This is a genomic window from Nitrosomonas sp. Nm84, from assembly GCF_003201565.1.
In the GTDB taxonomy this organism is placed as follows: domain Bacteria; phylum Pseudomonadota; class Gammaproteobacteria; order Burkholderiales; family Nitrosomonadaceae; genus Nitrosomonas.
Genome location: NZ_QJJP01000006.1, coordinates 57,672 through 115,342, shown reverse-complemented (window position 1 = coordinate 115,342; position 57,671 = coordinate 57,672). Strand labels below are relative to the sequence as shown.

The window sequence follows — 57,671 nt, the reverse complement described above, 5'->3', positions numbered from 1 at the left end:
CCTTATAAGCCAATTGATTAGTCGTCAAGATCAACTTGAGAATATCTTCAATCGTATTGTTACGTACAAAAATAGAAATCTTGCTGTCCTGACGAATATCTTTATCAAACACGAAATTGATACCGGCGGTACGCGACATGATTTCGAATATCGATTTCAAATCAGCATCCTTAAACTCCATGGATACTGGTTTCTTGAAAGCGGACTCCAACACCAAATCGGTTACCTCAGGGCGAGATAGCTTTGAATTGATTTCTGAGATCAATTGCCGCGCATGTGATTGTTGCGGATTTTCCTGCAATACGGCGCGGACAATTGTTTCTGCTCCGTTAACATCGTTTTTTGCCAGTAACGCTTTTGCAGATTCAACAATGACAATATGGCGGCGCTCTAAATTAGCGGCTGCAATACCGTCTTTCGCTCGCTCATTGAATGGATAATTGTTCAGAATGTGTTGATAGCGCTGTTCGGCTTGGTCTAACTCACCAGCATAAAGTAGATTATCCGCTTCGAACAATTGCTTGCCTAATACGTCTTCTCGCAACCGTGCTAGCATTGTACGAATTTCTTTATTTTCTGGTTCTTCGCGTGCCGCTTGTTCGAGTTTCTGTAAACCGCTTTCTAGCTTACCTTCAGAGACCAGTTTTTGCGCATCCGAGAACGCAACGTTTCTAAGTAAGAATGATTTGTTGTCAATTGCACATCCTGTTGTAATTGTAAGCAGAATGCTAAAAACAATTATTCTCCAGCTTTTCATCGGAAACTTCCTGCTATTTTATTATTGATCGTGAGTGTCTGTTTGATATTGAGCGGCAAATAAGTCATGGTAACCATATCGTCGGTTATTGCGTCCAGGCGGTATTTGTCATTGATTTTCCCACCGATCTTGGCAATAAAATTCTCCCCGGACTGCGCAAGAAAAACCCATGTTTCATTGCCTGAGATCGCCTTGCCAGTATATTTGAACGATAATGGCGGTGCTGTAGGCGCTGACGGAGGAGATGACTTTGCTATTTGCGCCGCTTTAGCCGCTTGCTCTTCCAAACTGACCGGAGGCTGCTTGGGCGTCCATGTGGTCGATGCAAACAATTCCCCCGCTGACGGATTAAATTTTCTTTGCCCCAGTTTACTGATATCTAAATATTCTGAATTGTTTTCTTGTGCTTTTGTTTTATCGACGGATGACTTGGCGGATTGCACCGGCTCCACCGTATTGATGATGATTTCTTCGTCTTCCCCGCCAACCAGCACAACAGCAATCAGTGTTGCGATTAAGGCACTCCCCAATAATAATTTTCGTTTTTTCTCAGCCGAATCCATCAGGTTTATTTGTTCAGATAAAGATTAATTTCAAGGCGTACTTCGAGTTTCTCAGAGGTCACATTTTCACGTTTAATGGCAATCGCCGAAATTGCCATCGCCGGCACTGTTTCAAGCGCATCGGCCATAAAGGCACGTACCTGCGCATAGCTGCCTCTTACCGGCAGGATCATTTCATATCGTGCCAGGCGCGCATCACTTTCATTGACCAAGCGATACTCACTGCTGCTGAGCTCCACATTGCGTTTCTTGGCAATGCGCACTAATTCCCGGATCCAGAAGGGTGATGAGTCAATGCGCGGGAAAAAATCATAAAATGCTTGTAGCGCCTGATCGCCACTCATTTTTTTTCCGCTTTCCGTATTATCACCCGGTGCTTGTTTTGATAGTGCTTGTATTTGTAATATTTCTGCGCGTTCTTTCAGTTTCTGCAAAACGGATTCTTGTGGCAATACCGCCGAGAAGAAATAAATACTGGTAGCAACCAGCAAACCGATGCCGATTTTACCAATAACACCCAGGCGACCGATGTGCCAGCGCAGTTGCGGCACAAGTCGATTCAATTGTGTGTAAAGCGCTTCAGTTTTCAAACGGTTCCAATCCATGCAGCTGTCAGAAGAAAAACAATTGGTCGGTGCGGGTTATCTTGTTTTATTTTGTAGTTTAACAAGTGCACATTTTCAAATACTACTTCACGTTCCAGTGCTTCTACAAAATCAAGCAACTCCGACATGTTTTTGGCTTCGCCGCTGATTCGTAGGATTCGACTCGATACATTCGGTTGCAGTGACAATAATGCGATTTGTTCTGTCGCAGCAGATTCGATTGAATCAAATAACGTTTCCCAAGGCAAATTGATTTGATCCAATATGCCATTCGCTTGTGCAATTTCTTTGCGAATTTCCTGACTGAATTCTCTGATTCGTGCTGTTGATCGTGTGCGTGGTGCAGCTTTCTGTTGCTGCTGCTTCTCTAAACGCTCAACGCGATTGTTCCAGTAATTAACTTCTTCAGTGATATAGCGGAATTGTAACAGTACCCCAGCAAGAATCAGTAATCCAATGAGCAGGACTGCAAAATCAACCTGAGGGATTGATTGCTCGTGATAAGGAAACTTTAATTTTAAGCGGGACATTGATCCATCCCAGCATTATCAGGAACCACTGATGGGTAGTGCGGCAATACCGATATCCGGTCCGTTGGTATCGGTATAATGCTCCATCCGCAGTTGCTGGGTAACGTGAGTGCCGGGTGCTCGGGCGCAAACACGTATACTAATTCGATAGCTTCTTTATTGCCAAAAAAAATGGCTTCCTGATCCAGTGCAGCAAGAAGTTCATCGGCAGCGCTATGTAAAATCCGCTGATTGCGAATGCTGTGCCAGATTCCATTGGATAGTATGGCAATACAAATACGCCCAGTTTCTATCACAGCAAAAAATAGTGTGCTGCCACTTAGCAGCTTGCGCCAGTGATCATGAACAGATGCCAGATAAGGCTCGACCTCTTTGAGTTTACATTGATGTCGTGCCGACATCGCTTCCAATTGTTTCATCAAATCGCGGGGGACTGCCGCACAAATAGCACCGCTTACCGGATTCCATTCGCTGACACTCAGATCCCACGAGTCAATACGCTCGGCATATATTTCGCGCAGTCGAAAAGCGGCATAGGATTTCACTTCTTCCGGCGTTGCTATTTCTGCTTGAGGTGGCAGTGTCACATAGCGCACAAAGTGATTGGACAGTGTGATAGTCAGTTCTGTACCGGCTGCATCGGTCAGATTGTTTTCCAAGTTCTGTACTGCAGATTGCCACGCAGGTACGCCTTGAGCGCGCTGGCATAGTGCAGTCACCTTTGCCGTTTGCACAGACTTAAAGCCGCGCGAGAAACGAACCAAGTCCACTCGTTCGGGTGCCAGGAAAACCTGAATCTGATCACGCCACAATCGTGACACGATTGGCCTCCTCTAAACTGGTTAATCCTTGTTTGACCATATCTAAAGCGGCTTCGCGCAGAAAGCGCGTGCCATTATTCCGTGCCGCTTCTTTGATGCGGCGTATGGGCTCCTGCGCCACAATGAGTTCGCGGATTTCATCATTCAGGATCAGAATCTCAGCAATTGCATTTCTGCCTTTATACCCACTGCCGCGGCATTGGCCACAGCCTCTGCCACTACGAAACTTGTATTGATCCGCTTCATCCGCAGGAATCCCTGATTCTGCAATCACTGTATCATCCGGACGCTCGTCAACTGCGCAATGCGAACACAGCAAGCGCACCAGCCGTTGTGCCGCAATGCCATTCAGGGCGGACACAAAACTGTAGGGATCAACACCCATATGTGAGAATCGTCCAATCACGTCAAATACGTTATTGGCGTGCACGGTAGTAAAAACCAAGTGTCCCGTCAGCGCAGCCTGTATGGCAATTTGCGCGGTTTCAGAATCCCGAATCTCGCCCACCATAATTTTGTCAGGATCATGCCGCAGGATTGAGCGCAGCCCCCGCGCAAAGGTCAATCCTTTTTTTTCATTTACTGGAATTTGTAGAACACCGGGTAACTGATATTCAATCGGATCCTCAATGGTAATAATCTTGTCACTGCCTTTGTTCACTTCAGATATTGCGGCATACAACGAGGTTGTTTTACCACTCCCGGTGGGGCCGGTAACCAATAACATACCATAGGGTTCCGAGCTCAGGCGGCGGATACTTGCGATGGCCACCGGATTAAAGCCTAGTTGATTTAATGTCAATCCTTCGATCTGATCGGACAGCGCCTGCCGGTCGAGAATACGCAGCACAGCATCTTCGCCGAAAATACTCGGCATAATAGAAACACGAAAATCAATTTCCCGACCTTGGATGGAAACTTTAAACCGACCATCTTGTGGCACGCGACGCTCAGCAATATCCAATTCCGACATGACTTTGATACGGGATATGACTTGCTCGGCCAGATCCGCACCTTGCATGACGCCAATGGAGGATAACACGCCGTCGATACGGTATTTTATTGACAATGCGCCCGTAGTCATTTCCAAGTGAATGTCACTGGCCTGGGATTTATGTGCGTCATATAACGTGGAATGTACCAGCCGCACCACCTGGCTGGTGCCCTCGTTGATGCTCTTTAACGATAAATCTTCAATGCCGCTTTGTATCTTATCCATCTCGGCAGAAGGCAATACCTGATCCATCGCGCGCATGGTTTTTTCTTGCTGACTAAAGAAAGCAGTCAAATCAGCCGGATGCACCAGGTGCCATTCCACAGCCATATCAAAACGCTCTTCCGCCCACGCCCGCAATTTATTTGAGAATGGATTGCTGACGGCAAGTAAATAGGTTTGCTCGCGACGAAATAGCGCGCATTCGTGCATGATGGCTTCTGCAAAAGGCAGCCGATCAAATGCCGGATTGAGCGTATGGATTGCTTTCATCTCCAGTACCGGCATATGGAGCAACAGTCCTAGCTGTTGCGTCAACTCATCGGGAGCATAGCCGCTGGTATCTTCCAGCACTTGGATGACGGAAACACCCTGGCTGGCGGCTCTCCGCCGCGCATCGGCCAGATGATTGATGTCAATCGGTAATTTGTTTTCGGATGGTATGGCAGTTTCGATCAATTGATACTTCCGGCCAATTCAAATATTGGCATATACATAAGAATAATGATACCACCGATGACGATACCGATGACCGCCATCAGTAATGGTTCGATCAGCTTGGTTGTCCATTCGACCCAACGTGCAATTTCCTCATCATGAAAATTGCCGATTCGTTCCATCATATCGCCCATTAAACCTGTTCTTTCACCAACGCGCAGCATACGATTACCCACCGCCGTGGTTAACCCTTCCAATTCCATGGCGCTGGAAATGGTCCTGCCTTCACGGATATGCTTGGCAGCAGCTTCCACTTTTGGACGAAAATGGGCTTGGAGTAGTCCGCTCACCATTTCCAACGCTTGTGTAATAGGAATGCCACCGCGCAACAGCATGCCGAGGGTTTTATAGAACCGCGCTAACTGATAAACACGCATGTGCTCGCCAATCGCCGGAATGCGCCATAACAATTTCAGGATACTGGCCCGGAAGGCCGGCCGTGTCACAGCATAAACAGTTATCATAAGCATGACTCCCGCCGCCACGGCTAATTCCCAACCTCGTTCTTCAACAAAATGCCCCCATTTGATCAGCAATAATGACATCCACGGTAAATCGCTGCCCATATCGTCATAAATCGCGCTGAATTTGGGAACCACAAATACCATCAAGAAGATGGAAACCAGAAAGCCAACGACCAATAGCAACACGGGATAAATGGACGCACCGACCAGTTTCTTGCGGACAAAATCCATCTGTGTTTGATAACTGATAAATCGTGTCAAAGCTTCCGGGAGATCGCCAGTGCGTTCACTGGCGCGGATGGTTGCAATATATAAAGGTGGAAATGCCTGCGGGTACTCTTCGAGCGCTTGCGAGAAGGTGACGCCTTCATACAATCGCGCAAGAATATTTTGGATAATTTTACGATTACTGGCATCCTGCTCTTTTTCCAGCAGCGTTTCGATACTTTCTACCAGACTGAGTCCAGCGGTTTGTAAGGAAAGCAATTCCTGGCTGAAGTGAACTAATGGAAAGCGCGTGTTCGATTTCAGTGAAAAACCGGAAAAGCTGCGCCGCACACTGAGAACCATGCCGCCTTGTTCAGTGACCTGAAGGCGTGCTTCTGCTTCACTGTTCGCTTCCAGTTCAAGGTGCACGGTTCCTTGTCCAGACAAGACCGCTTTCACTTCATAACGCATTGCTCGCGCCTACCAGTTCGTAATATCGGCGGCTTCGCCCTCACCGCCCGGTTGCCCATCTTTGCCATATGAGAGCAAGTCAAATTCTGAACGCTCACCAGGATATTTATAGATGTAAGGACGACCCCACGGATCGGATGGCGGCATTTTTGCAAGATAAGGTCCCTGCCATCTTGCTTCATTATTGGGACGTGCTACCAGTGCGGCTAATCCCTGCTCGGTGGCTGGGTAACCTCCCACATCCAAGCGATATTGATGTAGTGCTTTTTCCAACGAATCGATTTGCGCTTGCGCCATTTTGATTTCTGATTTACCGACTTGCGAAAAGTATTTCGGCCCAACATAAGCAGCCAGTAAACCAATGATAACCATGACAACGAGCAATTCAAGTAGTGTAAATCCACGTACGGCTTTTGCCTTGTGTTGCCTAACTGAAATCATCATATTCGTCCTTTAGCTTAAAAAATTGCTGATCATGATCATTTTACTTGTGAGTAAATAGACTGTAACCATTAAATAGCACATGGTAAGTTGCTTATATTACAGGGTCAAGACCACACGTATCATAAATACCGGATTTTACCCATTCAAAATAGCTAACGCCGCAGAATTGCCCACCATCGGCCAATATTGAGTAATGTCATGAGTGAAGCGGAGACATAGGTCCAAGCTGCTGCGCGCAGAATTTTACGGGCGTGCGGTTCGTCTCCCTGAATCAGATACTTACCTTGCTCCAGCATGGGCAAAGCGCGCGCAAAACTCGCATGCAGTTCCATCGGCAGTGTAACCAAATGCACAACGGTTGCAGCCCCCAGTGTCAACAGACCGCCAAGCAAAAATAGTGCGCCCGCACTCGGCGCTTTGGTAATGATCGTAATGACGGGTGCGATCATTAAAATGGCCGCACCCAATTTCTCCGTCGGTGCAGCAATTGCTACCAGACGTGTGCGTAATTTTAATGGCAAATAACCATCCCGATCTTGTATGGCATGTCCTACCTCATGTGCCGCCACCGTGATTGCCGTCAGCGACTTACCGTTAAATTTGTCCGCTGTCAGGCGTACCGCTTTCTCGATTGGATCATAATGATCGCCGTGCTCCGTCACCTCCACCTTGACAGCTTGCAAGTTAGCCCAATCCAATAAAATACGCGCCAGCTCACCGCCGGTGCCCGGATAGCGATCTTCGGGATGACTGTATTTCGCAAGCGTATGCTTGACCCAGTAAGACGGCCCCACAATCAGTACCGTAATTGTAATCACGAGTATTAGATAAAACATAGTTCATCCAAGTCATTTTTAATGTGCAGCGGAAGTTCATAGAAAAATTGTTATCTTGCAACGATCGGGCTGCCCGTTTAACAGGCCGCTGAAAAACTATCTGCGTTGCCGCTACGGTGTTAAAAACAAGCTCAAAATGCTCATTTATTACGCATAAACTGCGCTTTCTCGCCTGTTTTTGCCTTGTATCGACTGCCTCGAAAACGTTTTTCAACGGCCTGTTAATCAGATAGCAAGCACGAATCGTTGGTTCCATAACATGCTATTTTCGCCTCGATGCAGCGGCGGCTATCAGGATTATTGATATTTTTGTGCCGATGCGGGAATTGATCCTCATCTTAACAGGTTGCTGGCCGACATTACCGCATAGTTGATCGAGAACTTGTTGTTTAGCAAAGTTAAGTGAGATATGCTAAATTTTTCTTAGCGGTACTGATAATTCGCATGGCGATTGTCACGCGATCGAAATCAAACTTACTGCAGCGGCCTTCTCAATCAAAAATATTTTTAGTTATCACATGATAAGTAACGATCGGCCAGACTCATATTGGCATTATTTATTTCAGCTGCTGATATTGGCTGCTTTGTACTTTACCTTCGGTTACATCAGCCTTCTCACCATATTCTCATACTCTATTATTACCCCGGTCTTTTTCATGGCTGAAGGTGTCGCGCTGGCCGCTATTATTTTGCTGGGATCGAGGGTTTGGCCGGGCATTTTCCTGGGGCAATTAGCGCTTGCTTTGAGCATAGGGCTTGAATTGTTGCCATCGCTGATCATCTCTGCCGTTAACAGCATTGAGGCACTGCTCGGGGTAGTCTTGTTTAGGCGCTGGAAACTGGATCCTGCTTTGGACAAGGTGCGCGATCTAGGTCGTCTGTTCGTGATGATTTTCTTAATTCTGCAGCCCTTCAGCGCTACTTTCGGGACTTTAGCGCTGGTATTTTTCAGCATTATCCAAGAATCGCCAAGTTACCTCCAGGCCTGGATCTATTGGTGGTTCGGCAACTGCATGGGACAAATTCTGGTCACACCGCTGTTGCTGGTACTATTTTCTTTACCTAATCGCAGCAGGCGTATGGTGCAGTCGATGCGCGATGCAATGGTGCCGATTGCGCTGATTATGCCAGCCACTTGGTCGATTTTCGGCAATTTTGGTTTTAGCAGCATTGCTCTGACGATGGTGATCTATGCGTTACTCTTGACATGGATTGCGATAAAAGGCGGACTTGCCATTGTGTCCCTGATTTGTAGCGGAATCACCTTTTTGTCTTTGTATGAGACATTGCACGGATGGGGGCCCTTTGTACTGAATGGCCATCCGAACATCATTGAGATGAATATTTTTATTCTGGGTATTACACTCACGGCACAGTTTGTCAGTGTGCTATTTGTTGAACGCAATCAGATCGAGACCGATCTGCGGAAAAATGAAGCGAAGTTTTATGCGATTATTAATTCATCCCCTGTCCCCACGGCCGTTCATGATGAACATCGAAACATCACGTATCTGAACAAAGCATTTACACAATTATTTGGCTATACGATTGCAGATATTCCAACATTGGCTGATTGGCGGTGTCAGGCCTATCCGGACAGCGAATATCGCCAATGGGTGGCAACAACATGGGACAGGAATCTGGAAAAAGCTGCCAGAGAAAAAACTGATTTCGAGCCGTTTGGTCTTATTATTCGGTGCAAGGACGGTTCTCAGCGCAGCGTCATTGCAACGACTGCTTCACTGGAATCCCCGGCATTTACTCAAAACCATCGGGTCACATTATTTGATGCCACTGTCCGTAAAAATCTGGAAACGCAGCTCATTGAGAATCATAAATTTCTCGAAGATTTATCAAATAATATTCCCGGCTTCATCTATCAGTTTCAGCTTTTTCCTGATGGACACAGCTGTGTTCCTTTTGCCAGTAAAGGCATGATCAAGATCCTTGGCATAGCGCCCGAGGCGGTAGCAACAGATGCTTCTCCAATATTGTCTATGATTCATCCCGAGGACTCTGAAATTTTGCGCTTGTCGATTCGGGAATCTGCAGATACATTAAATGACTGGTATTTTGAGTTCCGCATTGTTACTGAACAAAAAGAAACCCGGTGGATACATGCGCAATCCAAACCAGCCAAACAGCACGATGGAAGTATCATATGGAATGGTTATGCAACCGATATTTCGGAATTAAAGGATGTATCGCTGAAATTTGAAATCTTGCTGAATCTGGCCAGCGACGGCGTACATATTCTGGATGAAAGTGGGAATATCCTGCATTTTAGCCGCTCATTCGCACAAATGCTCGGCTATAGCAACGAAGAAACCACGCGATTAAATGTGCTGGACTGGGATGCGAAGATTCCAAAAGAAAAGATCGCGCGTATGTTGCGAGAATTTACAAAATCACCGTATATTTTCGAAACACGCCATCGACGCAAGGATGGCAGCATTCTTGATGTCGAAATTAACGCAAAAGGGATAGAAGTTTCTGGCAAGAAATTTATCTATGCGTCGTCACGCGATATTACCAATCGAAAACTGCGCGATCAGGAGATGGAATTTCAGCGTTTGCGCTTATCCAATATTATTGAAGGCACCCATACCGGTACCTGGGAATGGAATGTGCAAACCGGTGAAGTTACAATCAACGAACGCTGGGCGGAAATGATCGGCTATACACGTGCTGAGCTTTCTCCTACCACAGCGGAAACATGGCTCAGGTTTGCTCATCCGGAAGATTTGCCGCGATCCGAGGCGCTCATCAAAGATCACTTTGCCGGAAAAATTCCCTATTACGATTGCGAAGCTCGCCTGCGTCACAAAGCAGGGCATTGGGTTTGGGGGCTGGGTCGTGGCAAAGTATCGAGCTGGACCGAAGATGGCCGGCCTTTAATGATGTTTGGAACACATCAAGACATTACTGATCGCAAGGAACGTGAAGCAATGCTGATAGAAGCACGGCAACAGGCCGAGACTGCCAGCATCGCTAAAACCCGGTTTCTCGCCATGATGTCGCATGAAATCCGCACCCCCATGAATGCTATATTAGGCATGGCTTATTTATTGAGAGAAACTTCTCTCGATGCACGTCAAAGCATGTATCTAAGTAATATCGAAGGCGCTTCGAATATTTTATTGGGCGTTATCAATGACATTCTGGATTACTCTAAAATTGAAGCGAACAAACTTGAATTGGAAAGTATTCCTTTTGATTTGAACAGCATTTTAGAAAATCTGGCGGTACTTGCTTCGATCGCGGCAAAAGACAAAGCCATTGATGTGCTGCTTTACGTCGAACCCAACGTCCCTCGGCACTTTATGGGCGATCCAGTCAGATTGGGTCAGATATTTGTCAATCTGACCAACAATGCGATTAAATTCACGGATCATGGTGAAGTTATTATTCGTATAGCGGTTGAAAAAACCGATCAGACTGGAATCATCACACTTGTCTTCAGCGTGGCTGATAGTGGTATTGGCATGACCACTGAGCAAATGGGAAATCTTTTCAGAGCGTTCTCACAAGCGGATTCTTCCATTACACGACGTTTCGGCGGTACCGGTTTAGGTCTATCCATTTCCTACCGACTGGTCCAACAAATGCATGGCACTATTTTAGTGGAAAGCGAGTATGGTAAAGGCAGCAAGTTCCATGGTTCCGTTAAGCTGCACACGGCAGATCACGACGAGCAACCTTGGGTAATGATTCCTCATGATTTGCAGTCACTGAAGATCATGATCATTGACGATAATGCGATTACACGTCAGGTGCTCTTAGAGATTGTGCGGTCTCTGGGGTGGGATGCTGTTGCGATGGAAAGCAGCGCTCAAGCCATCCAAAAGCTCACGGACCCGGATCTCATGCCCTTTGACTTGCTGTTGCTGACTGCGCACACCCTCAATTCCGGCTCTCTCGAGGTTATGCATGGCATCGAAGTAACTCTGCCTGTTCATCGCCAACCCAAAACGATATGGATTACTAACCATATGGACTCCCTGTTTGCGAAAGACATCAAGGATACTAGAATGATCAGTATCTTAATCAGGCCTTTTACCGCACTAACCCTCGTTGATGCAGTCACTGCGTTTTTCAGAAAAAAAGCAGTGGATAATATCGATCAAGATCAGATTTTCAAAGATGCACAAAAGCAATTCGCCGGTGCGCATATTCTTGTTGCCGAAGATAACGAATTCAACCAAACGCTGATAGTTGAGTTGCTAAGCAATTGGAGCATTACAGTGAGTCTCGCGCAAAACGGCGTTGAATGTCTGGATCGACTCAAAGCACCCGAACGTGCATTCGATCTAATTTTTATGGACATACAAATGCCCGTCATGGATGGATTGGAGGCAGCCCAACAAATTCGCCACGATCTGCATCTGACCGATATTCCCATTATCGCTCTGACAGCCAATGTGATGGAACATGATCAGCAAAAATTTATCCAAGTGGGAATGGATGCTTTCTTGGCTAAACCTTTTGATCCCGAACAGCTATACCGAATTCTCCAGCGATTTATCACAAAGGATCGTCCCATGATCAAAACTCCTGCACAACCTCCCTCGTCAGCGCAATAACCAATTGAGTTGAAACTGGGTGTGTTTCCGATCATTGACCCGGAGCTGCTGATGCTCGATATTAACGGTGAGACGACGCATCTTTTACTTATCTTGCAAAGCAACGTGTCTCTCCGTTAGAAATTACTTCCAGCCGATGGAAATAAAAACTTCCTGAAGCACTAATTCCGGAAAGACTGTGTCGGAATATATTCAGCAAGGGATCGCTGCCAGGTGCCGTGAACAAGTCGCGCAAGAATTTCTCGGTCACCCGGCAGTGAATCGATGGGATAAGATTTAAGTGTGTATGATATTGCGCGACTTTATGGCTTGACTACATTTTAGCCAGAACTTCCGCAACGGTTTGTCCCATCAGCGATGGTGTCGGACAAATCGTAACACCGAGCTCTTTCAATAACGCCACTTTCTCTGCTGCACTTTCTCCGGCGGATGAAATGATCGCCCCCGCATGTCCCATGCGCCGTCCTTCCGGTGCGGTCAAACCGGCAATATAGGCAACCAGCGGTTTGGTCATGTGTTCTTTAGCGAATTTACCGGCTTCCACTTCCTGCGGGCCGCCAATCTCACCGATCATCAGCGCCACTTTAGTTTCAGGATCTTGTTCCAATCTTTCCAGAATGTCCCGATGTGAACTGCCGGGAATCGGGTCACCGCCGATACCGACAGAAGTCGAAATACCGATGCCCAATAACCGCATTTGATCAGCGGCTTCATAACCCAACGTGCCGGAGCGGCCGACTACACCGACATTGCCGCGGATATAGATATGTCCGGGCATGATCCCCAGCATGGCACGACCTGGGCTAATGGTGCCGGCGCAGTTGGGTCCGGTCAGCAGCATGCGTTCTTCCTTGTGGAAGCGGCGCAGGAAATTCTTCACCGTCATCATGTCTTGCGTCGGTATACCATCGGTGATGGATACGCAATATTTGATGCCTGCATCAGCAGCTTCCATGATCGAATCCGCAGCAAATGCCGGCGGTACAAAGACAATGCTGGCTTCCGCGCCAACTTGCTTAACCGCTTCTTTGACGGTATTGAATACCGGTAGTCCCAGATGTGTTTGCCCGCCCTTGCCTGGCGTTACGCCGCCCACTACATTGGAACCGTAATCGATCATTTCCTGTGCATGAAAGGTGCCAATTCTTCCGGTAAACCCTTGAACAATAATTCGTGTTTTTTCGTTGATTAATATCGCCACTTTATACTCCTAGGCTTTTTGTACGACGACTTCGTTACGCGCGCGAACCACTTTTTCCGCGGCATCCGCTAGCGTATCGGCTGTGATGATCGGTAGACCACTGTTCGCAATAATGCGGCGACCTTCTTCGACGTTGGTGCCCGACAAGCGCACCACCAATGGCAGCTTCATATCGATGTTCCTGACGGCCTGCACAACACCTTCCGCAATCCAGTCGCAGCGGTTAATACCGGCGAAGATATTAACCAGCATCGCTTTGACATTGGCATCGGCCAGCACCAGCCGGAAAGCCTTTTCGGTACGTTCGGCTGAAGCGCCGCCGCCGACATCGAGAAAGTTGGCGGGCTCACCACCGGCCAGTTTGATCATGTCCATCGTCGCCATTGCCAGACCGGCGCCATTAATCATGCAGCCGATATCGCCATCCAGTCCGACATAACTTAAACCTGCTTCTGCGGCTGCGACTTCACGGCTATCCACCTGTGTATTGTCGCGCAGTTCCGCAATTTTATGACGGCGGAACAGGGCATTCTCGTCAAATATCATCTTGGCGTCGAGCGCCATGATTTCGTTGTTGGCGGTTAGCACGAGCGGATTGATTTCCAGGATATTGGCATCCAGGTCGCGCAATGCACGATAACAACCCTTAATGGTTTTGACCGCGTGATTCAATTGTGCGGGGTCGATATTCAACGCAAACGCCATTTTTCTCGCCTGAAAATCCTGCAATCCCACTGCCGGTTCGATATAAATCTTGATAATGGCTTCCGGATTGGTCACAGCCAGCTTCTCGATTTCCATGCCGCCCTGCGCAGAACCGATCATGATGATCCGTTCGCTGCTGCGGTCGAGCATGAATGACAGATACATTTCCTTGGCGATATTGGTGCCGGCCTCAATGTATAACCTGGAACAGATTTTTCCGGCAGGGCCAGTTTGATGCGTTACCAGCTTTTTGCCGAGTAACTCTTCGGCGGCTTTCTCGACTTCAACGTGCGTTCTGCACACCTTGATGCCACCCGCTTTACCGCGCGCACCGGAATGGATCTGTGCTTTCACCACCCATACATCGCCATCAATCTCCCTGGCGCGTTGCACGGCTTCCACCACGCTGTAGGCCAAGCCGCCATCAGCAATTTTTACGCCGTATCCAGCCAGGATTTCTTTTGCTTGATATTCGTGAATATTCAATTCAATTTCCTCAACAATTGCATTAAATTCAATTCGATAGTTTTATAATTTCAACTTAAACAGCCATAAAGATAAAGGCCGCTTACCGCGGCCTTATCTGTTGACTAGTTTTTTGCTGCAATAGCTTCAGCTACTTTTACCACATTATTAGCCATTCTTTCAGAAGCTGCGTCGATTAAACGACCATCCAGCGCAGCGGCACCTTTACCTTGCGCAGCAGCCTCTTTAAGTGCCGCCAGAATACGTTTTGCTTTCTCAATTTCACGTGCGGGCGGTGTGAATACCTCATTGGCCAGTTCTATTTGCGTTGGATGAATCGCCCATTTTCCTTCACATCCCAACGCGGCGGCGCGTTTAGCCGCTAGCACGTAACCGTCGGGATCCTTGATGTCGCCAAAAGGACCGTCAATCGGACGCAAGCCGTACGCACGACAAGCCACGATCATGCGGCTGATGGCAAAATGCCATTGATCGCCAGGATAATCGGGATTCAAGCCACCGATATTGGTGGTTCTGGCGCGGTTACTGGCGGCATAATCGGCAACACCGAAATGCAAGGCTTCCAGCCGTCCTGATGCGCCGTTGCGCGCAATATCCTCGACATTGGCCATGCCCAGCGCGGTTTCGATCAGCGCTTCCAGACCGATGCGGTTTTTCAGGCCTTGCTGCATTTCGAGCTGGGTCACCATCGCTTGCACCATGTATATATCCGCATACACCCCGGCTTTCGGGATCAGCAGCGTATCGATCTTATGTCCGGCCTGTTCTACCAGATCAACCACATCGCGCACCATATATTGGGTATCGAGCCCGTTGATACGCACCGAAACCGTGATGCCGTGGCCTTTCCAATCCAGATCGTTGAGTGCTTGGATGACATTTTTACGTGCCTGGATTTTGTCATCAGGCGCAACTGCATCTTCCAAATCGAGAAAAACAAAATCTACGCCGCTATTCAATGCTTTCTCAAACATTCCCGGATTAGAACCTGGAACTGCCAATTCGCAACGTTGTACCCGCTGAATAGTGGTTTCATATAGCGTGTGACTCATGTTTCCTCCAGAATTAATAAATTTTTTAAGTAATCAATAGGGCTAATAGACGAACATGCCGGATGAGTGGTTTGTATTTTTAATGTCATTTCACCTGATCTGCACTCAGTAGCAGGCATGGAATTAAGGCATTCTGTGTATCGTGGACTAGCAACGCAGGTAATCTTGATGAGGTGAATGGTTAGAATGAATGGTTTTCTGCTGGTCTTTTTAAAGACTCATTATTCAGCGAATTATATCCATTCTGCGGGAATTTATCTACTGACGCGAAAGCCGCTCACAAGCATCTGCTGCGATTGACAGCTTGCGGTAACGAGCAACCCATTCAAGTGGAATGGAAGAAACGTGCTTAGCTTGTTGCGTCGCGTAAGCCGCCATAATGGCGCCGAGCATGATGCTGCGTCCGCAACTATCACCGCCGATGCGGATATTTTCTTCGATGGCAGTGCGATAATTGGGTGCGTGCTGCGCGATATGTACGATGATCGGCAGTCCCTCCAATACATGGCATGCAGTGCCGAAGCGCTTGGCGATCGCAGCGCTATCGAGTGTTTTCGTTTGCATGGCTTCTTCCACCAGCGGCTTCAGTTTCTCCCCGGCGTGCGGCAATGCAGCAGTGAGTGCCTGAATAATGGATTTTCCGTTCAACACTTCAAACAAAACGCAACCGGCATACTGCGCCGCTGCAACTGCGGTGTCATTATTGTTGGTGATGCGCACAATGCGTTCGATTTCAGTTTTCAGTGCGTCTTGCGACCCGGTATGCGCCGCTACCACAGCCGGCAATGTTGCCAGCGCGGCAAATTGGTCGTCATCAGCACCCGAGTTTTCCGGGAATTCTTCCGGTTTGAGCGGTAGCAGTGTTTGTAATGTTAAGCGGGTAGGGGAGTCGACATAACCGACGTACGATCCACCTGGGCCAAAATAACCTCGATATTCTGTCTGGTACGCAACACGATCAAATTGGGCGTGCTGGGCAAAATGCCGCAACATCAACAGGCATAACTCGCCATATCCGGATGAGTCGCCCGCTGTTTTGCCGCCATGCGCGAAATAGCCTTTGGTTTCTACATAATCATTGGCATCCGATGGCAGAAAAACCAGCCCTTTGGTTTTTTCGATCTGTGCAACGCGCGCGGGGTCATACAGCCAGTGCAGTCCCAATGCAGCGGAATCCGCGATCAGTGCGCCTAGAACAGTCGCCACTCGGGGTTCTAATTGAATACCTGTATTCATCGTGTTTTCGGTGTTATTTAATTTCAACGGCATCGGGTATTCTGCGCGCTTCTTCTGCAAGCATGACGGGAATTCCGTCTTTGATCGCAAATGCCAGTCGATCGGGTTTGCAAATCAATTCCTTGTTTTCTTTTTTGTAAATAAGAGGTCCTTTACACAAAGGGCACACCAGAATATCTAACAATCTTGCATCCATAATTTTCCTTATTCAATCCAATTGACGTCGATGGGATATTGATAGCCTATCTACAATTTACCAAGAATATCATCCAACTGATCCAGACTGGTATAGTGAATCACAATATTACCCTGGCCGTTTTTCTTTGGCTTGATGGCAACCTGCGCGCCAAGCCGCTCCGATACATCTTCCTGCAATCGCATTAAATCTCTGTCGGTTTTTCTCACCTTTTTAGGCACTGGGTGTTCGATCTGGTTGACGAGTTTTTCCGTCTCGCGTACCGAAAGCTGCCTTTGCACGATCACGTTGGCAATTTTAATTTGTTGCGCAGGTGCCAGTGTCAGCAGGGCACGTCCATGTCCCATATCAATTTTACCTTGCATCATCAAATCCTGCACCGGCGTAGACAAATTAAGCAGGCGCAGCAAATTGGAAATGGTGCTGCGTGAATTGCCCAGCGCTTCCCCTGCCGTTTGGTGCGTCATGCCAAACTCATTGATCAGACGCTGGATACCCATGGCTTCTTCCAGCGGATTCAAGTTTTCACGTTGGATATTTTCGATCAGCGACATGGCGAGCGCCGATTCATCAGCGACTTTGCGTATCAGCGCGGGTACTTCGGCGAGCCCGGCCAGTTGCGCTGCGCGCCATCTGCGTTCTCCGGCGATGATTTCATACTGATCCGCATTGATGGGACGCACCAGAATCGGCTGCATGACGCCTTGCGCCTTGATGGATTCCGCCAACTCTGCCAAAGCTACCTGATCCATATTGGTTCTGGGCTGGTATTTACCGGGCTGTAGTCTCGAGATTTCAAGGCTTTGCAATGATTCCTCCGCAATAGCAGCGCTGTCATCGCCAGACAATAACGCATCCAAGCCTCTTCCCAGTCCTTTTTGTTTTACCATCGTGTCGATTCCTTAATTTTACGTATCCAGGTCATTGATAACTCAGGCATTCAGTATTTCTCTGGCAAGCTCAAGATAGGCTTGCGCGCCTTTTGATTGCTCATCATGATACAGAACCGGCAGACCGAAGCCGGGCGCTTCCGCCAGGCGTACATTGCGTGGAATCACGGTGCGATAGACTTTATCGCCAAAGTGTTTCTGTAATTGCTCAGAAACCTGCTGCGCCAGGATACTGCGCGGATCGAACATGGTACGCAGCAGGCCCTCAATCCTCAGCACGGGATTAAAATTGGTGCGCACACGCTTAATGGTGTTGACCAGATCGCTCAGTCCCTCCAATGCATAATATTCGCATTGCATTGGGATCATTACTGCATGTGCAGCGCATAAGCCGTTGAGTGTCAATAGATTTAATGCAGGCGGGCAATCGATCAGAATATAATCATAGTCGTGTTCGATCGTTTCGAGCGCAGATTTAAGGCGCGTTTCCCGCTGCGAAAAATCGACCATTTCCACTTCGGCACCGGCCAAATCCCGGTTGGCGGGGATCAAATCATACTTGCCTTGTGTGCTGGTTACGCGCGCTGCCTGGATCGCAGCGTCGCCCAGCAGGACATGATACACCGTGGTTTTAACGGTTTGTTTGTTAGTGCCGCTGCCCATCGTGGCGTTGGCTTGCGGATCAAGATCGACCAATAACACGCGTTTTCCCGATACCGCCAAGCTTGCGGCCAGGTTGACGCTGGTGGTGGTTTTGCCAACCCCGCCTTTTTGATTGGTGATGGCTAGAATTTTGGTCATGGGCTTAGCTCCTGCATTTGGGCACCCTGTATGGCGTTCTTCGTAATGATCAATTGCCGATCTGCATCCAATCCGGGTACGGTTAGTGTCACGATCTTCTCAATAAAAAAGGGATTACGTACTTGCTTGCGCTCGTTGTCGGAGCAATTCGCTTTCATCGCAACCCAGCGGCAATCGGCATTTTCTTTCGTAGCCCACTGCCGGGTTAACGCCATGAATTCACCCAACTCGGAAAAGGCGCGCGTAATAACGGTATCCACTGTTTTATCCGCGCGGATATCCTCAATACGCTGCGCCATGACATCAACGTTGTGCAGCGCCAGTTCAATTTTGACCTGCTGTAAAAACGCCGCTTTTTTCTGATTGCTTTCAACCAGCGACACTTGCCAATCCGGCCTTGCCAGTGCAATCGGAATACCCGGCAACCCCGCGCCACTGCCAACATCGATGATTTGCGGACCACCAATATAAGGCAGCACGGCCAGACTGTCCATGATATGTTGATAGAGCATGTCGTGCGGGTTGCGGATTGCGGTCAGGTTATGTATTTTGTTCCACTTCTCAATGAGCAATACATAGCGCTCGATCAATCCGGGAAGCAGTTTTTCCTGCGCACCAAAATCATAATCCAGCGCTTCTAAGCCCTGCGTAATCTCTTGTAACAGGCTCATGCGCGCTGTTTATTGTCATTCACCCCAAACCCGCGCTTCAAATGCACCAGCAATAGTGAGATAGCAGCGGGCGTCACACCGGAAATCCTGGATGCCTGACCGATGGTTTCCGGTTTGTGCTGATTGAGCTTTTGCTGCACTTCGTTGGACAGCCCTTTCACCATGCAATAGTCGATATCTTTGGGCAACAAGGTATTTTCATATTGTGACTGGCGTGACACTTCCTCTTGCTGACGTTGAATGTAGCCGTGATACTTCGCCTGTATTTCAACCTGTTCAGCCACTTGTGCATGGGTTACCGGTATACCAGCGCCGGGTAATGTCATCAGTGTGGCATAAGTGACATCAGGGCGCCGCAGCAACTCGGTTAGCGTATATTCCCGCTCAATGCCTTTACCCAGCACGCGAACGGCTTCATGTTCCGGCAAAGTATTCGGAAACAGTCGCACTGAATCGAGTCGTTGCTGCTCTTCCTCGATGGCTTCCTGCTTAGCGGTGAAAACAGCCCAGCGTTGATCATCGATCAAACCAAGTTTTCTACCGATTGCAGTCAAGCGTAAATCGGCGTTGTCTTCACGCAATTGCAAGCGATATTCTGCGCGGCTGGTAAACATGCGATACGGTTCGGTCACGCCGGAGGTCACCAGATCATCGACGAGAACCCCTAAATAAGCCTCGTTCCTTTGCGGCAACCACTCATCTTTTTCCTGAATTTTCAGCGCGGCATTGATACCTGCCAATAAGCCTTGTGCGGCGGCTTCTTCGTAACCGGTGGTGCCGTTGATTTGTCCGGCAAAAAACAAATTTTCGACGGTCTTGGTTTCAAGCGAGCGTTTCAAATTACGCGGATCAAAATAATCATATTCGATCGCGTAGCCAGGCCGCGTGATATGAGCATTCTCAAGGCCTGCGATGGAATGGATCAACTTGACCTGTACTTCAAACGACAAGCTGGTCGATATGCCGTTAGGATAGATTTCATGCGTGCCGAGCCCCTCCGGCTCGAGAAAAATCTGGTGCGATTCCCGCGCGGAAAAACGCACCACTTTATCTTCGATCGAAGGACAATAACGAGGGCCAACGCCTTCAATTTTTCCGGTGTACAACGGTGAATCGACCAAACCACTGCGAATGATGTCATGCGTTAACTCGTTGGTGCTGGTGATCCAACAGGAGATTTGTGCAGGATGCTGAATGCCTTCACCCACGAACGAAAACACCGGGATCGGTTGATCGCCGGGCTGCTCCTGCAGTTTGGCGTAATTCATGCTGCGGCCATCGATGCGTGGCGGTGTGCCGGTTTTTAACCGCCCTGCCGGAAACTCCATGTCGCGCAATCGCTGCGCCAGTGTCAGCGATGGCGGATCGCCCGCCCGCCCGGCCTTGAAATTGGTTTTCCCGATATGCGCCAACCCCGCCAGGAATGTACCGACGGTCAATATCACTGCACGTGCATAGATTTTTATATTGAGTTGCGTGATGACGCCAATCACCCGATCTTGTTCGATAATCAAATCATCGACGCCCTGCTGCATCACCTGCAAATTTGGCTGGTTTTCGATGCGTTTACGGATGGCTTGCCGATACAGCACTCGATCCGCTTGCGCGCGCGTCGCTCTGACGGCAGGACCCTTGCTCGAATTGAGAACGCGAAACTGAATGCCGGCCTCATCGGTAGCCAATCCCATCGCACCGCCCAATGCATCGATTTCCTTGACCAGATGACTTTTCCCGATACCGCCGATCGACGGATTGCACGACATCTGTCCAATCGTTTCGATATTGTGCGTCAACAACAGCGTCTTATGCCCCATACGCGCCGCCGCCAGCGCCGCTTCAGTCCCGGCATGCCCGCCGCCCACGACGATGATTTCGAATTCTGTATGATTGCCCATAGCGTTTAAGCCTCAGATGTTACTGGAATAACTAAATTTCTTGATAGCAGAAAGGATTCTTACCAGAGATGTTTCACGTGAAACCTTTTTGCAGCGTTCGCTAAAAAAGATGTGATTTCAGGATGCGATTATAGAGGGTGCGGAATAATTAGTGCAAGTTTATACTCTGGATTGAGTCTAGTGGTTAGCTATGGATTCTCTTTGGACCATCGGTTATCCTCAGATAAATAAGTCCCCAATGAGTCATACACGTTCTCGACTCGTTTTGCATTTTGCTTATGGATGCCGTCGTTTGTGCTAAAAACACTATTTGATAGAGCTATCAACGAACTGGATGCTGCCAGAATTTTTACTTTGGTAGGCAGATGGAAGGCTTTCGCGGTTTTGTCATATCAGGAATAAGAAAAGATGCGCTTGTAGCGGCGATGATAGCTAGCGCAGGTGTTGTGACGCTTGGTGCATGACCTCTTTGCTAGAAATTCCCGGGTTGGCAATCACATTCGCATACTCGATTAGCGAGTGAGCTATCTGACCTATGGTTTTGTTCATTTCCTGAACCGGATCAATTAGCAACTTTACAATTAATTGACCGAGAACATAAGTAATCACACCAGAAAGAACTGTTAGAAAAGCGGTGCGCAACATAAGAATCCTAGGGATATCTAATTAAATTTAGACAGATGGTGCATTCGGGCAGGCATTATCCAATCGGTCACAAAAGAACTGATTTTAATTGAGTGCCTTAGCGTCTGCACATTTTGCAACGTATCTGAGATATTACATATAGTGACGTTCATTTCAACACAAATTCCGCTCGATTCCCATTCTTCTGCTCGTCTTCTTTGTTTTCGTGCGCACCTACTACAAAAACCCGTTCATCGGAAATTTTGCCGTTTTCGATCAGCCAATTGAGCGCGGTATTGGCGCGGCGCTCTGCCAGTATCGCCAGATCATCGTCGTTGACTTGCGTATTGGTGAGTATGAGTTGCTCCATTTCGGCACTCGGTAAGCTTTTAGCGAAACCTATCGCATTTTTGGGTTTTTCGAAGGTTTCTTTTTTGTAAGCGACTTCAAGATACTTGCTATATTCTTCCGGAGTGAGTGTCACGTCCGCTAGGTCGGTACTGGCGATGTCTGCTTTAGTTTGTTCGGCAAGCTTTTGCGCTTTGACTTTGTCCTGCAGCATAGCTACCTTGAGTCCTTCAAGATCCTGTGCGGGGTCAACATGGCCGGAAATTTCCAGGTTGAGAGACGGACGGTCATTTAATATTTTCGCTAGGGCTTCCAAACGCTTTGCTGCATCGGCATCGATATCCGCAAAACCCGGCGTAAAAGTAATCTCCGATAATTCCTCCCCACCCTCCAACACGGAACCCAGTAATGCAAATGGTGATGTGATTGCTTTAGTAATCAGGTTTGTCAGTGCGGTGAAAATGATATCAGAAAGACTGAATTGAGGATCATCGAGAGAGCCCTTGATCGGCAAGTGAATATCAATTTCTCCACGGCGATTCTTGAGAATCGAAATTGCCAGGCTGAGCGGTAGTGATACTGCATCTTCACTTTCGACTTTCTCGCCCAGCGTAAATTGATCCAAAAATATTTTATTGTTGCCGGATAAAACACCTTTGTCGATCTGATAGTTCACATCCGCGGATAATTTGCCTTTTTCTATTTCATAGCCGATATATTTCACTGAGTAAGGGCTAAATGGCGGCAGGTCAATATTTTTAACCTTGGCAACAAGATCAAGCGCCAGCTCGGAACTGAATGGATCGGTCGTACCACGAATTTCCAGAGGTGCTGTTTTAGCAACCATGCCACGGATATCAATTTTTCCCTGTTTGCCGGGATGAAGCGGGCCAATCTGTCCGGCAAGTCCTGTCAAATTGGCACGATAATTCGGTTTGATGAATTGGTCGCTGAAATTGATGTTGCCTTGCTGCAGGATGATTTTATCGATATGAACGGGCGTATCTTTTTTTGCCTGTACGGGTTGTTGGGTCGTTGCAGGTGCGACGCTGGCAGCAGTGGCCTGAGGTTCCAAGGGAACATCTTGCCGAACGATTTGCTTGAGATTGAAGTTGCCATCCGGCAGTATCATCACGCGTGCAAAGAAATCGCTCAGACCGATGGTTTTGATATCAACGCGCAGCGGTTCATTGACAAAGTTCAGGTTGCTAATATCCAGTTTTTTCCAGCGCAGCAGATCCTGTGCGCTTTGGGGATCGAATACATTGAAGTTTCCTAGCTTGCCATTGCCATTCACGGCAATTTTCAATGGTTCGCCATTCGCTTGGATCTTGCCGTCAAAGGAAATATCACCACTGGTCAGCATCGCAGCCAGCTTATCGCCAGCCCAGCCCTGTAACGACACTACATCGACCGAATCGAGATTCAGAGTTAAATCAGTGGCAAGGGGTGCCCATGCCAGCGAACCATCGACTTTGAGTTTGCCGCGCTGATTGACTTGTGCTTGTAGTGCCAGATTCAACGGTTTGACACCGCTGAGGTCAATATTATCGACGGCCAGATCCAACGGATCCACCACCATCGGCGCAGCTTTCGTCAGCGTCAGATCTTCATATTGCAGCTTAGCTGCTTTGAGTTTTATGCGCTTGATTTGCGTAGTCCAAGGTGCATCCGGGCTGGATGGCTTTTCCTTGTTCACGCGTTGGGGCTCGCGCGGTTTCGTTGGTTCCGTTTGTTTTTCAGCTATCTTGATTTCAGTGGCAGGGTAAGCAGGTTTTCTGGCTGGCAGCGGAATGCGTGCCTGGATTTTAGGCTGAGCTTTAGCTTTGGTCTGCACCTGGACTTGCGGTTTAGGTTCAGCTTGTTCGTCTGAGGAATTGAACAATCGGGTTAAATCGATTGTACCGCTGGTATCTCGACGCAAAGTGGTTTTCAGTCGATCCAGTGTAATTTCTCCCAATGCAATCTGCCGGGATGTTGTATTCACCGTGATTGCGTCGATGTCCAATTGGGCGAGTGACAATGCGGGTTCTTTTTCACCTTCGCGTGTTAGTGCAATTTGATCGATATGCAGTTTGACTTGTGATGGTTTTTTGCCGGTCAAATCAACTTGCGTCAGAGCAATCGCCAATTGCTTCAAACGAGCTTGGTAAGGTACCTCTACGGCACTGTTTTTTACTGCCAATTGCCGCAATGTGGTGGTGCCGGTCAGGGTAATATCGGGCGCTTTATCAGGTGCTTGGACAAAAGTGACCAGCAGTTCGCTGTCGTAAAGACCTGATAACAGCTTAATGCCTTTAGGTAAGGGCGCGTATCGATCGATCTCGGTTAAATCAAATTCACTTAGTTTTAATGTCAATGTCGCTTCCTGGCTCTCAGTAAAAGCGCGCAATTTACCATCCAGTGACAAGGGCGATCCGTTAATTTTTGCGCTAAAGTGCGGCTCTATCCAATTGGTGAGCGTGCTTTTGAAGTTGGCAACGACTGGAATGCCCAGATTGATTTCGGTGATTTTATGGTCGGTCTTCATGTGACGATCAACAAACTCAAAATGACCACCTTGGATCGTGATATTGCTGATGGAGAATTGCGCATCACCAGGATCTTCGTCCTTTTCATCTGCCGGTTGACTGAATTTTTCCAGCAGATCGGAAATATTAAATTGGTTTTCCGCTTCTCGTACCAAATGCAGCTTGGGCTCCACTAGCGAGACTGATGTGATTACCGGTGCGCGGTGCTTAAGCGATTCAATACTGAGATCGACATGCAGTTTGCCGAATGCAAAAAGCGTTGCAGATTCTTCACGGGCATCCGCTTTTTCATCGATCCGAAACCCTTGTATGATCAGCTCAAGCGTATGCAGCTTGATTTCAATGGATGCCACGCTGACAGGACGTTGCAACAGCTCTGACAAGCGCGTCTCAAGTTGAGATTTTGCATAACCGGGTAACCAGAAGTAACTCAGCGCCACCAACAGCGCAATCAGAGCGACTACTATGCCGAGACTGATACTTAGTCGTTTATATCGGGTAACACGTGGCTGTACGGTCGAAGTCATAGTAGCGCCCTTTTATTGTCTACATCAGGTTAATGGGATGCTAGAACATCATAATCATATGATACTGGGTAATTAGTCTTCCGATAGGCAGATTGCGTTATTCAAGAACTACAAAAAAGCAATCTATTTAACGGCACTGTTAATAGTGCGAGCCTGCTTTGAGGCTGACCAATTCAACATCAAAAATCAAAGTTGCATTCGGCGGAATAATATTGCCTGCGCCGCGTGCGCCATACGCCATGGATGGTGGGATGATCAGTGTGCGTTGCCCGCCTACTTTCATGCCAGTGACACCCTGATCCCAACCTTTGATTACGCGCCCTGCGCCCAGCATGAATGAGAAATGCTCTTTACGATCAAGAGAGCTGTCAAATTTCTTGCCTTTTTTATCCGGCGCGTTTTCGTCGTACAACCAGCCGGTGTAGTGAACATTCACGGTTTTTCCTACTTCGGCCTCTTCTCCGCTGCCTACCTTGGCATCAATTTTCTGAAACTGCGGACCATCAGTCGCTGCATGTTCTTTGTAGGCAAATGCTGCCTGGGGCAACATGATCAAGGCTAATAGAATGATACTTAAATGGAGTAGGTTTTTTATATTAGACATAGCATCCTCTAGAGAAAAAATTAAAATCGGTTCATTCTAACAGGCTGCTGAAAAACTATCTGCGTTGCCGCTATGGTGCTAAAGACAGACTCAAATGTTTTTTCAACGGCTTGCTAACAATCAACTCTCGGATATTATAACCGCTAAGCGCAGTTAGTCATCAGTACATATCGCTTCAATGTCTGCGCATGAGCGGATTGATCGAGAGCATTTAAGTATCTATACTAATCTGTAATTTATGACTATTTAATCTATTAAAATTACTTAATGCCATCATCTGAGCAATCTGAGACCCAGCAAGAAAAACAGCAAGCGCTGGATCGGCAGTCAGCCGATCTATTATGCTTGCACGATTCACCGATTGTGCGTGCTATGTATCTGGGCGCTGGTTTTCTGGCATTATTTCTGGGTGTGCTGGGCGCGGTTCTGCCGATATTACCAACAACGCCGTTTATACTCTTGGCGGCTGCTTGTTTTGCACGTGGCTCGGAGCATTTTCATCGTAAGTTATTGGAAAACCGGATAACTGGTCCGATTATTTTAGAATGGCGCATGTATCGCAGCATTCCCGGCAATGTCAAACGATGGGTTTATATGTTGATAGCATTGTCATTCAGTAGTTCAATTTTGATCGTGCCTGAGTTATGGCAAAAGATGATGCTGATTACGATTGGCAGTATCCTAGTCTTCTTCATCTGGCGTATTCCGGTGCGGGAAGTTTTGGATAAGTCATAATATGGATAAAGAGAGCAACATATCTGATTTTGACTTTGATGTATGGTCTCAGATGGCGCAGCAAGATCCGGAGAAATTTGAGGCCATGCGCCAACAGTTGATCAATGACTTGATAGCGCAAGCGCCATTGCACCTGAAACAGCGAATGACAGGCTTGCAATGGCAAGTAGATCAAGTCCGCAAACAAGCAAGTAACCCAATGGCCGCTTGTTTACAGATCTCTCAAAGAATGTGGGACAATGTCGTGGGCGAAAAAGGGTTGCTGAATGCCTTACAAGAACCTCAAGAAATATTGAATGCCATCAAAAATGAACCTACCGGCAAGATTCTCTCGTTTGACAGATACAAGCCTGGTAAATAAGTACAATTTTAAGATTTAACAGGCCGTTGAAAAACGTTTTCGAGGCAGCCGATACAAGGCAAAAACAGGCGATTAAGCGCAGTTTATGCGTAATAAATGAGCATTTTGAGCTTGTTTTTAACACCGTAGCGGCAACGCAGATAGTTTTTCAACGGCCTGTTAATCGTATTGCGTTTCAAATATCCTCCCTATTTTCACATTTGATTGGCGCATGACCCGATTTTTTAAAAAAGTCCCTCGCAGTAATGTAAGCGTTGCAATCAGCGAGCAAAAAGGTGTGCGTTTGCTGCATTTGGGTGGCGATTCGATACAAAGCGCCATGCGAATAGCTGCGCCCAATGCGCTGGAATTGCTCTATACCCAATGCATGATGGGGTTTTTATTGTTTCATCCAGCGCCTTCTCGCATCTTGATGATTGGCTTGGGTGGCGGTTCGTTGGCAAAATTTGTTTATCATCAGATGCCTCAGACTAAAACTACCGTCGTTGAAATTAATCAGCAAGTGATCAGCACGGCCTTTAATTATTTTGCATTGCCGGCGGAGGATGAGCGTTTTCAAGTTATCCATGCGGATGGCGCACAATACATCAACGATCACCCGCTCAGCACGGATATTTTAATGGTCGATGGTTTCGATGACGATTGCCAGATTGATACGCTGTGCAGTCAGGAATTTTATGACCATGTACGTGCGGCTTTGTGCAAAAACGGCATGTTGGTAGTGAATCTGCTGAGTCGGGATAAACACCTCGATACCTATATACAGCGAATCAGTGATAGTTTCCAGGGGCATATTGTTGCCATGATGGCCGATATACGAGGCAATTTAATTGTGTTTGCATTTAAACATAGCCCGGGAAAAGTAGCCTGGAAAACACTTAAAACCCGGGCCAAGAAGCTGGAAGCAATATATGGCTTGCCGTTTTCTGAAATGGTGATCAAATTACGAAAATATAATGACTGCTATCCAATTCACTTGGAAATTTAGATTTACTTCGGCGTTGTTAATTAACCCGGGGGCTATATAGTCAATGGTGTCTGTGCTAAAGTTTGCTTTTTACAGTACTCAAGAATAGGTTGAATGATGGATTATAGCTACGAATCTGAGCACACGAAGTTTATGCGTGAACTACTTGAAAAAAATCCGCAACTCGAATCCAAACGATTAGAGGCACGAAATATCTGGTGGGATAAAAAGCTCGATAAAGAAGAACAAAAGCGTTTTAATGAATCCGACGAACCCATGAAACCATATGTTTATTTTGGTGGATAGGTTTTAATGGGTTTCTCAAAATCGTTTACAGGTCATTAAAAAACGTTTTCGAGGCAGCCTATCCCAGGCAAAAACTGGTGACAAAGCGCGGTTTGTGCGTGATAAACGAGCATTTTGATCCTGTTTTTAACATCGCAGCAGCGGCACGCAGATGGTTTCTCAACAAACCTCTGTTAATGCATGAGAAAATAAGGATCACATAACCCATCCGGGCGATATTGATTTAAATTTGCGAGGAGCGTTATGTGATGAAAGTATTGCTTGTATTGTTCACAGTATCCTTCCTATCAGCTTGCGCACATCTCATCGACTCTAAAGAAAAACCGCAATGGTATGAAGAAACGCTCGCAGGAGAACATGCGGTACTGGCGGACTGTGTCATTAACAAACTACAATCGGATGGCAGGTCGTTCATGCGCACCTTGCAATTCAGAAATCGCAGGTATTCTGATATCGACGCTTCAGAAATTGATGCATTGGATACACGGTACCTGCGTAATATGGTTGCGACTTATGCTCCTAGCAATCCGGATGCTGTGCTTATTTATGCGACAGCGGCTACAGAAACCTTGCCCTATGCACACAGAAATACGGACAGTGAATCCGCATATGCATTTGCCTTAATGCTAAAGAAGATCGATGATACGACAGTGAATGCAACGCTGAAAGGCGATCGGTATTTTGCTGACATTGCCTGGAAAATTCTGCAAACATGCGCCACTTCCACAGCCTATCCCTAGTTTGATTATTCACTTTGCAAGGCTTGTTAACGATTAGTTGATAGGCTTGGTTAATTATTGTTTCCAGATTTGGCAAGTAACACATCCAGCATACGCGTGCTTAAAATTCGTTTGAGTACACCAAACAGATAAGTCGGGAATGTCACATAGTAACGGGGTTGAGGCTTGGCGGCTTCCAGCGCATGGATTACCCGTTCAAGCACCGCTTCGGGCGGTAAAGTAAAGGGAACGGCGGGTCCTGGCTTGTTTAAGCGCGTCAACACCCCTTGATATTTTTCACGGTGAAAGCTGCTGTCAACGTCGATATATTTTGCCAACGCCTTGACTGCATTCATGCGAAACTGGCTGGCAATCGGCCCCGGCTCAATCAGACTGACATAAATATTACTGCCGCGTAATTCCAGTCGCAGTGTATCGCTTAATCCTTCAATCGCATATTTTGACGCATTGTAAGCACCCCGGAAAGGCAGGGCAACGAAGCCCAGTACCGAGCTATTCTGGATAATTCGGCCGTAACCCTGCCGGCGCATCACCGGTATCGCCAGATTGGTCAATTCCTGCCAGCCAAACACGTTGGTTTCAAATTGCGCACGCAAAGCATCACGATTCAGATCTTCCACCGCGCCCGGTAACCCGTATGCGCCATTGTTAAACAATGCGTACAATTCACCATTGGTGCGGCGCATGGCTTCCTCAAATGCAAAATGAATCGAATTTGAATCGGTTAAATTCAGGTGGAAACTCTCTAAACCTTCGGCCAAGAGTTTTTCAACGCTTTCCCGCCGCCTGGCTGTAGCAAACACGCGATAGCCTCGCGCATGCAAGGCCTTGGCGACACAGTAGCCGATCCCGCTTGAGCATCCGGTGATTAATATGGTTTTTTTCATTGGCTCAAATTTACCTGTAACTAATTAATTTTGTGACTTTATCATTTCTCATAACTTGACAATGGATTGAATGCAAAGTTAGCATCTCTTGATGAAATTGATGATTCAACCTTTTTCCTAATAGAAAATAACATAACCAAAGATCATTCATGGCAAAAATTTTATTCCGACTCAATGGCGTTCCCGACGATGAAGCGAATGACGTACGCGAGTTATTAGCCAACAATGCGATTGATTTTTATGAAACATCAGCGGGCAACTGGGGCGTGTCGATGCCGGCCATTTGGCTTAACGATGAGAGTCAATTTCAGAAGGCACGTGCATTACTGGATGTCTATCAAAATGAGCGGACGATCAGGATGCAGGAAGAATATGCTCGCCTGAAACGGGAAGGTAAACATAAAACCCTGATCGATGCAGCGATGCAGAATCCCGTGCTGTTTACGATCCATTTAGCGCTTGCAATGCTGGTTATTTATTTGTCTGTCAGACTGGTTCTGGATCTTGCGCCCTAAAAGAACATTAACGCTTTGATCATTATGCCACGGTTAATACGGTATGATAGTAACCCAAGTCCTGTTTTATCCATAAACATTCTAACAAGGAGAGAAAACATGAAATATACGCTCAAAACCATTGCCGCAGTACTGATTGCCGCACCACTTACTGCCTACGCCGGTGGAGATCCTGAACACGTAAAATTTCCTGAAGGTTATGAAAAAACCTTTACAAAATATGCCACCATGAATCGCGCCAATCAAACCCAGGTTGCCAAGCTGTATGCCAATGAAGCTGCAATCTCCAGCTATACCCAAGGTCAGAAAAGTGCTTCGGGCGCTGTCGTTATCATGGAAATCTATACCCCTAAAAAAGATGCGGACGGTAAACCGATTGTGGGCAAGGATGGACTCTTTGAAATAGACTCGCTGTCAGCAGTTGCCGTGATGGAAAACAAAAATAATTGGGATGCCGCTTTTCCCAAAGAAAACCGCACCGGTGATTGGGGATTTGCCGTGTATAACCCGGATGGTACCGCCAAAAGTAACGACCTGAACTGTGTGCAATGCCATACGCCTTTGCAAGCGCAGGATTATTTGTTTACTTATCAAAAACTGGTTGATTTTGTAAAGAAATAGCAAGCTCCAGATGATCGCTGGTCTGATGATCTTTGGCGCAGGTAAAGATCATCAGATCCATTTAATTTTTTGCTGTAGTTAGCGGCTATTTCAAGCTGCTCATATCCTGACTCAATTTGGTTTTACATTGCTGCTCCTTACCCGCTAGATCCAGTACGCCAGTAGTCCTCATACACTCGTTATATTCAAATAAAATATCACTCTTTTTCTGAGCCAGTTCGATCGAGGCCGCAAGTTGCTTGACTTGCTTGGTGACAGTTTGTGCGATTGTCGTGCCCGCTTCATCAATACTGTCTTTAGCGGCATCTATTTTTTTCAAGGATTCTTGATTGGTTCTATTCGCCTGCTGAGAGAAAGCTTGATTAGCTTTACTGGAGTAACTTCTTAATTCATCAACATTTTGTTGTGTGATAACTGCCAGCTTCTCTTGGTAATTGTTGAGTTCACCCTGAACAAAGGTATTGATGCCTTCTTTGAAATTATCCAGTGAACTATCAATTTCTTGCTTGAATGCTTGCATTTTTGTTTCAACCAATTGATTGATATCGCCATCCAGTCGTTTCACAATGGTCTCAGAGATTTTTTCAATGGGAGGACGGGATTCAATAATTTCGGTTTTTGTTTCACTCAAGCTGGATTTGATTGTATCCGCGAGTAATTTTTGCTTGTCATCGATTTGACTGAGTGAGCTTTTTTCGTTCTCGGAAATCAACCAGGAAACAAGGATAAGATCTTTTTTCTTGTTCCGATCCAAGCCACGGATCAATTCATCCAGAATATCGGCAGAGACTTCCTTGTTTGCGACATCATTCATGTGATCCAAATTGGCGGAATTGAGCAACCCTTGCAAGCTGCTATGCATTTCATTGACATTGGCATCCGCTCTGGCCATTGCGGTTGCCTGGCGCAGCAATTCATAAGGTAAATAAACCAATGTCAGTACCAAGCACAGAAAATACGCAGAAAATCGCCATTTTCTGAATTTTATAAAATAGCTGAGACAGAATAATCCAATGATCAGAAGAACAGAGGGTGTCAGAATAGATACAATATCCAGCCAGCTTCTTCCTATGAGCACATCCAAGGAAATAAAATTTGTTACTTTAGCGATAAACTCGTGCATCAATCACTCCCATATATGACGAAAAAAGGCATTAACATGAAATTGTCTTTTTGTATTTCTGTAGGCTAACTTGCAGAATATTGATAATTTATCACGGGATAGCCCATCGATTGTATAAACTTTCTAATAAAATGATTAGCGATAAGTGTTTTCATAACATCGGGAAATAACATGCAAACAGCGTATATCAGCCATCCGGATTGTCTGAAGCATGACATGGGCAGCTACCACCCCGAGTGTTCGCAGCGCTTGGTGTCCATCGAAAACCAACTGCAGGCCACTGGCCTGTCGGCACAGTTACAACGCTATGATGCCCCGCTGGCGACGGTAGAACAACTGGCATGTGTGCATCCACAAAGTTACATAGCAAGCATCCTGCAGGCTGCGCCAGTTACCGGATTAATTGCGCTTGACGTCGATACTGCGATGAATCCGTTCACATTGAATGCGGCATTGCGTGCGGCGGGAGCGGTGGTGCTGGCAACCGATTTGGTGCTGAGCGGAAAAATGAACAATGCGTTTTGTGCTGTTCGACCACCGGGACACCATGCCGAATCGGATCGCGCCATGGGATTTTGTTTGTTTAACAATGTGGCCGTGGGAGTGACGCATGCGATCCAACACTATCACTTGCAACGAGTTGCGATTCTGGATTTTGACGTACATCACGGTAATGGCAGCGAGGAAATTTTTCGCGATAATCCGCATGTCATGTTGTGCTCCACTTTTCAGCATCCCTTTTATCCCTATTGTGGTGCAGATAGCGGCAGTCAGCGCATGATCAATGTGCCTTTACCACGTGGCGCTGACGGCGCGGTTTTCCGCAAAGCGGTAACCGATATTTGGTTACCGGCATTGGAGCAATTCAAACCAGAAATGATTTTCGTATCCGCCGGTTTTGACGCGCACCGCGATGATGACATGTCGCAACTGCAGTTTGATGACGACGATTACGTCTGGATCACGCAGCAGATTAAAGCCATTGCCAACAAATATGCCAATGGCCGTATCGTTTCAGTGCTGGAAGGGGGCTACGAATTGCAAGCGCTGGGGCGTTGCGTGGCAGAGCATGTCCGTGGATTGAATGCGGATTGACACGAATTGGAAATTTCTGAATCGGCCACATAGTTGACGCGAGATACATACAACTGAAAGGCAAAAAAGGATCCAACTTTGACGCCTTCTGTTGATTTTGGCTGCTGATCAGATACAAATTTTTTGAATTTTTGTCTGTTTATCAATGTGTTTGACACCCCATCTGATTTCCAGTACTTTCATCTCTTATAAGAATGTGTTTATTTTTCCTGTATGCCTGCTCGACCGAATAATTTCGACGGAAAATTCAATCAAGAGGGAAAGGCCATGTCTGTACTTCAGAAAATTGCGAAAGAATCAGCGAGCGGGCGGAACGAAGTAACTTCCAAAAAAACGCACAGCGATGACCTCACCGAACTTTTTGGTAGCAATGTCTTCGGTGATCGCGCCATGCAGGAGCGACTTCCCGAGGATATCTACCGCGCGCTGAAAGAAACCATCGAGAAGGGCAAGTTGCTCACGCTGGAAGTCGCCAACGTTGTCGCCAACGCCATGAAGGACTGGGCAATCGAGAAAGGCGCCACCCACTACACCCACTGGTTTCAGCCTCTTACCGGCAAGACTGCCGAGAAGCACGATTCGTTCATCACCCCGACCGCCGATGGGCACATCATTATGGAGTTCTCCGGCAAGCAGCTAATCAAGGGCGAACCGGATGCTTCTTCGTTCCCCTCGGGTGGTATCCGCGCCACCTTTGAAGCCCGCGGCTACACCGCATGGGACTGCACTTCTCCCGCTTTCCTTAAGGAAGACGCCGCCGGCAATGTGACACTCACGATCCCGACTGCATTCTGCTCGTACACCAGTGAGGCCCTCGACAAGAAAACCCCGCTTCTCCGCTCCATGGAAGCCGTGTCCAAGCAGGCGATCCGTGTTCTGCGCGCACTCGGCAATACCACCGCCCAGCGCGTGACCGCAACCGTCGGCGCGGAACAGGAATATTTTCTCATCGATAAAAAGTACTACGACCAACGCATTGACCTCATCAGCGCCGGCCGCACTCTCTTTGGCGGCCCGTCCCCCAAAGGCCAAGAGCTGGAAGATCAATACTTCGGCGCGCTTAAGGACCGCATCTCCGCTTTCATGCGCGACCTGGACATCGAACTTTGGAAGATGGGCGTGCTGGCGAAAACCAAGCACAACGAAGTCGCTCCGACTCAGTTCGAAATGGCCCCGATCTTCTCCACCACCAACGTTGCCACCGACCACAACCAGCTGGTGATGGAAACCATGCAGAAAGTCGCGCTGCGGCACAACCTCGTCTGCTTGCTTCATGAGAAGCCCTTCGCCGGCGTAAACGGCTCGGGCAAGCACAACAACTGGTCGCTCGCAACCGACGACGGACAGAACCTGCTCGAGCCTGGTAACACCCCATACGACAACGAGCAATTCCTCATCTTCCTCGCCGCCACCCTGACCGCCGTCGACCGGCATGCAGACAAACTCCGCGCCAGTGCTGCTAACACCGGCAATGACTTGCGCCTCGGCGCAAACGAAGCGCCACCCGCCATCATCTCCGTGTTTATGGGGGATGAATTGAGCGACATTCTGGAAGCCCTCGGAAAGGGCAAGTCCGGCAAAGGCAAGGGCGAACGCTTCATGGCACTCGGCGTCGACAGCCTCCCCTCCCTGCCGATGGACAACACCGATCGCAACCGAACCTCGCCGTTCGCCTTCACCGGCAATAAGTTCGAGTTCCGCATGGTCGCGTCTTCCGCCTCCATCGCCGGTCCCAACACGGTACTGAATACCGTGGCTGCGGAAGCGCTGGACGAAATCGCGACTCGGCTTGAGAAAGCCCCGGACGTGAACAAGGAAGCCACAGCCATCGTCCGCGAAGCCGTCAACAAGCACGGCCGCGTGATCTTCAACGGCAACGGTTACGCCGCTGATTGGGTCAAGGAAGCCAAGAAGCGCGGCCTTCCCAATATTTCCAACACCGTCGATGCCCTAGCCGCGATGGCCAATGACAACGCGACGAAGCTATTCGAAAAGTACAAAGTCCTATCCGGCGGCGAGCTCCATTCCCGCTACGAAGTGTACCTTGAGCAGTACACCAAGCATATCAACATTGAGGCCAAGGCATCCATCGACATGGTGAAGAAGCAATACATTCCTTCGGTCATCAGCTACCTCGGCGATCTCGGTCGGGCCAGCCAGGATGCCAAGTCAATCGGACTCACGGTGACAGTGCAGAAGGACCTGGCAGGCAAGATCAACAAGCACCTCGTGGCTGCGTACAAAAAACTTGCAATCCTCGAAACCGCACGGGAAAAGGCGAATAGCTTCGAGCATGCGAAGGAAAAAGCGGAAGCGTTCCGTGACAAAGTGGTCCCAGCGATGCATGGTCTGCGGAGCGACATCGATGCGCTTGAATTCCTCCTCCCCACCACCGCGTGGCCGGTACCATCCTACGCGGAGATGCTCTTCAAACTCTAACAGGCCGTTAAAAAACGATCTGCATTGCTGCTACGGTGTTAAAACAGGTTCAATATTACGCATGAACTGCGCTTTCTCGCCTGTTTTTGTCTGGTATCGGCGGCTGGAAATCACATCAAAACAACTTCATCTTCGGTAAATCGCTACGTCCCATGAGGAACTCGTCCACCCCTCGCGCCGCCTGCCTTCCTTCGCTGATCGCCCAGACCACCAGTGACTGCCCACGGCGCATATCTCCGGCCGCGAAGACGCCGGGGATGTTGGACATGTAGTTTTGATCGACCGACACATTGCCACGCTGGTCGAGTTTCACACCGAGCTGTGAGATCGGTCCTTCCGGTTCAGGGCTGAGAAAGCCCAGGGCCAGCAGACACAAGTCGCAGTCGAGCGTGAACTCGCTGCCGGGGATTTCCTTCATCTTCGCCGGGCGGGAACCTTGCATTTCCCATTCCAGACGAATTCCGTGGAGTTTTTTGACGACGCCGTTCTCGCCGGAGAAGGATTGCGTATTGATGGCGAAGTCGCGAACGTCGTGGCCGATGGGAGCGGCGGCTTCTTCGTGGGCGGAACTGACGCGGTAAATCATCGGCCAGTAGGGCCAGGGCATGTCCTGCACCCTGCCAGTAGGCGGTTTGGGAAGAAGCTCGAATTGCTGGACAGACTTGCATCCCTGTCGAATGGCGGTGCCGAGGCAGTCGGCTCCGGTGTCGCCACCGCCGAGGATGATCACGTGTTTGCCTTTGGCGCTGATAAATTCCTGCTCGGGGATGTGAGCGCCGAAGTTGATCTTGTTTTGCATCGGCAGATAGGTCATGGCCAGGTGAATGCCGTCCAGATCGCGGCCGGGAACGTTAATATCCCGCGCCTTGGTCGATCCGCCGCACAGGACGATGGCGTCGAAATCGCGGCGCAGGTCTTCGACCTTGATGTTGAAGCCAACGTTGGCGCCGGTGACGAAGTTGATTCCTTCGGCCTTCATCAGATCTACGCGGCGGTTGACGATATGCTTTTCCAGCTTGAAGTTGGGGATGCCGTGCATGAGCAGCCCACCGACCCGGTCGGCGCGCTCGAATACCGTCACCAGATGCCCCGCTTTGTTGAGTTGGGCAGCGCACCCGAGTCCGGCCGGGCCGGAGCCGACGACGGCGACCTTCTTGTCCGTCCGCGTGGCTGGCGGGCAGGGCTTAACCCACCCTTTCTCAAACGCGTGATCGATAATGTTCTGCTCAATCGACTTGATCGTGACCGGCTTCTCATTGATCCCCAGCACGCATGCCTCTTCGCACGGCGCGGGGCAGATGCGTCCGGTAAATTCCGGGAAGTTGTTGGTCTTGTGCAGCATCTCGATGGCATCGTGCCACCGCCCTTTGTAGACCAGATCGTTCCACTCCGGAATGATGTTCCCTAGCGGACATCCGTTGGGACCATGGCAGAACGGAATCCCGCAATCCATGCAGCGAGCGCCCTGGACCTTGAGTTTCTCCTCGGCAATGTCGAGATAAACCTCATTCCAGTCGAGAATACGTGACTCGACTGACCGGCGCGTCGCCGTTTCGCGCTTGAATTCCTTGAAACCTGTCGGTTTGCCCATTGTTCTCTCCGTTCTAAATTAAAAGTTAAAAATGCAGAATCCCATCTTCAATTTTTAACTTTTAATCTTGGATTCACACCGTGCTCGTCTGGCGCTCGCCGAGCTTCCTGGCCGCTTCTTCAATCTCGCTCATTTTCTCCAGTGCATTGCGATAGTCGGTCGGCATCACCTTGACGAACCGGTGGAGCTTCTTCTCGAAATCACCCAGGATCGCCTTGGCACGAGTCGAGCCGGTCAGCTTATAGTGGTTTTCCAAGAGAATCTTGATCGTTTCGCGATCATAATCCTTATCGGGCTTTTCCAATTCCACCAGCTCGGTATTGCACAGGCGCGGGAACTGGCCATTGTCGTCGTAGACGTAGGCGATTCCGCCGCTCATGCCGGCGGCAAAGTTGCGCCCGGTTGGGCCGATGACCACGACCCGCCCGCCGGTCATGTATTCGCAACCATGATCGCCGACGCCCTCGACAACCGCCTGGGCACCAGAGTTACGGACGAAGAAGCGTTCACCGACGACGCCGCGAATATAGACTTCGCCGGCGATTGCACCATAACAGATGACGTTGCCGGCGATGATGTTTTCCTCGGGCTTGAACGTTGCTTTTTTCGGCGGAAAGATGGCGATCTTCCCGCCGGAGAGTCCTTTTCCCAGGTAGTCGTTACTGTCCCCTTCCAACATCAGCGTGACGCCGCGAGCAAGAAAGCATCCGAAGCTCTGCCCGGCCGATCCGCTGAACTTGAATGTGATCGTGTCGTTCGGAAGCCCTTTATGCCCGTATTTCAGGGCGATTTGGTTCGACAGCATCGTGCCGACAGTGCGATTGATGTTCTGAATCTCAAGACTGGCTGTAACCTTTTCACCGCACTCAATCGCTCGCGCCGCCAGCTTTATGAGCTGGTTATCCAGTGCTTGCTCCAGTCCATGCTCTTGTTTTTGCACACAGCGAACGGCCACATCCGCACCGACCTGGGGCTTGTGCAGGATCACGTCCAGATTCAGATTGCGCGCCTTGTAATGGCTCGAAACATCCATGAACTCCAGCAATTGCGTTTGCCCGACCATGTCTTCAAACTTCCGGAATCCCATCTCAGCCATGTATTGCCGCACTTCCTCGGCGAGAAAGAAGAAAAAATTGATGACATGTTCCGGTTTGCCGGCGAATTTCTTGCGCAGCTCAGGATCCTGAGTCGCCACGCCGACCGGACAGGTGTTCAGATGACAGACCCGCATCATGATGCACCCGGAGGCAATCAGCGGCCCGGTGGAGAAGCCGAATTCCTCCGCCCCGAGCAGCGCTGCGATGACAACATCGCGGCCGGTCTTGAGTTGCCCATCCGTCTGCACGACCACGCGCCCGCGCAGGTTGTTCATCACCAGAACCTGCTGCGTTTCGGCAAGTCCCAGTTCCCACGGGATGCCTGCGTACTTGATGCTGGTCAACGGCGCAGCGCCTGTCCCGCCGGAATCGCCAGAGATCAGGATGTGATCCGCTTTGGCCTTGGCGACGCCGGCCGCGACGGTCCCGACTCCCACCTCGCTGACCAGCTTCACGCTGACGCGCGCCTTGGGATTGGCGTTCTTCAGATCGTGGATAAGCTGCGCCAGATCCTCAATCGAATAAATATCATGATGTGGCGGTGGTGAAATCAATCCGACGCCGGGCGTCGAGTGCCTGATTTTTCCAATATACGCATCCACCTTGTGTCCCGGCAATTGCCCGCCCTCGCCAGGCTTGGCACCCTGGGCCATCTTAATCTGCAATTCATCGGCGTTGGCCAGGTATTCAGCGGTGACGCCGAACCGCGCGCTTGCCACCTGCTTGATAGCGCTGCGGCGGAAGATGGTGTTGCCGTTCGCATCCGGCTGCGGATCGGGCTGGAAGCGCCGCGAATCTTCGCCCCCTTCGCCGGTGTTGCTCTTGCCGCCAATGCGGTTCATGGCGATGGCCAGGTTCTCGTGGGCTTCGGTACTAATTGATCCGAGCGACATCGCGCCGGTGACGAATCGCTTGACGATCTCTTTGGCTGGTTCGACTTCTTCCAACGGGATCGGATTGACCACTTTCTTGAAGTTAAGCAATCCGCGCAAAGTGCATTGGCTGCGCGCTTCACCGTCCAGCAGCGCGGTATATTCCTTGAACTTCTTGTACCCGTCGATGGGCTTCTCGACCCCTACTCGAACCGAATCCTGGAGTTTGGCCACCGTCTCGGGGTTCCACATGTGGTATTCGCCGTCGCGACGCCATTGGTACAGTCCACCGGTATCCAGCACCTGCCCATTCACCTGTATCGGCGGAAATCCGCGGCGATGCCGCTCCAACGATTCACGCGCGATGATCTCCAGTTCGACTCCCTGGATGCGCGACGCTGTGCCGGTGAAATACCGGTCGATCATTTCCTTGCCAAGACCGATCGCCTCGAAGATCTGAGCACCCCGGTAGCTCTGCACCGTGCTGATTCCCATCTTCGATGCGACCTTGAGGATCGCCTTGTTGGCCGCTTTGATATAATTGTATTGCGCTTTCTCCAAGTTCAGGTCGTTGGGAAGCAATTCGTTCTTATCTAAATCCGCCAGCGTCTCGAAAGACAGATGCGGATTGACCGCCCCGGCTCCGTATCCAATGAGTAGACAGAAGTGATGCGCCTCGCGTGCCTCGCCGGTTTCAATCACCAGACCGCATTGCGTGCGTGTGCCTTCGCGGATCAGATGATGATGCACTGCCGCAGTTGCCAGCAGGCTGGGAATCGGCGCATTCTCAGCATCTACGCCCCGGTCCGACAGAATGAGGACGGATGCGCCATCCTTGACCGCGCGAGCCGCCCGTTCCATCAATGCTTCCAGCGCACGCTGCAGTCCCGTTTCGCCTGCGCTGATCTTGAAGAGCATCTCGAGTGTCACTGCTCGTAATTTACCGACGGCCACTTCTCGCAACTTTTCGAGATCAGCGTTGCTGATGATCGGGCTTTTGAGTTTGATCAAGTGCGCTGCATCCGGTGTCTCATCCAACAGATTCCCTTCGCGTCCGATATAGGTATATGCCGATGTAACCAGTTCCTCGCGCATCGCATCTAATGGTGGATTGGTCACCTGCGCGAAGAGTTGCTTGAAATAGTTGTAGAGCAACTGCGGCTTTTCGGAGAGACACGCTAGCGACGTGTCCGTCCCCATCGATCCGATCGCCTCGGCCCCGCTGACAGCCATTGGTGTCACGATCAACTTTAGGTCTTCATTGGTATACCCGAACGCGCGTTGCCGCGCCATTAGTGTCGTATGGTCTGGCTGATGCACCTTACTCGGAACTGGAAGATTGTCCAATTCGATCAGATTCTCTTCCAGCCATCTCTTCCAAGGCTGCTTGTTTATGAGTTGCCGCTTGATCTCGCTGTCATCGATGATTCGTCCCTGTTCGGAGTCGATCAGGAAAATCTTGCCTGGCTGCAGCCGCCATTTCCGCGCCACGTTTTCCGGTGGAATCGGCAGTACGCCTACTTCGCTGGCCATGATTACCAAGTCATCCTTCGTGACGTAATATCGTGACGGCCGCAACCCATTTCTATCCAACACCGCTCCGACCAGCGCGCCATTCGTAAAAGCAATAGAAGCCGGCCCATCCCATGGCTCCATCAGGCAAGCGTGATACTCGTAAAACGCCTTGAGGTCCTCGTCCATTTGATCGTGATTCTGCCACGCCTCCGGGATGAGCATCAGCATTGCATGGGCCAGGCTCCGACCGTTTACGCTCAGAAATTGCAGCGCGTCGTCCAGTGTGGCCGAGTCCGAACCGGATTCCGTCAGAACCGGGAACATCTTCTGGAGCTCATCTCCGAACACTTTCGATTGTAAAGATCCATACCGTGCCCGCATCCAGTTCCGGTTGCCATGTAGCGTGTTGATCTCGCCGTTGTGAGCGAGGTAGCGATATGGATGCGCCAGCCGCCAGGATGGGAAGGTGTTAGTTGAAAACCGCGAATGGACGATCGCCAGGGATGACAGGAAATCCGGGTCCGACAAATCCGGAAAATAAAGCCGAACTTGCGCCGCCGTTAGCATTCCCTTGTAGATTATTCGATTGGCCGACAGGCAACAAATGTAAAAATCTTCCGCGGCCTGCGGCGAGAAGTTACCGAACTCGATGGTATTTTCCGTCCGCTGGCGTATCAGGTATAGACGTCGGTCAAAATCCTGTTGGTTGTAGAGGCCTTCTCTCATTCCGACAAAGATCTGTCGGATCATCGGTTCCATCTTACGCGGACTTGGCCCGCACGCCTTGGAGTTGACCGGCACATCGCGCCAACCCAGCACCACCATCCCGAAATCGGCCGCGATTTTCTCCATGGCCTGTTCACACAACTTGCGAGCGGTCGGATCCTTGGGCAGAAAGACCATTCCCACCCCATATTGCCCCAGCTGAGGCAATTCGATGCCGATCTTCTTGGCTTCCCGCCGGATGAACTTATCCGGCATTCGGCACATGATTCCGGCCCCGTCCCCCGAATCCGGCTCGCACCCACAGGCGCCGCGGTGTTCCATGTTCTCCAGCATCTTCAGGGATTGATCGACGATGGAATGGGAGTCCTGCCCTTTGATGTGAGTGATGAACCCAACACCGCAGGAATCATGGTCGAAACGTGGATCGTACAGGCCCTGTGCGGGCGGATAACCTTTTGTCATCGCTTTAGTCGCTCCAGTTCTAGGTTGGTCCCAGTCGGACAAATTCCAGAATTATGATCATAGCGGATGAGAAAGGAGAATCCAAGTATTTCTCGGAGTAGGAAGCTGAAGTTTCTGTGCACTCCTCCGCTCAGCAGCCGCTAGTAGAAACGATCACATCAAAACCACTGAATCAGACGTAGCCCAGACTCAAACCTCAGTGATCGTCGCTTGCAACGCCTGAAACAATAACCGAAAACTCTTGGGTGGTTTTTCAGCTGCTTTCTCTTTATGCGCATTACGGATCAATAATCTCAAGTGCTGTAAGTCAGCCACAGGGTATTTTTCCGCAAACTCAGTCAATGCATGCTCATCCGTCAGCAAGCGTTCGCGCCAGCGTTCAAGCTGATGCAGTCGTGCTGTTTGATGCACTGACACTTGTTGCCAGGAATCGAGCTTTTCCTGAATCGGCCGCATGTCGACCTCTCGCATCAAGCGGCCTATGTATTGCATTTGTCGGCGGCGTGCGCCATGTTTAGTCATCGGGCGGGCAAGGTGGATGGCATCGAGTAAAATTTCCGGCAAATCGAATTCATTCAATTTCTTTGGATCCAATTCAACCAATTGTTCGCCGATTTCCTGCAATGCATGCATGTCTTTTTTGCGCCGTGTTTTGCTCGGCGCAGCATCCTGCTCATGATCATTTTCCGGGGTATTTTGCACGGTAACCTGTGTAATGCAGTATCAAGAAGCTGTTATCATAGCGCTTTATGGGGTCGCGATCCCATTTGATTTATTTTTTCATTAAAAAATTATTTTACTTATATTCCATTTAACCTGAATTTCCGGTCACAAAGATATTTATGAACAATCTACTCGTTTCTGATTCCCGGTTTTCTTACCCACTCAGCACACTCCAGCAAATTGCCCGTGATATTTTGATGCACGCTAAACAAGGCGGTGCGACTGCCTGTGAAACCAATGTTTCCGATGGCTTTGGTCAAACTGTCACAGTACGCCAGGATGCGGTTGAAACGATTGAATATAATCGTGACAAAGGATTGTCGGTGACCGTTTATATTGGCCAGAAGCGCGGTAATGCGAGTACTTCCGATTTCTCGCCGCAGGCTATCAGCGATACGGTTGCCGCCGCGTTATCAATCGCCCGCTATACCGCTGACGATGATTGTGCCGGATTAGCAGATGCAGAATTATTGGCGCAAGATTATCCGCAGCTGGATTTGTATTATCCCTGGACGTTGTCTGTCGAGGAAGCCATTGAGCTGGCAAAACATTGCGAACAAGCAGCCTATGCGGCAGATAAGCGCATTACCAATTCCGAAGGCGCCACGATTTCAGTCAGTGAATCCCAGTTTATCTATGCGAATAGTCTGGGGTTCATGGGTGGGTATCCGTTGTCGCGTCACAGCATGAGTTGTGCCGTGATTGCTGAACAGAAAGATAGTAAACAACGGGATTACTGGTATAGCGTTGCGCGCGATGCTGCTGATTTGGAATCACCTGAGATGATTGGGCAGAAGGCAGGTGCACGTAGCGCGGCACGCTTGGGCGCTCGAAAAATTGCGACGTGTGACGTGCCGGTATTGTTTGAAGCGCCGATTGCCTCCGGCTTGATCGGGCATTTTGCTTCTGCAGTGAGTGGTGGCAGCCTTTATCGGAAATCTTCCTTTTTGCTGGATAGCATCGGTCAGCAGGTTTTTGCACCGGATATCCAGATCCGTGAATTGCCACATATTCCTAAGGGTCTGGCCAGCGGCGCATTTGATGATGATGGCGTGGCAACAGTTGATCGCAAAGTGATCGAGAATGGCATTGTACAAGGCTATTTTCTGGGAAGTTATTCAGCACGCAAGCTGGGAATGCGTACCACCGGGAACGCCGGCGGTACGCATAACCTAATCATGCACAATGCAGCGCCGATGGATTTCAAAGCAATATTGAAAAAAATGCATACGGGTTTGCTGGTAACTGAATTATTGGGGCACGGCGTCAATGCCGTTACAGGCGATTATTCGCGAGGTGCTTCAGGTTACTGGGTTGAAAATGGTGAAATTGCTTATCCGGTCGAGGAAATCACCATTGCCGGTAATTTGAAAGAGATATTCCGGGGAATATTGGCCATCGGTAATGATGTTGTGGTACGTGGATCGAAACAAAGCGGATCGGTTTTGATCGATCGCATGACCGTTGCGGGCGATTAACAGGCGATGAAAAATGGCGAAATTTGCTATTTCTTTTTCAGTATGAAAGTAAATGCATCAGTTGTTGCTGATAAAAACAATAACTCATTGCCTGTTTGATCTGCAAAGACTTGGAAGTCAATTATGGAACCCGGGTCTGTTGCAATGATTTTCAGAGTTTGCCCACTGATCATTGCGGATAATGATTGTTTGGTGCGTAAGATAGGCAACGGACAAACCAAGCCGCGCGCGTCTAATTCTTTATCAATGTGCATTGTTTGACGACAGCGAAAAAAAATTGGTGTATCAATCAGCTTTGTGAGCGAACGACCCAACACTCCATCTTTTGTTGGGATAAACTTTGACAAGCAGTACGCGCTTGATTTTCCAGCAAACCTACCAGACGGGCGCGATACAGTTTGCGATTACTAATTTCCACTTCGGTAATCACCACTGCGCCGGGTATCCAACGGGTAGCAGCCTGAGCCTGCGCTTGAGCTCGGCCATGCTCCAAATAAGAACCAATTTGTACTTCCCAGCTCTTATCATGCATTGCGGCAATTGTCTGCGGTTCAGCATTTGTATCTGTTTGCGCGATTTTTGATAGCGCGACAGGCTCAAGTGCTTTATTCAGCGAAGTCGCAGGTTTGGATGCAGAAATTGAAGCATTGACCTTCTGCAAAATGACTGGCGCTGCAGAAACATTATTGGTATTACTCGCTACTTGGGTGGTGGTTCCCCGGGTAAAACTACGATTGAGTAATTGTGCCATCTGTTGATCGCGGGCAGCGGCAGTATGCCCACCCATCACCACCGCAATAACGCGGCGACCACCGCGCTTGGCGGAAGTAGCCACATTAAACCCTGAAGCACGAATAAAGCCGGTTTTCAAGCCATCCACTCCCTGCGTGTTACGCACCATACGATTATGGCTGTTGTAGATGGTGCCTTTGTAACTGAAGGAGCGGGTTGAAAAATAATGATAGTGCTGCGGAAAATCCTTCATTAACCGTGCGGACAAGGTCACTAAGTCACGCGCTGTGGTTTTCTGCTCGCTGTTAGGCAGACCGGAAGCATTACGGAAAGTGGTGGAGCGCATTCCCAGCTTATGGGCTTTATCAGTCATCATACGAGCAAAGCTGACTTCGGTATTACCCAACGCTTCAGCCACCACGGCTGCTACATCATTGGCGGAGCGCACAATCAACGCGGGAATCGCATCGCGTACGCTGATTGTGTCACCTGTTTGCAGATTGATATTGGTTGCTGGCATCGAAGCTGCATGGGCCGATACCGGCATGCGGGTATCCAGAGTCATTTTGCGCTGCTCTAATGCCTCAAACAGCATATAAAGCGTCATCATCTTGGTCAGTGAAGCCGGGTAACGACTGGCATCGGCATTTGATTGATGCAGCACCGCGCCCGTATTTGCATCAATGACGATAGAAGCATGAAGAGTACTCGCGTGTGTTGGGTTTGTCGTGAAGAGGAGTAATATTACAGTGAGAACAAAAAATCCTCTTTTATTGATACACTTAAGGTTCATTATTTGCCTAATCCATTATCAGAAGCGTCTAATATTTTATAAATATTACCTTTAAGGCCATTTTCATACAAATGTAATTTTTACAAATGCGGAATAAGAGGAATAAATAGCCTTAAATTCAAGATCAAAGCATTAATTCGATCATCTCTTCATAAACTTCGATAATGTTATCAATTGGTTATCAAACCATCAGCGTGATCCTTTAATTAGAGTCATGCATTTAGGCCTGTAATAAATGCTTGAACTTTGTTAGCAAACGTGTATCTTACTTAGGTCTTTTGGATTCAAGTTGTGAAATGTGATGCTTATGGTTGACCTTTTTTCCTTGATATTCGATGGCCACTACGGATCAATGTAGATGTAATTTATTAATTATTAAGGAAATAAAGATGGCAACAGGTATTGTAAAATGGTTCAATGACGCTAAAGGTTTTGGTTTTATTACCCCGGATAATGGTGGAGAAGATTTATTTGCACACTTCTCTGCAATCAACAGCAATGGTTTCAAATCATTGCGCGAAGCCCAACGTGTTACCTTTGATATAACGACTGGCCCTAAAGGTAAACAGGCATCAAATATTGTGCCTCAGTAAAAATTCTGAGCATCAGTAAATAAAAAAGCCCCGGATCGCCGGGGCTTTTTTGTTGGTGAAATCAGTCGATCGCGAGCTTTATCTTTTCTGTTTCTTCTTGTGAAATTAGTTAAATCGGATACTTCCCAAAGCAGTGTTTCCAATAGTTTACTTCAAGTTAACAATTCATTTTCTATACAGATGCTCAGCAATCGCATTCAGTGCCGTCACGCACTGGGACAAACTCTTTTTAACGAAGCGCGTTGGGTTTCGAGCCGTGGCAAGTCAGTCTTTGGTTATAAGCAGCATACGTTGGTTGATGATGACGGGTTGGTTATGGCGACTGCCAACTGTCATACAGGCTACTGGCGATGGCTATAACTTGAAAAGACTCCCCAACGCTTTGCCGATCGTCGAATAATTACGCAAACATAGCGATATTGCAATAATGGAATGGGCGCCCACTACCCAAAGCGGCATCGAAGTGCCAAAGTAGTGAAGTTAAAAAATCCACTAGACCAGAGAAGAGCGTCCGACATGAAGATTACAACGATAGGCATTGATTTGGCAAAAGAAGTAAGGTAAGAGGATAAAGCAAAAAGCACATCAAACCAGCCATGGCAGATTGATTTTATGTAGTGCGGGCAGTGAGTGTATTGCACATGTTTTGTAACCATATTTAACTTTTTATGTTGATCAAGCACTGCTTTTTTCGTTGATCACATTGTTCCTTACTGAGCAATCGCGCTGCGTATCATCGACATTCAAACGCACATCGCGTATAGTTTGTTACATAGAAGCCTAATTCTAATAGCTATTTTATTTAAGCGTGCAATCCTATCCCTCTCAGAGACAGATGCCAGCGATGGCGGGTTTTAGTCATAGCGAAGCAGGCGTATCTCTATCTCCTCAAATCAATGCGCCTATCCCTCCGACTGCACCTGCCGGATTTTTCCCACACCAGTATTGGAGACCCGAAAAACCATGAACGCCGTTCTCAGTACTGACGAAGAAGACCGCCTCTGGCCGGAACTGATCCGGTTTGTCCGCGAAGGCGCGCTCATTCCGATTACCGGATCCGAGCTGCTCGAGATTCCCAGCGCGGCAGGCGGGACGAAGAACTTTTATACCCTCGTTGCTGAGGAACTCGCCCTGCGGCTGAAAGTCGACCCGCCGCAGCACACCGGTGAACGCGCGCTCAACGAGGTGGCCTGCGGTTATCTGGCCAATCGGCGTAACCGGGCCGAAGAGCTGTATCCGGTGGTTAAGGAGGTTGTCGAAGAACTGGAGCAAAGCGTTCCCATCCCCAAAGCGCTCAACGATCTGGCCGCACTGCCGGTTAAATTGTTTGTGACCACCACTTTCGACAATCTTCTCGTGCGCGCCATTGAGCAGCGCCATCCGGCCTGGGCTGGAAGAGTCCGTCAGATCGAGTACTCGCCCGTGCGTAAGGACGATCTCGACAGTACCCAATTGAGCGACGGCCCTCCGGTGGTGTTCCATCTGTTCGGCCGGGCAACATCGATGCCCGAATACGCGGTCACCGAAGAGGACGTGCTGGAGTTCATGCACGCGCTGCAGTCTCAGGAGGGCAGGCCAGAGAAGCTATTTCGTTTATTGCAGCAAAAGAACCTGCTGATTGTGGGGTGTGGCTTCGTTGATTGGCTCGCGCGCTTTTTCATTCGGCTGGGTGTGTCAACTCGGCTGAGCGCCGCGGGTGGTAAGACGGATTGGTTCATCGAGCGCGCCTCCAGCACTTCCGAATTCGCTGTCTTCCTCGATCACTTCGGTCGCAGCACCAAGCATTTTTCGCGGGGACCGGTCGAGTTTATCGCGCGCTTTGCCGAAAAACTGCCGCGCGATCTGACGCTCACACCTGCGCCGCGCGCGCCAGCGGCCCGTCGCGATCCCGAGCGCGACATCCTGGAAGGCGCGCTATTCCTCAGCTATGCCAGCGAGGACCGGGCGATCGTCGAGCGCATCCAGCAAGCGCTGGGTGAAGATATCGAATGCTGGTTCGACCGCCAGCAACTCATCGGCGGTGACGACTGGGAGAGCAAAATCATCCGCAACGTCAACGCCTGTTCGCTATTCGTTCTGATCCTGTCGCGTCATACGCTGACGCAGCAGGATCGCTTCTTCCGCCACGAGTGGCACGAGGCGTTCAAGCGCAGCATCGGCTTTGCAGCCAATGCCAGGTTCCTGATCCCGGTGGTGATCGACGATATCCAGCCCAACAACCCGGCATTGCCGCTCGAACTTCGGAAACCAAATTGGGAGCGGTTGCCCGCAGGAGAAGTGACGCCAGCCTTCCGCGAATCGATCACGACAGCGTTCCAGCAAGCCCAGCTGCGCGCCCGCGGTTCAGCGACATGAATCAAGTCCCTGCCACGGAATCCGCATCCGCGAGTGTTCCGGCACAAGCTGCAGCCTCGACCCTAAGCGCGCAGGAGCCCTGGCCGGGCCTGGCGTCCTACGCCGAGGAAGATACCTCCTACTTCGCGGCACGCGAGGCCGAACGCGACGAGCTGCTGGAGCGGGTGCTGCAACATCGGCTCACCGTGCTGTACGGGCTGTCGGGGCTGGGTAAGAGCTCGCTGGTCAAGGCGGGTTTGTTCCCAATGTTGCGCACGCATCAATGTTTGCCGGTTTACGTGCGTCTCAACTTCGCATCGGAGGCGGCGGCACTGGTCGATCAGGTGTTTGCTGCGATCGCAGCGGCGGCGCAGACTGCAGGTGCGAAAATGCCGGTACGGCAAAGCGATGAAACGCTGTGGGAATACTTCCAGCGCCAGGGCAATGCGTTCTGGAGCCAGCGCAACCGACTGCTGACGCCTGTGCTGGTTTTCGATCAGTTTGAGGAGATTTTCACCCTTGGGGCATTCCGCCGCGCGGATGAGTCAAAGGCTTTTCTCGAAGCCATTGCCGATCTTGCCGAGGGGCGCGCGCCGAGCGCGGTCAAAGCGCGGCTCGACCGTTCACCGGCGGAGGCCTCGCGCAACTTCGACTTCAACCGCCAGGCCTGCCACGTGCTGCTATCGCTGCGCGAAGACTATCTGGCCTATCTCGAGGATCTGCGCCGCTTGATGCCCAGCATGGGAAACCACATGCGCTTGCGCCCGTTGAGCGGCACTCAGGCCATGATCGTGGTGCGCAAACCCGGCGGCAGCCTGGTGACACAGGCCGTGGCCGGGGAAATCGTCACCGCGGTCGTCGGCGCAAGGCAACGCCAGCGCCCCGCGGCGAAGCAGGAAGTCGATCCCGCTTTGCTCAGCCTGCTTTGCCGCGAGCTGAACAAGCGCCGACTCAAGGAAGCAGCCGCGCAAATCAGCGCCGAGATGCTCACCGAGCAAGTGCGTGCCGGTATCCTCGGCGACTTCTACGAGGAGGCGATCGGCCGCGTCTCCAAAACTACCCGCCGTTTCGTCGAAGACAAACTGCTGCTGGCTTCCGGACAGCGTGACAGCGTCGCGCTTGAAGTTGCACACGAAGCCGGCGTCGACGACGCGCAGATCGACACGTTGGTCGACGAGCGGCTGGTGCGCCGCGAAGAGCGCGGCGGCATTGTGCGCCTCGAGCTCACCCACGATGTCTTGACCGATGTGGTGCGCGCCAGCCGCGACCAACGACGCGAACGCGAAGCGCGCGAGCAGGCACAACAGCTAGCGCAGGAGACGGAAAAGCGGCTGCGCAAGAGTCGCAGGTTTGCATTTGCTATGGCCGTGCTGGCGCTTGTTGCAATCGGGCTGCTTGGTTTGATCGCAGATGCCTACTACTGGGCGAAGAACAACTTTTTGCCGCCGGATTCGATGCTTACGCTGCAACGTTTTCGCTTAGGCTACGCACCGCTTCCAGATTTAACGGAAAAGCCCATTTCTCCCGGCTCCTTTAATATGGGCGAGCAAGATGCGGCATTTATTGCAAATTTAGGTGAATTGGAAAAACATTTTGGAGTGCCTAGCAAAGCAATCGAAATTACCCAACCTTTCTATCTGGGAAAAAACGAGATCACCTACGATCAATATGATTATTATGTCTGGCAACAGCATCGTTCCGGCGACACAGAAACTAAGTTCCCGAATACCGGTCAAGGCGGGCGCGGCGACCGTCCGGTGGTGAATGTCAACTTGTCTGAAGCAATGGGTTATGTTGCCTGGCTGGGTAAACAAACCGGGCAAAACTGCCGCCTGCCGATGGAAGCGGAATGGGAATATGCTGCTCGCGCAGGAACAGTTACAGCCTATTACTGGGGTGATGAAGTCGGCAGCAACCATGCCAACTGTAACGGCTGCGGCAGTCCATGGGGCAACAAAGAATCCGCACCGGTGGGCAGTTTTGCCGCAAACCAGTTCGGCCTGTACGATATGTCAGGCAACGTTTGGGAGTGGACTTGCTCAAACAGGCGAGAGCGATTTGATGGCAGTGAACAACAGTGCAATGATGAGACAACGGATGCGCAGTCCCGCGTGGTGCGCGGTGGTTCCTGGGACGTTGATCCGGACGGCGCGCGCTCGTCGGCACGCGGCATCTCCAATCCAGCCGTTCGCAACAACGTTGTCGGCTTCCGGGTGTTATGTGAGTCCCCCATCGAATAGCGAATTGCGGACGCCGCTGAACGCTGATGCACTGATTTGCTGTTCACTGATAGCGGCGCTTGAATTAACTGTCTATTTTTTCAAGCTGATAATCCATTTGTGATACAACTTCTCAGCCACTGCATTCAACGCCACCACACGCTCGGGCAGATTCTTCTCCATCTCAGCGATGGATTGCACCGACGGTTCGTTGAGGCTGGCGAGTTCTTCCGCGCCGACACTGCACCAGTCGATCACCAAGCGCTCGGTCATTTCTACATGGCATTGCATGCCCAGGTGCATGCCCATTGCGAAGGCCTGATTTTCGCAATATGGGCTGGACAGGATGCAGGTGGCGCCTGGCGGGATGCTGAACGCTTCGCCGTGCCAATGAAACGATTGGAAAGTGGATACGTCATCAAACCAGGCGCGGGCAACCGGGTTGTCCGGCACAGTGACTTCGCCCCAACCCATTTCTTTGACCGGATTGGCGCTGATGACGCCGCCCAATGCCTTGGCCATGAGTTGTCCGCCCAGGCAATGACCCAGTACCGGCATATCCACGGCAACCGCTTGGCGGATCAGCGACAGCGAGTTTTCGATCCAGGGTAAGTCGTCGTTGACGCTCATCGGTCCGCCCATGAATACCAGGCCGCTGAATTCATCAATGCGCGTTGGTGGTTTTTCGCCAGCGTCGATTTTAATCAGACGCCATGGGGTATGATTGTTGTCGAGAAATGTGGCAAAATAGCCTGGTCCCTCAATGGGCAAATGTCTAAAAATTGCAACCGGCTTCATGAAATTTTCCTGCCATAATTTTGAATAATCTGATAACGAATTTTAGCTTGTTTTGCAGCAAATTTTCTGCTGAAAATCCGGGCAAATTTTCCTTGGATACCTGTGAAACACATATACATCACCAACCGTAGCACCTTGAATGTCATTTTTTCGGAATGGATTGCCCCATGTCAGTAAAGCGATATACATTCGCTGATTTGGTGCGTATCGAACAAGTACGCAAGATAGAGTCCGCCAAAGCGGAAGATTTGTCATACGCCAGTATTCAGGATATGCCGAAGACCGCCGGCGGTGATTTTAATTATGCCGATTTCATCCAGCGATTGAACACGCGCGCCAAGCGTTTGATTCAGGAAAACACGTTGAACGATGCATTGCAGCAACCGCGCCTGCAATTCATCCGCGCCCGTCGAATTTGCCTGGCGCTTGCAGTGATTCTGGGTGGATTGGCAGCAAGTGAGGCGGTCAGTGAATCAACCACGCTGAACATTTACTGGTTATTGGCGGTGTTGCTGGGATTTAATTTGATTTCCCTGTTGCTGTGGCTATCGGGCATCACCTTGAATTTGCAGAGTCTGAGCAGCGGTATCGTGGCGCAATTGGCCAGTTGGCTGCCTTATCGACATAAGAAAGATCCGACGATTGCATCGCTGGCATCGCACGCTTGGTGGGAAAGCTGCTTAACCGGTGGTGTCGGCAAATGGCGCATTAGCGTATTGACGCATCAATTCTGGTTGGTTTACTTAAGTGCCGGCATGATATTGCTGATACTGCTGATGCTGGCCCAGCAATATAATTTCATTTGGGGTACCACCTTATTGCCGGACAGCACGCTGCCCAAACTTACGCAAATTCTCGGTACACCACTACAAGCGCTGGGATTGACAATACCGGACGATTCGCAAGCGATTGCGAGCAGAATAGGGGCTGATAAGCAGGACGCTGAGACACGTACTGCGTGGGCTACCTTCTTGATCGGCACATTGCTGGTTTATGGCATATTGCCGCGTCTTTTGGTGCTTGGCCTCTCAGTAATCATGCAAAAATGGCGTGAACACCGATTCAGGCTGGATCTGTATTTGCCTTACTATATTGAATTACGTCAGCGCTTGATGGCGCGCGAAGTAAAGGCCGAGGTTATTGATGCCGATCCGTACGCCGGCGCCAAACCGGTCGACGTGACACTGCCGCCGGCCAATGTCGCCATTCCGGCCAATGCGCAAGCGTTCGGCATTGAACTGGATGCGGCAACGCACTGGCCTGAATCGGTCATTTGCCGCTTGAACATCGTCGATCAGAATTCTCATGATGAAGCCATCGCACTGATAAAAAATCTCGGGGGTCCGTTATTGTTGGGGGTGGCAGCGCATCGATTGCCTGATCGCGGTGTGCAACGCCTGATCAAGGAACTGGTCGACAGCAGCAACGAGAAACCCTGGCTCATCCTGTTGAGCAAGCCATCGGCTCCGGTAGCAAGCACACGTGAATTCGCCTGGTTTCGCCTGGCAGAAGCCTGCGGCATTCCGGCAGAACATGTCATTACCCGATAAATCATGATCGTCAGACACCCTCATCGCCCGGATCACCATGCATTATTGAATATTGCCGTGGTCGGACATACCAACACCGGCAAAACATCGCTGATCCGCACCATGCTGCGCAGTACCGAGTTCGGCATCATCGAAGATGCTGCGGGCACTACGCGGCATGTCGAACAAGCGACCATTGCTGCTGACAATGAGCCGATTCTGAATTTGTATGACACGCCCGGCCTGGAAGATTCCAGAGCATTATTCGCGCACATCAAAAAGCTGCAAGCAAAATCAAGATTATTGTTACCTGCGCAAATACTGGAACATTTTGTCACGCATGTTGCCGTCAATGATCCATTGGAACAGGAAGCCAAAGTGATCCGTCAGGTGCTACGTAGCGATATTCTTTTATACATCATCGATGTGCGTGAGCCGTTTCTGGAAAAATACCGTCTGGAACTGGACGTACTGACGCAATCCGCCAAAGCGATCATTCCAGTCTTCAACTTTATCGCCGAACACCAGCCGGAACTCGCCAAATGGCGGCAACATCTGGCGGTCTACCACATGCATGTCACACTTGAATTTGATACCGTGGCATTCTCTTTTGAGGCCGAGAAGCGGCTTTATCAGAAAATCCAGACATTGGTGGAATCTCATTACACCCCGCTGCAGAAACTGATCGACTACCGCGCAACCTTATGGAATCAACTTTGTTTATCGGGCGCCAAACGAGTGACCGAGCTGATTGTAAACGTCGCTTGCTATCGCGAAAGCAAAACAACCAAAAATAATTTGATTGCTGATTCGTTGATCGAAAATCGACTGCATGATTTTGTCCGGAAAGCCGAGCAACATTGTTTGCACGATTTATTAGCCATTTTCAATTTCTCGGATAAAGATGTCGCGATTCAAAAAATCCCAGTCAGCGATGGACAATGGCAGTTGGACATTTTTGCACCCGGCATCCTGAAAGCCTATGGATTGGATGTTGGCAGTGCCGCAGCCAAAGGCGCTGCAGCGGGTGCCGGCATTGATTTGATGGTGGGTGGCATGAGCTTGGGTGCGGCCAGTGCACTGGGCGCCATTGCCGGCGCCGGCTGGTCGACCTTCAGACGCTATGGCGATGAAATCAAAGCAACTGTCAAAGGCACCAAATGGCAATGCGCCGATGAAACCACGCTGCAAATATTGTATCTGCGCCAAAAACACTTACTGAAAAAACTGATGCACCGCGGCCATGCGGCGCAGGATACCTTGCATGTCGACAAAGCCGATAGCGAAAAACTACCGGATAACTGGCACAAGATAACCAGCGCCTTAAGGCAGAATCCTGTCTGGCAGGAAGCTTCTGTCGCTCGCAATAATAGTCCGCAATTCCAGGAAATTGAAGCTAAGCTGGTGGGCTCGTTGTTGGATGAGCGCTAGCATAGTGGTTAGGTAGATATCGATAGAGGAATTCCATAGATGGATTTATTGACTCAAGGATTACTCGGCGCCACCATGGCACAGTCGGGTGCCAAACAACAAGAAATGCGCCTGGCAACCGGTATCGGTTTTTTTGCCGGCATCGTTGCAGATGCGGATATTCTGATTCAATCATCGAATGATCCGCTGCTCACGATCGAGTTTCACCGGCATTTTACGCACTCGCTGTTTTTTGTGCCGCTGGGTGCTTTGGTTGCAGCACTGCTGCTGTGGCCATTTTTGCGCAGACGCTTAGCTTTTGCCCGCCTGTATTTGTTTACTTTTCTGGGTTATTGCTTGAGTGGCGTACTGGATGCGTTTACCAGCTATGGCACGAACCTGCTGTGGCCGGTCAGCGATGAACGCGTGGCGTTGAATATTATTTCTGTGTTGGATCCGGCTTTTACGTTGATTTTGCTGACTGCCGGGGTGATCGCTTTCAGAAAATACAACCACACGGCGGCGCGCATCGGGTTGCTGCTGGCCGCTGCTTACCTGTCGTTTGGCTGGGTACAATTGCAACGCGCCGAAACAGTGGCTGAAACATTGGTTGCCGAAAGAGGACATCACGCGGAAGAACACCTGGTAAAGCCCACGCTCGCCAATTTGGTGCTATGGCGCTCCATCTATCAGTTTGAAGGTAAATTATACGTGGACGCCATCCGCGTCGGCTTATTTTCCGAACCGCGGATTTATCCGGGCGAATCCATTGAAAAATTTGTTCTGGAACGTGATTTGAGCGCATTGCCGGCATCATCGGTGCTGGCGCAGGATATTGCGCGCTTTAGCCATTTCTCGGCAGGGTTTCTCGCCATTCGTCCGCAGCAACCCAACGTTCTTGTGGATGTGCGTTATTCCAATTTACCCATGACTCTGGCCCCGCTATGGGGTATCGAGATCAATCCGGAACAACCGGATCAGCATGCCAAATATATGCTCTACCGTGATGCATCGAGCGCAACTCGCGAGAAATTCCTGACACTACTGATGGGTGAACATAGTTTAGATTGATTTAACTCTTAACAAGATCCTGCACCAACTGGTGTGATGTAAAGCTGGAAACACAGATAACAGTGTACAATTTAAAAATTGGTATCAAAGAAATAAAATTTTCCTGCAGATAAACTCGCAAAATAGCAACACGAAAAGGATAGGTGTTATGAAAAGATTAATTATAGCTGTGTTTTTGACTGCTGCTACCACGCTATCAGGTTGTGCAGCATCATCAGGATCAGGAGATTTTCACGCACCTTATATTTCACCCACACAATTTCAGACCTATACGTGTGGTGAGCTATCCGCAGAAATTGAACGCATTCAAACCAGAGTCAATCAATTAATGGGGAAACAAAACGGCGACGGCGCGACGAAAGACAAATGGACGCTCGGCACGGATTTGTCACTGTCATGGGCGGCACTGTTTGCGCTGGGTGGAACTAAGGAGCAAGAAGCTGAATATGCTCAATTGAAAAGTGAATATGATGCGATTCAAAAGTCGGCATTCGCAAAAAAATGCCCTGACGCAATTCCACCCATCGATAACCCGCCTGAATTTGATCCCAACCTTGTCAAAGAACTGGGATCTGATAGAACGACTAGCCATCAATAGTCTACGCCCCGCAGCCTGCTGCGGGCAAGTTTACCAATACGCTCGCAATAAACAACCCCGTGGCAAAACCATGGGGAATCACAAGTTCAACAAGTTATGCGAAAACTTATTTCACCAATTAGGCCTGAATCGGGCCGCAGCACTTGCTCGTTAACGGGACAACAGTGTCTAAATATCGATATTCGTCGCCCGCAACGCATTCTTCTCAATAAACGCCCGCCGTGGTTCCACCACATCGCCCATTAGCGTAGTAAATATTTCGTCAGTCAGTATGCTGTCTTCAATCTGCGCACGCAGCAGACGGCGGTTTGCCGGGTCCATGGTAGTTTCCCATAACTGACTTGGATTCATTTCACCTAGGCCTTTGTAGCGCTGCACATTCAAGCCTTTTTTAGCTTCCTCCAACAACCATTCCAATGCCTGCTTGAATTCCTGGATAGTCTGTTTTCGCTCGCCGCGTTGCACGTAGGCACCATGACTCAACAAACCTTCAAAAACTTGCGCAGTTTTCTGGATCTGCGCATAGTCGCCACTTTCCAGGAAATCATTATCCAGGTGACTGGTCAGTACATTGCCGTGTGACATGCGCATTATTTTCAATCGATAACGTTCATGTATTTCATCATATTCCGCGACGATGTCGATATCTTTCACACGCGCTGCAAGCCGGGATGCACTGTCGATTGCGTGATTCTCATTACTTAAATCGACATCGGGTTGGCGTAATAATGCATGCATCACGTTACTATCAATCACTTGACTCATGCGCTCAATAATCGCTTCTGACAAAATATACTCATGAGCTATTTTTTCCAGCGTTTCGCCGATCAAGGGTGGCTTCTCGCTGCCGGTATACAGTTCAGCATCGGCTAATGCCAAGCTCAACATATATTGCTTTAACTCATGATCGTCCTTGACGTAGCGTTCCTTTTTACCATGTTTGATTTTATACAGCGGCGGTTGCGCGATATAAATGTGACCCCGCTCAATCAATTCCGGCATTTGCCGGTAAAAGAAGGTCAATAACAGCGTACGGATGTGCGAACCGTCCACGTCCGCATCGGTCATGATGATAATACGGTGATAGCGCAGCTTGTCCGGGTTATATTCATCCTTGCCGATGCCGGTTCCCAACGCAGTGATCAACGAAATAATCTCCTGCGACGAAATCAATTTATCGAAACGGGCTTTTTCAACATTCAGTATTTTTCCCTTGAGGGGCATAATGGCCTGAAATTTCCGGTCACGCCCCTGTTTGGCCGAACCACCTGCGGAATCACCCTCGACCAGATAAAGTTCGCATAACGCCGGATTTTTCTCCTGACAATCGGCCAGTTTCCCCGGTAATCCCATGCTATCCAGCACACCCTTTCTACGCGTTAATTCCCGTGCTTTGCGCGCCGCTTCGCGAGCTCTGGCTGCCTCGATCACTTTGTTGCAAATCGTTTTTGCATCAATGGGATTTTCCAATAAAAACTCGGACAGCTTTTGCGACACGACTTCTTCAACTACCGGACGAACTTCCGAGGACACCAGCTTTTCCTTGGTTTGCGACGAAAACTTGGGTTCAAACAGTTTTACC

Annotated in this window: 49 protein-coding genes (2 of these 49 cut by a window edge); 19 read left to right on the top strand and 30 right to left on the bottom strand. The window is 49.5% G+C overall.

Translation table 11 applies throughout. The features are described from left to right. The 9 genes from C8R34_RS05100 to C8R34_RS05060 form a co-directional block, all read right to left on the bottom strand. On the bottom strand, positions 1-757 hold the start of the coding sequence (locus C8R34_RS05100) for a secretin and TonB N-terminal domain-containing protein (protein WP_110338467.1). The gene continues 1,523 nt to the left of window position 1, outside the view; only the first 757 of its 2,280 coding nucleotides appear in the window; its start codon is at positions 755-757; its stop codon lies beyond the left edge, outside the window. Then, on the bottom strand, positions 754-1,320 hold the full coding sequence (locus tag C8R34_RS05095) for a hypothetical protein (RefSeq protein ID WP_110338465.1): 567 nt from the start codon (positions 1,318-1,320) through the stop codon (positions 754-756). Before C8R34_RS05095 ends, C8R34_RS05100 begins: the two co-directional genes overlap by 4 nt. Positions 1,321-1,325: 5 nt before the next feature. Continuing rightward, the gene (locus C8R34_RS05090) at positions 1,326-1,910 is read right to left on the bottom strand and encodes a hypothetical protein (RefSeq protein ID WP_258364363.1); all 585 of its coding nucleotides are present in this window, start codon (positions 1,908-1,910) and stop codon (positions 1,326-1,328) included. Further along, on the bottom strand, positions 1,907-2,455 hold the full coding sequence (locus C8R34_RS05085; protein WP_110338461.1) for a PilN domain-containing protein: 549 nt from the start codon (positions 2,453-2,455) through the stop codon (positions 1,907-1,909). Before C8R34_RS05085 ends, C8R34_RS05090 begins: the two co-directional genes overlap by 4 nt. Further along, entirely contained in the window at positions 2,443-3,276 is an 834-nt protein-coding gene (locus C8R34_RS05080; protein ID WP_110338459.1) for a hypothetical protein, read from the bottom strand. The genes C8R34_RS05085 and C8R34_RS05080 overlap by 13 nt, the downstream gene beginning before the upstream one ends. Beyond that, positions 3,257-4,948 (bottom strand): GspE/PulE family protein, encoded by a 1,692-nt coding sequence (locus C8R34_RS05075; RefSeq protein WP_110338457.1) that lies wholly within the window; start codon positions 4,946-4,948, stop codon positions 3,257-3,259. Before C8R34_RS05075 ends, C8R34_RS05080 begins: the two co-directional genes overlap by 20 nt. Beyond that, the gene (locus C8R34_RS05070) at positions 4,945-6,129 is read right to left on the bottom strand and encodes a type II secretion system F family protein (protein ID WP_110338455.1); all 1,185 of its coding nucleotides are present in this window, start codon (positions 6,127-6,129) and stop codon (positions 4,945-4,947) included. The genes C8R34_RS05075 and C8R34_RS05070 overlap by 4 nt, the downstream gene beginning before the upstream one ends. 9 nt (positions 6,130-6,138) lie before the next feature. Then, positions 6,139-6,573: a type II secretion system major pseudopilin GspG gene (gspG, locus tag C8R34_RS05065; RefSeq protein ID WP_110338453.1), complete on the bottom strand. Its 435-nt coding sequence runs from the start codon at positions 6,571-6,573 to the stop codon at positions 6,139-6,141. 152 nt (positions 6,574-6,725) lie between these two features. Further along, positions 6,726-7,409, bottom strand: coding sequence for a zinc metallopeptidase (locus C8R34_RS05060; protein ID WP_110338451.1), 684 nt, complete (start codon positions 7,407-7,409; stop codon positions 6,726-6,728). Positions 7,410-7,927: 518 nt separating this feature from the next. Between C8R34_RS05060 and C8R34_RS05055 the strand changes: the two genes are divergently transcribed. Further along, on the top strand, positions 7,928-11,992 hold the full coding sequence (locus C8R34_RS05055; protein ID WP_110338449.1) for a PAS domain S-box protein: 4,065 nt from the start codon (positions 7,928-7,930) through the stop codon (positions 11,990-11,992). A gap of 313 nt (positions 11,993-12,305) precedes the next feature. On the opposite strand, the gene sucD is transcribed toward C8R34_RS05055, so the two are convergent. The 12 genes from sucD to C8R34_RS04995 all read right to left on the bottom strand — a co-directional run bounded on the left by sucD (position 12,306) and on the right by C8R34_RS04995 (position 25,759). Further along, positions 12,306-13,193 (bottom strand): succinate--CoA ligase subunit alpha, encoded by an 888-nt coding sequence (gene sucD / locus C8R34_RS05050; protein WP_110338447.1) that lies wholly within the window; start codon positions 13,191-13,193, stop codon positions 12,306-12,308. 9 nt (positions 13,194-13,202) lie between these two features. Then, positions 13,203-14,384 carry a malate--CoA ligase subunit beta gene (locus C8R34_RS05045; RefSeq protein ID WP_110338445.1) on the bottom strand — a complete coding sequence of 394 codons (1,182 nt, stop codon included), beginning with the start codon at positions 14,382-14,384 and terminating at the stop codon, positions 13,203-13,205. Between the two features lie 104 nt (positions 14,385-14,488). Further along, positions 14,489-15,436: a CoA ester lyase gene (locus tag C8R34_RS05040; RefSeq protein ID WP_110338443.1), complete on the bottom strand. Its 948-nt coding sequence runs from the start codon at positions 15,434-15,436 to the stop codon at positions 14,489-14,491. Between the two features lie 258 nt (positions 15,437-15,694). Further along, a complete protein-coding gene (locus C8R34_RS05035; protein ID WP_110338441.1) occupies positions 15,695-16,672 on the bottom strand; it encodes an ADP-ribosylglycohydrolase family protein in 978 nt (325 codons plus the stop codon). A 13-nt stretch (positions 16,673-16,685) separates the two neighbouring features. Continuing rightward, a complete protein-coding gene (locus C8R34_RS05030) occupies positions 16,686-16,868 on the bottom strand; it encodes a Trm112 family protein (protein ID WP_110338439.1) in 183 nt (60 codons plus the stop codon). A 50-nt stretch (positions 16,869-16,918) separates the two neighbouring features. After that, a complete protein-coding gene (locus C8R34_RS05025) occupies positions 16,919-17,758 on the bottom strand; it encodes a ParB/RepB/Spo0J family partition protein (RefSeq protein WP_110338437.1) in 840 nt (279 codons plus the stop codon). 42 nt (positions 17,759-17,800) lie between these two features. Beyond that, the gene (locus tag C8R34_RS05020; protein WP_110338435.1) at positions 17,801-18,559 is read right to left on the bottom strand and encodes a ParA family protein; all 759 of its coding nucleotides are present in this window, start codon (positions 18,557-18,559) and stop codon (positions 17,801-17,803) included. Next, complete coding sequence (gene rsmG, locus C8R34_RS05015) at positions 18,556-19,230, bottom strand: 16S rRNA (guanine(527)-N(7))-methyltransferase RsmG (RefSeq protein WP_110338433.1); 675 nt, start codon at positions 19,228-19,230, stop codon at positions 18,556-18,558. Before rsmG ends, C8R34_RS05020 begins: the two co-directional genes overlap by 4 nt. Next, positions 19,227-21,125 (bottom strand): tRNA uridine-5-carboxymethylaminomethyl(34) synthesis enzyme MnmG, encoded by a 1,899-nt coding sequence (mnmG, locus tag C8R34_RS05010; protein ID WP_110338431.1) that lies wholly within the window; start codon positions 21,123-21,125, stop codon positions 19,227-19,229. The genes rsmG and mnmG overlap by 4 nt, the downstream gene beginning before the upstream one ends. A gap of 432 nt (positions 21,126-21,557) precedes the next feature. Further along, on the bottom strand, positions 21,558-21,770 hold the full coding sequence (locus C8R34_RS05005) for a hypothetical protein (protein WP_110338429.1): 213 nt from the start codon (positions 21,768-21,770) through the stop codon (positions 21,558-21,560). A 148-nt stretch (positions 21,771-21,918) separates the two neighbouring features. Further along, the gene (locus tag C8R34_RS05000; RefSeq protein ID WP_110338427.1) at positions 21,919-25,155 is read right to left on the bottom strand and encodes a DUF748 domain-containing protein; all 3,237 of its coding nucleotides are present in this window, start codon (positions 25,153-25,155) and stop codon (positions 21,919-21,921) included. Positions 25,156-25,294: 139 nt separating this feature from the next. Further along, positions 25,295-25,759: an FKBP-type peptidyl-prolyl cis-trans isomerase gene (locus C8R34_RS04995; protein WP_110338425.1), complete on the bottom strand. Its 465-nt coding sequence runs from the start codon at positions 25,757-25,759 to the stop codon at positions 25,295-25,297. A gap of 267 nt (positions 25,760-26,026) precedes the next feature. Between C8R34_RS04995 and C8R34_RS04990 the strand changes: the two genes are divergently transcribed. The 5 genes from C8R34_RS04990 (at position 26,027) to C8R34_RS04970 (ending at position 28,868) form a co-directional block, all read left to right on the top strand. After that, positions 26,027-26,494 carry a YbaN family protein gene (locus C8R34_RS04990; RefSeq protein ID WP_110338423.1) on the top strand — a complete coding sequence of 156 codons (468 nt, stop codon included), beginning with the start codon at positions 26,027-26,029 and terminating at the stop codon, positions 26,492-26,494. Position 26,495: 1 nt separating this feature from the next. After that, the gene (locus tag C8R34_RS04985; protein WP_110338421.1) at positions 26,496-26,855 is read left to right on the top strand and encodes a DUF3135 domain-containing protein; all 360 of its coding nucleotides are present in this window, start codon (positions 26,496-26,498) and stop codon (positions 26,853-26,855) included. Positions 26,856-27,066: 211 nt separating this feature from the next. Continuing rightward, on the top strand, positions 27,067-27,843 hold the full coding sequence (locus tag C8R34_RS04980; protein WP_110338419.1) for a polyamine aminopropyltransferase: 777 nt from the start codon (positions 27,067-27,069) through the stop codon (positions 27,841-27,843). Positions 27,844-27,936: 93 nt separating this feature from the next. Continuing rightward, positions 27,937-28,128, top strand: coding sequence for a DUF3460 family protein (locus tag C8R34_RS04975; RefSeq protein ID WP_375342116.1), 192 nt, complete (start codon positions 27,937-27,939; stop codon positions 28,126-28,128). A gap of 248 nt (positions 28,129-28,376) precedes the next feature. Further along, on the top strand, positions 28,377-28,868 hold the full coding sequence (locus tag C8R34_RS04970) for a hypothetical protein (protein ID WP_110338417.1): 492 nt from the start codon (positions 28,377-28,379) through the stop codon (positions 28,866-28,868). A 50-nt stretch (positions 28,869-28,918) separates the two neighbouring features. Here the strand turns inward: C8R34_RS04970 and C8R34_RS04965 are convergent, their stop codons facing one another. Beyond that, complete coding sequence (locus tag C8R34_RS04965; RefSeq protein ID WP_110338415.1) at positions 28,919-29,755, bottom strand: SDR family oxidoreductase; 837 nt, start codon at positions 29,753-29,755, stop codon at positions 28,919-28,921. Between the two features lie 149 nt (positions 29,756-29,904). Between C8R34_RS04965 and C8R34_RS04960 the strand changes: the two genes are divergently transcribed. Both C8R34_RS04960 and C8R34_RS04955 read left to right on the top strand, forming a co-directional pair. After that, positions 29,905-30,270: a DUF6164 family protein gene (locus C8R34_RS04960; RefSeq protein WP_110338413.1), complete on the top strand. Its 366-nt coding sequence runs from the start codon at positions 29,905-29,907 to the stop codon at positions 30,268-30,270. 99 nt (positions 30,271-30,369) lie between these two features. Then, positions 30,370-30,891, top strand: coding sequence for a cytochrome P460 family protein (locus C8R34_RS04955; protein ID WP_110338411.1), 522 nt, complete (start codon positions 30,370-30,372; stop codon positions 30,889-30,891). 85 nt (positions 30,892-30,976) lie between these two features. On the opposite strand, the gene C8R34_RS04950 is transcribed toward C8R34_RS04955, so the two are convergent. Continuing rightward, positions 30,977-32,014, bottom strand: coding sequence for a hypothetical protein (locus C8R34_RS04950; protein ID WP_110338409.1), 1,038 nt, complete (start codon positions 32,012-32,014; stop codon positions 30,977-30,979). A gap of 171 nt (positions 32,015-32,185) precedes the next feature. Between C8R34_RS04950 and C8R34_RS04945 the strand changes: the two genes are divergently transcribed. Together C8R34_RS04945 and C8R34_RS04940 are read left to right on the top strand one after the other, a co-directional pair. Beyond that, positions 32,186-33,109: a histone deacetylase family protein gene (locus tag C8R34_RS04945; RefSeq protein WP_110338407.1), complete on the top strand. Its 924-nt coding sequence runs from the start codon at positions 32,186-32,188 to the stop codon at positions 33,107-33,109. Between the two features lie 267 nt (positions 33,110-33,376). Beyond that, complete coding sequence (locus C8R34_RS04940) at positions 33,377-35,548, top strand: glutamine synthetase III (RefSeq protein ID WP_110338405.1); 2,172 nt, start codon at positions 33,377-33,379, stop codon at positions 35,546-35,548. Positions 35,549-35,663: 115 nt separating this feature from the next. Here the strand turns inward: C8R34_RS04940 and C8R34_RS04935 are convergent, their stop codons facing one another. From C8R34_RS04935 to yjgA, 3 genes are all read right to left on the bottom strand, one after another. After that, a complete protein-coding gene (locus tag C8R34_RS04935; RefSeq protein WP_110338403.1) occupies positions 35,664-37,139 on the bottom strand; it encodes a glutamate synthase subunit beta in 1,476 nt (491 codons plus the stop codon). 73 nt (positions 37,140-37,212) lie between these two features. Then, positions 37,213-41,811, bottom strand: coding sequence for a glutamate synthase large subunit (gltB, locus tag C8R34_RS04930; RefSeq protein WP_110338401.1), 4,599 nt, complete (start codon positions 41,809-41,811; stop codon positions 37,213-37,215). Between the two features lie 189 nt (positions 41,812-42,000). Next, positions 42,001-42,513: a ribosome biogenesis factor YjgA gene (yjgA, locus tag C8R34_RS04925; protein ID WP_110338399.1), complete on the bottom strand. Its 513-nt coding sequence runs from the start codon at positions 42,511-42,513 to the stop codon at positions 42,001-42,003. A 140-nt stretch (positions 42,514-42,653) separates the two neighbouring features. Here yjgA and pmbA point away from each other — a divergent pair, with 140 nt between their 5' ends. Beyond that, positions 42,654-44,012, top strand: a complete 1,359-nt coding sequence (gene pmbA / locus C8R34_RS04920; RefSeq protein WP_110338397.1) for a metalloprotease PmbA — start codon at positions 42,654-42,656, stop codon at positions 44,010-44,012. A gap of 26 nt (positions 44,013-44,038) precedes the next feature. On the opposite strand, the gene C8R34_RS04915 is transcribed toward pmbA, so the two are convergent. After that, positions 44,039-44,266, bottom strand: coding sequence for a sulfurtransferase TusA family protein (locus C8R34_RS04915; protein WP_110338395.1), 228 nt, complete (start codon positions 44,264-44,266; stop codon positions 44,039-44,041). Positions 44,267-44,301: 35 nt separating this feature from the next. Then, on the bottom strand, positions 44,302-45,408 hold the full coding sequence (locus tag C8R34_RS04910; RefSeq protein ID WP_375342115.1) for a D-alanyl-D-alanine carboxypeptidase family protein: 1,107 nt from the start codon (positions 45,406-45,408) through the stop codon (positions 44,302-44,304). Positions 45,409-45,926: 518 nt separating this feature from the next. Here C8R34_RS04910 and C8R34_RS04905 point away from each other — a divergent pair. The 4 genes from C8R34_RS04905 (at position 45,927) to C8R34_RS04895 (ending at position 50,704) form a co-directional block, all read left to right on the top strand. Further along, positions 45,927-46,130: a cold-shock protein gene (locus tag C8R34_RS04905; RefSeq protein WP_110338391.1), complete on the top strand. Its 204-nt coding sequence runs from the start codon at positions 45,927-45,929 to the stop codon at positions 46,128-46,130. Positions 46,131-46,229: 99 nt separating this feature from the next. Continuing rightward, complete coding sequence (locus C8R34_RS16250) at positions 46,230-46,490, top strand: hypothetical protein (RefSeq protein ID WP_165872524.1); 261 nt, start codon at positions 46,230-46,232, stop codon at positions 46,488-46,490. 603 nt (positions 46,491-47,093) lie between these two features. Beyond that, complete coding sequence (locus C8R34_RS04900; RefSeq protein ID WP_110338390.1) at positions 47,094-48,485, top strand: toll/interleukin-1 receptor domain-containing protein; 1,392 nt, start codon at positions 47,094-47,096, stop codon at positions 48,483-48,485. Continuing rightward, on the top strand, positions 48,482-50,704 hold the full coding sequence (locus tag C8R34_RS04895; RefSeq protein ID WP_110338388.1) for an SUMF1/EgtB/PvdO family nonheme iron enzyme: 2,223 nt from the start codon (positions 48,482-48,484) through the stop codon (positions 50,702-50,704). The genes C8R34_RS04900 and C8R34_RS04895 overlap by 4 nt, the downstream gene beginning before the upstream one ends. A gap of 72 nt (positions 50,705-50,776) precedes the next feature. Here C8R34_RS04895 and C8R34_RS04890 read toward each other — a convergent pair whose 3' ends face one another. Continuing rightward, on the bottom strand, positions 50,777-51,481 hold the full coding sequence (locus C8R34_RS04890) for a type 1 glutamine amidotransferase (RefSeq protein WP_110338386.1): 705 nt from the start codon (positions 51,479-51,481) through the stop codon (positions 50,777-50,779). Between the two features lie 167 nt (positions 51,482-51,648). Here C8R34_RS04890 and C8R34_RS04885 point away from each other — a divergent pair, with 167 nt between their 5' ends. The 4 genes from C8R34_RS04885 to C8R34_RS04870 all read left to right on the top strand — a co-directional run bounded on the left by C8R34_RS04885 (position 51,649) and on the right by C8R34_RS04870 (position 56,089). Beyond that, on the top strand, positions 51,649-53,031 hold the full coding sequence (locus tag C8R34_RS04885) for a DUF2868 domain-containing protein (protein WP_110338385.1): 1,383 nt from the start codon (positions 51,649-51,651) through the stop codon (positions 53,029-53,031). A 3-nt stretch (positions 53,032-53,034) separates the two neighbouring features. After that, positions 53,035-54,441 carry a GTPase/DUF3482 domain-containing protein gene (locus C8R34_RS04880; RefSeq protein ID WP_110338384.1) on the top strand — a complete coding sequence of 469 codons (1,407 nt, stop codon included), beginning with the start codon at positions 53,035-53,037 and terminating at the stop codon, positions 54,439-54,441. A 39-nt stretch (positions 54,442-54,480) separates the two neighbouring features. After that, positions 54,481-55,491: a metal-dependent hydrolase gene (locus C8R34_RS04875; protein WP_110338382.1), complete on the top strand. Its 1,011-nt coding sequence runs from the start codon at positions 54,481-54,483 to the stop codon at positions 55,489-55,491. Positions 55,492-55,639: 148 nt separating this feature from the next. Continuing rightward, positions 55,640-56,089, top strand: a complete 450-nt coding sequence (locus tag C8R34_RS04870) for a hypothetical protein (RefSeq protein ID WP_110338380.1) — start codon at positions 55,640-55,642, stop codon at positions 56,087-56,089. Between the two features lie 168 nt (positions 56,090-56,257). Here the strand turns inward: C8R34_RS04870 and gyrB are convergent, their stop codons facing one another. Then, positions 56,258-57,671, bottom strand: the 3' portion of a protein-coding gene (gene gyrB / locus C8R34_RS04865) for a DNA topoisomerase (ATP-hydrolyzing) subunit B (RefSeq protein WP_110338378.1). 1,007 nt of this gene lie beyond the right edge of the window; the window shows 1,414 of its 2,421 coding nt (coding positions 1,008-2,421); the start codon falls outside the window, past its right edge; it ends in the stop codon at positions 56,258-56,260.

What these genes read in the sequence shown, in the direction of transcription:
- rsmG (WP_110338433.1), bottom strand. Translation starts at nt 19,230, where the DNA reads ATGAGCCTGTTACAAGAGATTACGCAGGGCTTAGAAGCGCTGGATTAT.
- C8R34_RS05070 (WP_110338455.1), bottom strand. Translation starts at nt 6,129, where the DNA reads ATGCGTTATGAAGTGAAAGCGGTCTTGTCTGGACAAGGAACCGTGCAC.
- C8R34_RS05095 (WP_110338465.1), bottom strand. Translation starts at nt 1,320, where the DNA reads ATGGATTCGGCTGAGAAAAAACGAAAATTATTATTGGGGAGTGCCTTA.
- C8R34_RS05055 (WP_110338449.1), top strand. Translation starts at nt 7,928, where the DNA reads ATGATAAGTAACGATCGGCCAGACTCATATTGGCATTATTTATTTCAG.
- C8R34_RS04965 (WP_110338415.1), bottom strand. Translation starts at nt 29,755, where the DNA reads ATGAAAAAAACCATATTAATCACCGGATGCTCAAGCGGGATCGGCTAC.
- C8R34_RS04960 (WP_110338413.1), top strand. Translation starts at nt 29,905, where the DNA reads ATGGCAAAAATTTTATTCCGACTCAATGGCGTTCCCGACGATGAAGCG.
- C8R34_RS04945 (WP_110338407.1), top strand. Translation starts at nt 32,186, where the DNA reads ATGCAAACAGCGTATATCAGCCATCCGGATTGTCTGAAGCATGACATG.
- C8R34_RS05040 (WP_110338443.1), bottom strand. Translation starts at nt 15,436, where the DNA reads ATGAGTCACACGCTATATGAAACCACTATTCAGCGGGTACAACGTTGC.
- C8R34_RS04900 (WP_110338390.1), top strand. Translation starts at nt 47,094, where the DNA reads ATGAACGCCGTTCTCAGTACTGACGAAGAAGACCGCCTCTGGCCGGAA.
- C8R34_RS04990 (WP_110338423.1), top strand. Translation starts at nt 26,027, where the DNA reads ATGCCATCATCTGAGCAATCTGAGACCCAGCAAGAAAAACAGCAAGCG.
- C8R34_RS04995 (WP_110338425.1), bottom strand. Translation starts at nt 25,759, where the DNA reads ATGTCTAATATAAAAAACCTACTCCATTTAAGTATCATTCTATTAGCC.
- gspG (WP_110338453.1), bottom strand. Translation starts at nt 6,573, where the DNA reads ATGATGATTTCAGTTAGGCAACACAAGGCAAAAGCCGTACGTGGATTT.
- gltB (WP_110338401.1), bottom strand. Translation starts at nt 41,811, where the DNA reads ATGACAAAAGGTTATCCGCCCGCACAGGGCCTGTACGATCCACGTTTC.
- C8R34_RS04940 (WP_110338405.1), top strand. Translation starts at nt 33,377, where the DNA reads ATGTCTGTACTTCAGAAAATTGCGAAAGAATCAGCGAGCGGGCGGAAC.
- mnmG (WP_110338431.1), bottom strand. Translation starts at nt 21,125, where the DNA reads ATGGGCAATCATACAGAATTCGAAATCATCGTCGTGGGCGGCGGGCAT.
- C8R34_RS04890 (WP_110338386.1), bottom strand. Translation starts at nt 51,481, where the DNA reads ATGAAGCCGGTTGCAATTTTTAGACATTTGCCCATTGAGGGACCAGGC.
- C8R34_RS05085 (WP_110338461.1), bottom strand. Translation starts at nt 2,455, where the DNA reads ATGTCCCGCTTAAAATTAAAGTTTCCTTATCACGAGCAATCAATCCCT.
- C8R34_RS04970 (WP_110338417.1), top strand. Translation starts at nt 28,377, where the DNA reads ATGAAAGTATTGCTTGTATTGTTCACAGTATCCTTCCTATCAGCTTGC.
- C8R34_RS04875 (WP_110338382.1), top strand. Translation starts at nt 54,481, where the DNA reads ATGGATTTATTGACTCAAGGATTACTCGGCGCCACCATGGCACAGTCG.
- C8R34_RS05020 (WP_110338435.1), bottom strand. Translation starts at nt 18,559, where the DNA reads ATGACCAAAATTCTAGCCATCACCAATCAAAAAGGCGGGGTTGGCAAA.
- C8R34_RS05005 (WP_110338429.1), bottom strand. Translation starts at nt 21,770, where the DNA reads ATGTTGCGCACCGCTTTTCTAACAGTTCTTTCTGGTGTGATTACTTAT.
- C8R34_RS04985 (WP_110338421.1), top strand. Translation starts at nt 26,496, where the DNA reads ATGGATAAAGAGAGCAACATATCTGATTTTGACTTTGATGTATGGTCT.
- C8R34_RS04915 (WP_110338395.1), bottom strand. Translation starts at nt 44,266, where the DNA reads ATGCACATTGATAAAGAATTAGACGCGCGCGGCTTGGTTTGTCCGTTG.
- C8R34_RS04885 (WP_110338385.1), top strand. Translation starts at nt 51,649, where the DNA reads ATGTCAGTAAAGCGATATACATTCGCTGATTTGGTGCGTATCGAACAA.
- C8R34_RS05060 (WP_110338451.1), bottom strand. Translation starts at nt 7,409, where the DNA reads ATGTTTTATCTAATACTCGTGATTACAATTACGGTACTGATTGTGGGG.
- C8R34_RS04870 (WP_110338380.1), top strand. Translation starts at nt 55,640, where the DNA reads ATGAAAAGATTAATTATAGCTGTGTTTTTGACTGCTGCTACCACGCTA.
- C8R34_RS04955 (WP_110338411.1), top strand. Translation starts at nt 30,370, where the DNA reads ATGAAATATACGCTCAAAACCATTGCCGCAGTACTGATTGCCGCACCA.
- C8R34_RS04905 (WP_110338391.1), top strand. Translation starts at nt 45,927, where the DNA reads ATGGCAACAGGTATTGTAAAATGGTTCAATGACGCTAAAGGTTTTGGT.
- C8R34_RS05035 (WP_110338441.1), bottom strand. Translation starts at nt 16,672, where the DNA reads ATGAATACAGGTATTCAATTAGAACCCCGAGTGGCGACTGTTCTAGGC.
- pmbA (WP_110338397.1), top strand. Translation starts at nt 42,654, where the DNA reads ATGAACAATCTACTCGTTTCTGATTCCCGGTTTTCTTACCCACTCAGC.
- C8R34_RS04880 (WP_110338384.1), top strand. Translation starts at nt 53,035, where the DNA reads ATGATCGTCAGACACCCTCATCGCCCGGATCACCATGCATTATTGAAT.
- C8R34_RS05030 (WP_110338439.1), bottom strand. Translation starts at nt 16,868, where the DNA reads ATGGATGCAAGATTGTTAGATATTCTGGTGTGCCCTTTGTGTAAAGGA.
- C8R34_RS04895 (WP_110338388.1), top strand. Translation starts at nt 48,482, where the DNA reads ATGAATCAAGTCCCTGCCACGGAATCCGCATCCGCGAGTGTTCCGGCA.
- C8R34_RS04935 (WP_110338403.1), bottom strand. Translation starts at nt 37,139, where the DNA reads ATGGGCAAACCGACAGGTTTCAAGGAATTCAAGCGCGAAACGGCGACG.
- C8R34_RS04950 (WP_110338409.1), bottom strand. Translation starts at nt 32,014, where the DNA reads ATGCACGAGTTTATCGCTAAAGTAACAAATTTTATTTCCTTGGATGTG.
- C8R34_RS04975 (WP_375342116.1), top strand. Translation starts at nt 27,937, where the DNA reads ATGATGGATTATAGCTACGAATCTGAGCACACGAAGTTTATGCGTGAA.
- C8R34_RS05000 (WP_110338427.1), bottom strand. Translation starts at nt 25,155, where the DNA reads ATGACTTCGACCGTACAGCCACGTGTTACCCGATATAAACGACTAAGT.
- C8R34_RS05025 (WP_110338437.1), bottom strand. Translation starts at nt 17,758, where the DNA reads ATGGTAAAACAAAAAGGACTGGGAAGAGGCTTGGATGCGTTATTGTCT.
- C8R34_RS04980 (WP_110338419.1), top strand. Translation starts at nt 27,067, where the DNA reads ATGACCCGATTTTTTAAAAAAGTCCCTCGCAGTAATGTAAGCGTTGCA.